The sequence below is a fragment of the Phaeodactylibacter sp. genome, assembly GCF_022763345.1.
GTDB lineage: Bacteria > Bacteroidota > Bacteroidia > Chitinophagales > Saprospiraceae > Phaeodactylibacter.
The window spans coordinates 1-43773 of sequence record NZ_JALEGS010000023.1 but is presented as its reverse complement, the minus strand read 5'-3'; the positions used below and the strand labels follow the sequence as shown (position 1 = coordinate 43773).

The window sequence follows — 43773 nt, the reverse complement described above, 5'->3', positions numbered from 1 at the left end:
GTGGGCTGCTTGGAAATGTCTTCAAGCTTCAGTTTTTGCTTCTTCATGAGGGTTGGATTTTGAAAATTTATAATTGAATCATTGCTTCCTACAGGAATATACGGTACTGAATATCTGAGGAGCCAGCCCCCCTTAAACATTGATATCTGCTTCTAAGAGATAGGCTAAATCAATAGCTCCCCAGATGATTCAAATAAAACATGTTCGGGACTATTCTAAGGTAGATGAACAGATGCTTCCTATCAGGCTGAAGCGACTGCCTTCCTACCCTTTTCTCTAAAAACCATCGATGTAGTCAGGGACAACAAAGGCTTACCATTCAACGCTCGAACCACCTTGGATTTTCTTCGTTTTCGACATTGGCAAGGACTACAGTAGAGGGCTGCCTGAGAAGATCCTCAAGCTTGATTTGTTGCTTTTTCATAATGTTTGGGCCTTTAAAGAGAACTACGCTCCAAAAATAGCGGAATAAGCAACAATGTGCAACTATATATCGGAAATCGTCTAGACTTTAACATATCCATGATAAGGATGATGTTTACAACTGAGGGTTCCGGCTCCGCACCAACGGCAAAGAACAACACCGAAAGGAACCGCCCGTAGCCGGCGCCCCGTCAAAAGGAATGCGGATAACCCGCAAGCCGATGCGCTCCATTTCCTGATTGACCCGCTCGCAGGCCGGGTGGTCACGGCTGATGACCACCTCGGGGCCAATACTGAGGACATTGGTTGCCAGGGCCGCCTGCTCTTCTTTTCGGACCTCAATCCATTGGTAATCTTTTCGTATCACTTCAGGCACTTCGCGGAAACCATCTGGGTAGATCAGACAGTGGTTTGAGCCTACCGGATTGAAGGTGCAATCGAGGTGCAACACGTTTTCGCCTTCAGAAAGAGGCCGGCAGTGTACCGGGACGACTTCAAATTCCTGCCCGAAAGTGGCCTGCAGGAAAGCCAGCCCAGCTTCATTCGTACGTTGGGAAAGCCCCACCAACAAGCGGCCTTTGTCTACCATGAGGTCTCCGCCTTCCATCAGGGCAGCAGGGTCATCGGGAATAATCAGATTGGGCTCCTCCCCTCCCCGACTGAGAATGAAAGGGAATACGCCGGTAATTTCGTACCGCCGGCTGCGGCGCGCCATATTGCACATCAAAAAACGCTGCCCTATGGTCACACCGATATCTCGGGGTGTCAGCTGATCGTACACCATTTTGCCCACGTAGGCCGGTTCGTAAACCGTAACCCCTTCTGCCTCAAGGGCCGAGCGGAAGGCCTGGAATTCAGACTGCAGGGCGGCTTCATTGGGCAGCCCTTTTTTCTGGTCTTCATTCACAATTTCCTCATAGGCTGCATGCGCCCGGTAGCCTTCGTAACGGCCAATAATCACTTCTCTTAATGGTGCGGTCTCTGCGTATTGCTGGAAAGCGTTCTGCATCATGAGGTAAAAAAGCTATTCATTTAATAAGGTGCCAAAGCAGGGGCGGTCTCTGCCAGATCATAGAATGCCTGCTGTACGGCGGATAAATTGGCGGCAACCACACGGCGCTGCCCGGCCCGGGCTTTCCCGCCGAGCACCGGGCTTTCGCGGCGTTTTCGCCCAATGATTTGCTGTGCGGTACGAAGCAGGCCCGGGTACCCTTTGAGCAGTCTTCGGGTAGTGCCCTGCGCCTTAATGCCATGCCCGGTGACAATGGCTACGGCGGATTCCCCGAAGCGCAATTTCCGGCGGCTCCTCAGCTGTTCCACCGCGGCCATGGCGATATAGGAGGCCGGCTCTGGCAATACCCCATGCTTTAGCGCCAATCTGCGCTCCCGGTGCAGGAAGCGGACCATCACCTTGCGGATATTGTGTGTCCCTACTTCCACTGCAGTGCCCCCGGATTCAAGTACTGCTTTAGCCGCTTCCACAGAGTCATACCCTTCCTCGGCCACGATAATACTGCCAATTTTTGCATCCTGTTCCTGCAAACGGGAAAGATCGCACGCAACCGGTACGTCCTGTTCCTGCATCCGGACCGCTTTGCAAATGGGATTGGCATTAGCAATGCCTGCTACCACCATTCGGGGCAGTTTATCCGTTATCCCAAGGTGTTTGAGCTCATTGAAGCCTTCCCATATGCCCGCCAGATTGCTGCCGTTGGCGGAGGGCACAATGACGACATCGGGGATCGGTTCATGCATCTGTGATTCCAGCTGCCGGGCGATTTCCACCGCTGTGGTTTTGTCGCCCTGTACCCGGTAGGGATTGCGGACCGCCCAGTTGTCAAAGCCGGCTTCCTCGAAGACATTGGCTTCGTTCAGGCCTACAAACAGCCGGAAGCCCTCCTCAAAGGACGTGCTTGCTTTGCCCAAAACCACCACGTCTGAGCCGCATTTCTGAATGTAGGTGATCTTTTCTGCGTAGGTGTCCCCCGGCACGAAGGTGATGAGCTGCAACCCTTGCTGCCGGGCAAACAATGCCGCGCTGGCTGCCGCGTTCCCCGAAGAGTAAATTACCGCTTTTCTCCGCTTGCGCCGCCGGGTATTGAGCAGGCAGGACAAGGTCTCCCGGTCCTTAAAGCAGCCACTTGGGTTTTGCCCCTCGTCCTTGATAAACACCTGTACACCAGACTTTTTGCTAAAGGATTTCAGGAGGTGAAGGGGCGTTAGGCCGACTTTCAGGTTGATGCCACCGGCGTATTCCCGGTTGGGCAATAGCGGGTACTGCAACATCCCCCGCTCATCGTCGAAGCAATAATTTTGAAAGGCTGCTTTCACTTCGGCTATTTCCTGCCGGTTGAGCTGGAAGCGAAGCCCAAGGGCGCGGTAGGCATGCGCCGGCTCCTCTGCAATGCAGGAGCAGGTGTAGTTGGCTGTGTTGTTTTCTGCCCCACAGTACAGGCACCGTTTCCACTGGTCCAAAAGGTTGGCTTTGGTTAAGAATCTTTGGTTGCCTTTAATTTAGCAGAAAAATTGGAAAATCCAATTTTGAGGCGGTCAGGGTGTGCATAACACATTGCACTACTTGAATAGCCTGGCAGCATTCATGGATAAGCTGGAGCAGAGCGGGAAGCTCTACCCCAGCAGCTATTGCACTTTGATAGCCGGTGGGCACTTTCTGTTTTGTGCAATTTGTTATACGCCCGTGAGCAGGTATAGCAGGCTTGGAAACCCGTCAGGCAGGTAAGGGGCACAAAAAAAGCGCAACAAGTCAGTACGACTGTTACGCTTTTACTTAGTAGCGGGAGCAGGACTCGAACCTGCGACCTCCGGGTTATGAGCCCGACGAGCTACCTACTGCTCTACCCCGCGATTTTGTTTTTACGCGCCACATCTTTCGTAGCGGACTGCAAATATAAGGGGGATATTTTTTCCATGCAAGCCTGTAGGCAAAAAAATCGTGCGCCTTTTGTTAGATGCCTGATAACCAAGGCAGAGCGCCTGAAAAAAAGACTTTCGCCAGACATACATTTATATATGTGTCCCTAAACCAAGTTGAAACCTTACTTTTGTCAAAACACCCATAAAAATGAAGCGACGAATACTCTACCCCCTGCTACTGCTACTTTTACAAACTGCTGCCTTTGGGCAAGACCCTTGTGCCGACGGGCAAATTTCGGTCACGGTTGAAGTGCAAACCGACAGCTATGGTTACGAAACGGCATGGACGGTATCCGATCAAGCGGGTACCGTGTACGGATCGGCCAGCTTTTTTGATTACGCCAACCACAGTTTTTATCAGTCTACTTTTTGTGTGCCCGACTCCACCTGCCTTCGGTTTCGGATTCAGGACAGCTTCGGGGACGGCATTTTTGCCCCTGGCTTTTACCGCCTGATCGTTGGGCAGGATACCATTGCTGAAGGCGGGCAGAACTTCGCACAGGAAGCGGCCCACAGTTTCAACTGCGCGCCCGGCGAAGAATGTGAATCTGCCGTGCCGGTCTCCGAAGGGTTTTATACCGCTTACTATGACGACAGCTGGTATGCCTTCACCCCGGATTCAGTGGGTACCTACCTCATCTCCACTTGTGGGCTGAATGACTGTGACACCAAGATTTGGATTTATGATGGCTGTACCGGCACGATTGCGGAGGACAACCAAAGCACCATATTTTACAATAACGATGAGGGCGATTGTGCGCCTGCCGCTGTGGTGGAAGCCTTTTTTGACCCGGCATTTACCTATTACATTCGGATCGGGGACCACGAAAATGCCTGTGCAGACAGCATCAACTGGGAATTGACCTACCTTGGCCCGGTGGTAGGCTGTACGGATCCTAACTCCTGCAACTTCAACCCACTGGCTACCATAGACGATGGCTCCTGCCTGCCACAGGGCGATCCCAATTGCCCGGCTGCGCCTGACCTCGTTGTCGATCAGGGCATACTGGCCTCCAGTATTTATCTATCCACCATCAACTCTACCGACCCCTGCCTGATCGAAGAAGGCTGCCTGCATGGCTATGGGCAGCGTGATATTGTCCGCTTTACCACCTGGATCGCCAATGAAGGGGAGCTCGACTACTTCATTGGACAGCCCAGCACCGACAATACGCAATTCACTTACGACAACTGCCACGAACACTTCCACTACGATGGCTATGCCGAGTATGTGCTTTACCAGGAAGATGGTACGGAAATCCCTATTGGCTTCAAAAACGGGTTCTGCGTTATTGACCTCGGCTGTACCACCGGCTCCCCGCAGTATGGCTGCAACAATATGGGCATCACGGCCGGCTGTCATGACATTTACGATGCTGCCCTGGAGTGCCAGTGGATTGATGTGACCGACGTGCCGGACGGGCGCTACACTTTCGTCACCCGGGTAAACTGGGATAATGCCCCCGACAAGCTGGGCCGCATTGAGAAAGATACCCTCAACAACTGGGCACAGGTTTGTATCCTTTTGGACCGCTCTTCCGGCAGCCTGGAAATGAGCCTAGATGAAGAATGCGACCCCTACATCGATTGTGAAGGCAACCCCTACGGCAATGCGGTAATTGACTGTGAAGGCAACTGTGGCGGCACTGCCCTGCGCGGCGACCTCGATCAAAACGGCAATCAGGAAACGGCCGATGCCTACGCCTACGTTGGGCATGCGCTGGATGGTGACCTGACGCCTACGCCCTGCAACGACCTCAACGAGGATGGCCGCATCACCGTTTACGATGCCAGTCTGTTGGCCAATTGCTACAATTACGGTACGCTGCACCCGCATACCGGAGGAGGCGCGCATGACCACTGCAACTTCCCGGCGGGCGTGCTCAACACCACAGACACTACCCTGCTCACCATCCTGGATACCAATTTCGAGGAAGGCTACGTGGATATCGGGCTTTACAATTCCTCTGCCCGGATCAATGCTTACCAATTTACGATGGAGGGCGTGGTCGTGCAGCAAGTGGAAAATCTGGTGGACGATGCCATCTATCCCATTTCACCAAACGGTGCGGGGCAAACCGTCATCGGTATTTCCTACCAGGATTCAACCATTAACAAAAGTAATGCTTTTCAGCCGCTCTGCCGGGTGCATTTCAGTGAAGTCACGGAGGATTTCATTTGCATATCCACTATTGAGGAGATCATCAACCTCGATCAGGAGCAAACCGTCACTTACCTGCTGGACCCTTGCGTGGAATACGAGCCTCCTACCGGCACCCGGGATCTGATTCAACAATTGGATGCGAAGGTCGTTCCCAACCCCACCTCCGGGCCGGCTATGCTTCAGTTTAAGAATCCTGCCGGAGATGTTTACCAACTGGAGGTGCGGAATGCCAACGGGCAGTTGCTCTATGCTCAGTCCATCGCTGGCAACTCCGTTGAATTACCCACTGCACAATGGCCCGCCGGCTTGTACTTTTACCGCCTGAGCAGCCATCAGCGGCAAGGCAGCGGCCGGTTTAGCATTCAGTAAAGCCTGACACAGCTCTATTGGAAAAACGAAACCGCCTGGCGCGCAATGCACCAGGCGGTTTCATTTTTTAATAGTCCACCAGAGTGATCAGAGCTTCACCCACTTTTGGACGATACGATAGCTTTCACCATTCAGCACCACCTGATAAACACCGGCTGGCCAGCTTTCCGTATTCAGGTCCAGTAGTTGTGTGCCAGGGCTTAATGTCAGTTCCTGGCGGAGCACTTCCTGCCCGGTAAGAGCCGTTACGCTAAGGGCTGCCAGCCCGGCCTTCGCTACGGCTACTTCGAGCGTGACCGCCTCGCCTCCGGGGTTCGGAAAAACCTTGAGTTGATTCCCCAGGCTAGCAGGAGCTGATGTATTCACCAGCGCCTCCCCAATTACGATATTGTCCAGATGGATTTTATCGCCCCGGTTAAAAGGGTCGGCTTCCTGGCTTATCCCGGTACGGGTCTCAAAACAAACCTCTACCTGCTGACCAGCGTAGGGCAAGAGGCTTACCTGACGTGTCTCGAAGGGGCCCGGTACTATGGTCTCCGGCTTGAGCGTGAGAGAAGCCGAATCGCCATTTACCAGCACCCGAAGCGCAGAAGCAAAGGGGGTACTCCCCTGCACCCCATTCGCCAAAAACACCGGCGACCAGCTTTGCTGTAAGTCGAATTCCAGCAGCGGGTCCTCCACATTAGTCAGATCCGCACAGAAACAGACCCGTGCCCCATAATCAGGATTCACGTCCCAAACGTTACTGCCTATTGGCAGGGTGTACGCCCCCTGCTGATAGGCTTCAAAACTGTTTGTCCCGGTTATCAGCAGCCCGAACCCACCTGTGAAAGCAGCACTTTCCGAAAAGCGGACCTGAGCCAAAGGGCCCGCATCGACAAAGAAGGAGTCCTGAGAAGCTGCTCCTGCCTCAAAGGTGAGCACACCATAGTCAACCACCGGGACCGGATTGGAGGCCGGCGCTAATGCCAGCGTGTCGTTCTGATTGAGAAAGTCAGAAGGGTAAGCCACCCAGGCATCAATCGTATTAGCATTCTGTATGGGAATATCAACCGGTGTCTGGAAGGTGTAGAAAAAGCTTTCTCCCCGGTAGGTCGTCACCGGCACTGTGCCTTCTTCAGCAACGATGGCCCCATCATTTAGCTGATAATGCAAGGTGATGGGCGTGCCAGCCGCTATAGAATCGCAGCCATTAAACCGCACCGCCACTTCGACAGTCTCTGCCCCCATAAAGCAGGCGGAAACCGGATTACGGACCGATTCCACACTGAGGTCGGCGTTCTGAGCCAGGATATTCTCGATCACAACAGTGAGCGTATCATTCGCGGCAATATTGTCTGGCCCATAGGCGGCCCATACCTTAATTTCATGCGTTGCCGGCTCGGCAAGTGCGGTGGCGGGCACACTGAACGTAAAATTCAGGATGTCCTGATGCACCAAAGCTTCTTCCAGGACCAAAGTGTCTTCCGAAACAGCCCCACCATTGACCTGGAAGGCCAGTGGGATTGCAGTTCCTGCGCCCGCATCCGTAAAACAGCTGGTGTAGGCCAGTTCGACGGTTAAGAAGGTTTCTTCCGGCAAGCCACAGGAAAGGGAGTCCAAATTGGATATGGACAGCGGCTGCAGGTCCGAATCGGCAAAGGGCGTGCCCACTCCTACAGCATGCCAGGCATTGGTGACCTGAACCACGGGGCCTGAGCAAGGCCCAAACAGGTCCTCCGCCGACTGAATGGCCCCAAGACGGGCATCAAAATGATTGGAAGACTCTGTGAGGTAGTACCGGAGGTTGTGGAAAGCAATCAGGGCGGCTGTATCCATGCCCAGGCCAGCCACACTGAAGGTATCTAAACGGTCGTTGACACCGTTGCCGCCCTCAGTCAGGAGGTAAAACCAGTGGTTTTGCACGCCGCTGTTGGTGTGCACTCCGCCATTATCGCCCGAGCTGGTAAACCAGTGTTGTCCGAGGTAGGTATCCGGATGGCCGTCTTCTTTAGTGTCCTGCATATTTCGGAAGCCGTTGCCTTCCTGATCCGCATCCTCCGCAATGGTCCAGTCTGCCAGCTCCGGAGAGGCATAGAATTCGATGACGGTGCCAAAAATATCGCTGTAGGATTCGTTCAGTGCACCGCTTTCGTCCTGGTAAATCAGGTTGGCGTTGCTTTGGGTAATGCCGTGCATGAATTCATGGGCAACCACATCGGTAGTAGCCAGTGAAGTAAAGCTTGTGCCATTGCCATCGCCAAAAAGCGCCCAGTCGCCATTCCAAAAGGCATTGATCACATCCCGGTCGTAGTGCACGTAGCTGATCAGCGCCATGCTATCGCCATCCACCCCAATGTAATCGAAGTGCTCTGCGAAGTAGTCAAAGGTAGCGGCGGCGGCCCAGTGCGCATCAGTTGCTACTTCATCCTGATTGGCGTTAAAATTGTCCCAGAAATTGTCATCGTCCAGAAAATCTTCGGCTTGTTCGGCATCATCTCCGCGCAGCATGTTGTAGGTTTCAATGCCGTGCCCGCGTGTGGTTTCCACCAAACGGAACTGCCCATTGTCCATAGAGTCGGTCATAATGGTGCGCTGCCCGCTGTATTTGGTTTCGGCTGTGCCCGGTGTATTGTGGGTATGCAGCAGATTGATGCCATTGAGCACCGAACCGTCTGTGGCATTGATAAAAACCAGCTCCCGTTGCAGCGGTCGCTGAGCGTTTATGGTCATCCGGTAAGCCAGCGTCAATCCGCTCCGGGCGCTCGCACGTGCGCCTGCCCAGACCAGCTCAGGCTTTGGCAGGTAGGTAGCGTTGGGATCGCGGCGCACCTTTCTCAGCATTCGCTCCAGCCCTTGGTTTTCCCAGGCGTATACTTCAGCCGGGACGACCGACAGCGCCTGATCCAATGCTTCTTCCGGTGACAAAACCGGAACCCCCTGAACGGAAGGCCAATCTGTGGGCCATTGGCCATTGATCAACGTAGCCTGCCCCTGCCTTGTGTGCACGTACAACTGACTGCTCTGAACGGGAAAGCCCTGGTAGAACAACTGGTAAAGATGGTGGCTTCTCTCCCCTTCTTCACGGATTTTCATCTTTTGCCAAACCGCACCCTGTGGCCAGTTTTGCATGTTTTCAAAATGGCGCAGCGCTTCTTCAGCTCCAAGCGCAAAACCAGGCCTGACCCGCAGCCAGTTTTGGTGGCCTTCCACCGGTACAAACGGGTTATCTGCCAGAGCCGGTCCGGAAGGCAGTTGACGGAATCCCAATCCCAGAAACACAGCTGCACTCAACAGGAGGAATAGTTGCTTTTTCATACTATAGTTTACATTCGCGGAAATGATTTAAAAAACAACCTAAAGTTGCAACATTAAACTCTGACTTTTGTCAAATTTCTGGAAAAAACTCAGGGCTTCTTTTTCTACAGGGCTTTACACTTCTGCAAAAAAAGCCTATTTTACAGCGTTAAAGGAGTTCCCCTACTCCCCCAAACGAATATGCACGATGAATTCCAAGAAGTACCGCTTAACCTTCTTTGTCTCTGTCTCCTTTATTGGGGCCATGTTTATTTTCTATTTCCTATCCCTCCAGAATGCCCTCAAACAAAATAAGGACAGTGCCGCTCTTATCAATCTTGCCGGGCGGCAAAGGACGCATTCTCAGAAAATTGCACTTCAATCCCTCCGTTTCTTCTATGAAATCCCACAGGAGGACCAGAAATTAATCCGGCAGGATTTAAAAGAAAGCATTGCCCGCTTTAATGATGCCCATCTTTACCTGTTCGATGGCAGCCCCGGCAACCATTTTCACAATCCGCTGAATGATTCCCTGACCTTTGCCATTAACAATTCCATAGAGGATGCCCGGAAGCGCCTGATCAGCAATGCCTATGCTATCGGTTTTGAGGGAGAAAAGGAGGCCTCGCGATTGAAAATGCTCTTTGAGGACCAACAGACTTTTTTAAGTGGGATGGAGCAAATCGTCAACCGCTACGAATACAACAGCAGTGCTCAGAATGACCGGCTGATTGTGCTCAACCGCACACTGCTGGTTTTGAGCTTGTGCCTGGTGGGGTTTATCGCCTCTTTCATTATGTATCCGCTGTTGGGACAAATCGCTTCTTATACCAAAAAACTGCGCAGCCTGAATGATCATCTCCGGAACAGCAATGAAGACCTTGCTAAAGCACAAAGCGAACTCGTTTTCCAGGTTAATGCCATGGAGTCGATCAATTCTGCCTTGAATATGAATGCGCTCGTATCTGCAACGGACAATAAGGGTACAATAATTGAGGCCAACTCCAAATTCGCAGAGGTATCCGGCTATTCAGAAGCGGAACTACTCGGTAATGACCATCGGATGATCAACTCGGGCTATCACGATAAAGCATTTTGGAAGGATATGTGGGATACTATTTCCCAAGGAAAAATCTGGCGGGGCATAGTTAAGAACAAAGCCAAAAACGGATCATATTACTGGGTAGACTCCACCATCACCCCCATTAAGGGAAAAGATGGACAAATTGAAAAATACCTGTCTATCCGGCAGGATGTTACGCAGCGCATACAGTACGAAGAAGAACTCAAAGCCGCTAAGGAACGGGCCGAGGCGGCCAATATCGCCAAGTCTTCTTTCCTGGCCAACATGAGCCATGAAATCCGGACGCCCCTCAACAGCGTTATCGGCTTTACGGACCTACTGCTGAAGACCAAGCTCAATGACACGCAGCAGCAATACATGAGCCTCATCCATCAGTCTGGCAATATTCTGCTGGACCTGATCAATGACATCCTGGATTTCTCAAAAATCGAAGCAGGCAAACTGGAGCTTTCCTACGAACGAACCGACCTTTGGGAGCTGGTCAGCCAGGTGGGCGACATCGTCAAGTACAAGGTCAACGAGAAGGGCATCGAACTGCTGCTCAACCTCTCTCCCAACCTGCCCCGCTACGCCTGGGTAGACCCGGTACGCATCCGGCAAATCCTCGTCAACCTGGTTGGGAACGCCGTCAAATTCACAGAGGAAGGCGAAATAGAAATCGGCATTTCAGCCCTGCCTGGCAAAGATGAAAATGGCTATCAGGGACTCCGGTTTGTGGTCCGGGACACGGGTATTGGCATAGCCGAAGAAAGAAAAGATAAAATCCTTGAGGCTTTCACACAGGAAGACAACTCCACTACCCGCAAATACGGAGGCACCGGCCTCGGTCTCACCATTTCAAACAAGCTCCTGCACCTGATGGGGTCGCAGCTTGAAATCCAAAGCCGGCTGAACCTGGGGAGCACCTTTTCCTTCGTGGCTTACTTCCAAACGGAAGAAGGAGACCGCAATCAATGGGAAGGGCTTTCGGAGATCGAACACGTCCTTATTGTTGATGACAACCCCAACAATCTACACATTCTCAAGGAAATGCTCCACCTCCAACAAGTCTACACCTCCTCTGCATCGAATGGGATCACTGCGCTCGAAAAGCTGAAGCAGGATAGCAGCATTGACGTCCTAATCACCGATTACCATATGCCTTATATGGATGGCATTGAGGTCGTAAGGAGAATCCGGGAAGAACTGGAGCTTACGGCCGATGACCTTAAAATCATTTTGTTGCATAGCTCGTCAGATGACCGCTTAATCAACAAAGCCTGTAAAAAATACAAGGTATTTCAGCAAATCAATAAGCCGATTACCATCCAACGCCTATTTGATGCCTTGTCGCAAGTCAACCAGCAACAAGAGGACGTGCCAGCAATAGTTGCAAGCGCACCCGCTCCCTACGCTACGGTGGAAAGCCCATCCCTTCGCATCCTGATTGTCGATGATAACTACGTCAACGTTATTCTGGCTCGTGAACTCATTAACAATATCCTTGATCAGGCTGAGATCCATACAGCGGCCAATGGCAAATCTGCGGTTGATAAATTCCAGGAGGTTCAACCTGACCTGGTACTTATGGATGTCCAAATGCCTATACTCAACGGGTATCAGGCAACGCAGGCGATCCGGGAATCTGAGCGCAACGGCCGCACCCCGATTATCGCACTTACCGCCGGCACCATCAAAGGGGAACGGGAACGGTGCCTGCAGGCAGGCATGGACGACTACCTGAGCAAACCAATAACAGCCAGTCAGCTTCAGCAAATGTTAGAAAAGTGGCTCAAGATGCGACAGGGACCGAATCCTGAGGAACCCGGTGAAGCCGCCTCAACCGTAGCACCGAAGGCTTCAATGCCTGTTTTCAACCGAAGCACCCTCCTGGAACGTTTTGGCGGCAACGAAGCGATAGTGCAGGAAGTCATTGAAGAAATATGGAGCGTGGTACGTTCCGGCGAGCTCCGGAAAGATGCGGAAGCGCTTCAGTCCGCCCTTGAGAATGGCGCTCCTGAGCAAGAGATCAAAGCCCACGCACATAAAATTAAGGGCACCGGGCTGACTGCTTCCTTTGACCGGCTGGCAAAATACGCTATCGATCTGGAAAAACTTTCTCCCTACGAAGCCAGAACGGCACAAATACTTTCCGGCCGCATCACAAACGAAGTGGAAGTCCTGGAGGAAATGGCAAGCAAACCTGCTTAAAACCAGGGCATACCGTTGGCGGAAGTCAGCACGAAAGGCTTACCTTTGGTGACGATAAGCGTGTGCTCATGCTGAGCTACAAACCCTTCCCGCTCTGCCTTCATGGTCCATCCGTCCTCCGACTGATAAACGTACTTTCCGGCAGTTGAAAAAGAGAGGCACTACCCGAAGTTATCAGATAGTGCCTGTAGATTTATTTCATTCACCAGGAATGGTATATCAAGGCCAGCATAAAGTACTTTAAACCATACGCTTTAAATACCTCACCTGTTTTAGCCACACTCGGAGTATCCGCAGCTCTTGCAGATGAGGCAGCCTTCCTTGTAGATCAGCCCGTCAGCATCATTACAACTAGGGCAGGCGCTGTCGGCAGCTTTCGTCCCATCGGGTACGAATTGCTTGAGTGCACGCACCACGCCATTTTTCCAGGTATTGATGTAGTCTTCCTCAACATTAAGCCCCTCTACCAAATCCACCACATACGGGATCGGCATCCCATGGCGAAGCACTCCGGAAATCAGCTTGGCATAGTTCCAGTATTCCTTATCGAAGGAGCGGGACAAGCCTTCAATGGTAACCCGATACCCCTGCTTGTCTTCAAACTGCAGGTCATAACGGTTGTGGCCCTCATCATCTGTATTCTTCATCACCCAGCCTTTTGTCACATAGCCTGGAATAATAAAAATATCCTCTGACTTGCCGGTAAAGATCTCGTAAGGGCGGTTGGCATACAAGCCAATTACTGCGATCCAATCCTCCGCGTTATTCTTGAACCGGACCACAGCTGCTTCGAGGACCTCAGGACGCTTAGGCGGCATTGTCTCCTGAAACTCATTGGCAGCACCTGTTTTCTTTTCCTTGTCAGATACCAACACGCCGGAACGGGAACCATCACGGTAGATGGTGCAGCCTTTGCAGCCTTCTTTCCAGGCGGTTTCGTAAATCTTCTGCACCATTTCCACAGAAGTTTCTTCCGGGATATTGACCGTTACGCTAATCGAATGGTCCACCCATTTCTGAATCGCCCCCTGCATTTTCACCTTTTGCACCCAGTCCACATCATTGGCTGTAGCCAAATGGTAAGGCGACTGCTCAATGATCGGGGTCAATTCGTCAGTGGACATCCGGCGGACCTTGTCTACATCGTAGCCATTGGCTTCCAGCCAGACCAGGAACTTATGGTGGAAAACATTGTATTCTTCCCAGTGGTCGCCAACTTCATCGATAAAAGTCACGTTGGCTTCCTTATCATTGGGATTAACCTTGCGGCGGCGCTTGTACGTGATCAGGAAGGCCGGTTCAATGCCGCTGGCTGTTTGCGTCATCAGGCTTGTCGTGCCGGTCGGCGCAATGGTCAGCAACGCAATATTGCGGCGGCCATGCGCCAGCATTTCTTCATACAATGCCGGGTCTGCTTCGCGCAGGCGGTTGATAAAAGGATTCTCTGCTTCCCGTTCCGCATCGAAAATAGGGAATGCGCCCCGCTCTTTTGCCATGATTGCAGAGGAGCGGTATGCGTTGACGGCCAGCGTACGGTGCACATCTACGGAGAAGCTGATCGCTTCATCACTGCCATAGCGCAGTCCCAGCGAAGCCAGCATATCGCCTTCTGCGGTGATGCCTACACCCGTCCGACGGCCCTGTACACAGGTTTTGCGGATCTTTTTCCAGAGCTCGTATTCCGTTGCTTTGATGTCTTCTGCTTCCGGGTCCTTCTCAATTTTCTCCAGAATCCGGTCAATTTTCTCGATTTCCAGGTCAATGATATCATCCATGATTCGCTGAGCCATCTGTACGTGCTGCCCAAATTTTTCAAAGTTGAATTTGGCTTTTGGCGTGAACGGGTTTTCCACGTAACTGTACAGGTTGATGGCCAAAAGGCGGCAGCTATCGTAGGGGCAGAGCGGAATTTCCCCGCATGGGTTTGTTGAAATGGTACGGTAGCCCAAGTCCGCATAGCAGTCCGGCACCGACTCCCGGATGATCGTATCCCAGAACAGCACTCCGGGCTCAGCCGACTTCCAGGCATTCTGAATGATTTTCTTCCAAAGCTTCTGAGCATCAGCGTCTTTCTTGAAAGCCGGGTTTGGCGAATCCACCGGGTACTGCTGCTGATAGGGCTTACCTTCGATCGCCGCTTTCATAAAGTCATCATCAATCCGGACCGAAACATTAGCCCCGGTCACTTTGCCCTGCTCCAGCTTGGCATCAATAAAGCCTTCTGCATCCGGATGACGGCTGGAAACCGTCAACATCAACGCTCCCCTTCGACCGTCCTGCGCCACCTCGCGGGTAGAGTTGGAATAACGCTCCATGAACGGCACAATGCCGGTGGAAGAAAGGGCGCTGTTCATAACCGGTGAGCCTTTGGGGCGTAAGTGAGAAAGGTCCTGCCCTACACCGCCCCGGCGCTTCATCAGCTGAACCTGCTCTTCATCAGCCTTGGCAATGCCGCCGTAGGAGTCTGCACCACTACCAATAACGAAGCAATTGGACAGGGAAGAAATTTGAAAGGGGTTGCCAATGCCAGCCATTGGGCTACCCTGCGGAACGATGTATTTAAAATCTTTTAGTACCGCATACACTTCTTCTTCACTCAGTGGTTCGGGGTAGCGGGCCTCGATACGGGCAATTTCAGCGGCGATCCGGCGGTGCATATCATCCGGTGTGCGCTCGTAAATATTACCGTAAGAGTCCTTAAGGGCGTATTTATTCACCCAGACATTAGCGGCGAGGTCATCGCCATTGAAGTACGCTACCGAAGCCTTCAGGGCCTCTTCAAAGGTGTACTTCTCAGTGTAGGATTTCACTTTTGGGGTTGAAACTGCTGGCGTCTCCATTTTGTAGCTGTTTGGCTGGTTTTGGTAATACTATATCATCAATCCTCAGGCCTGATTCGCCTGGAATTGTATTAGCAATGATTATTTAAATTGGTGACCGTTCTGGCCGTTAAGGGCGGAAGCCCAAACCATATCCGGGAATAGCCCGGCATCAGGCAACTCACAGGACTTAGGTCTTCTCTCGCTTAGGGTGGTTGTTCTTGCTTGAAGTTGGGAAACTCTATATCTACGATAAATGTAAGGGCCTTATTTCAAAAATGCGTGCAAGGAGTGGTAGTAGTTTTCCACAAAATGTTGATAACTCATCACCTACCGCTACAAAATACGCTGTATCAAACGGATGAGCAGAGAAAGGAAGACGCTGATCAGGATCATCGTTGTAATGGGAAAATAGAACCGCCCATTTTCCCCTTCCACCCTGATATCCCCGGGCAAACGGCCTAACCAAGACAGTTTGTCACCAAAGAAGTAAACAATCACGCCTACCAAAACGATAAAAAGACCAAAGTAGATAATTAATTTCCCGGTTGAAGGCATAGGAACGAGTGAACAAGGTCAAATAAACAGGGCCCGGTTTTGCCGGGCCCTGTAGTAGTGGGCATTACTGGATTCGAACCAGTGACCTCTGCCCTGTCAAGGCAGCGCTCTAAACCAACTGAGCTAAATGCCCCCGTTTTGAAGTGGTGGGCAAAGATAAATAACCTCCCCGCTAATTTGCAAGATTTACCCTAAAAATTTACCCATGGGAAAATCGAAAAATCTTGCCTAGTTTAGTGGGCCAAACATCAATGAAAAATAATATGAAGATCAAATTGACCCTTTTTGCCCTTAGCCTTGGCTTTTTTGCTTTCTCCTGCAAGTCATCAGCCGAGCTGGCACAGAAGTACGAAACCGCACAACAGGAACTGGACAACTGCCGCGAAAAAGCAGACCATTATGCTACCAAGGCCGAAGATATGAGCCGGGAAGCCAACAGCTACCAGGAAAAAATGACCGAAATGCAGCGGGAGTACGGAAATATGCGTAACGAACTCGCAGAAGCACAAGACGCTCTCGAATCGGTCACCCGTGAGTTGCAGGCTACTTCAGATGACTACGGCACTTGGTTCCGCGTGCAGATTGGTGCGTACCAGGACCCAAAGATCGACTCTGATTTACAGACCAATGAGGAGGGTTTGGGCGTAAAGACAATGGATGGCCTTCAAAAAATCGTCCTTGGGCGCTTCCGGGATTATCAGAAAGCCAAGCAGCTGCAAACCCAAATCCAAAACCTGGGTATTAAGGATGCCTGGATCGCTTCCTATGAGGATGGTGTACGGGTACCTATCGAGCAGGTTATCGGCAACTAAACTTATTCATAAAATCTCCCGACAGCACAGGCTATCCGGAACGTTCTGGATAGCCTGTTCCTTTACCCGGCTACTCCAACCGGTAGAATCTCCCTGAGCTTAGCCACAACCTGATCCACTTCAGCCTTGGTATTCAGGTGAGAAAAGCTGAAACGCATGGTCTTACGGGGCGAATCTCCATGCAGGGCACTGACTACATGAGAGCCCGCATCGGCTCCTGAGCTGCACGCACTGCCCCCGGAAACGCTAATACCGGCAATATCCAGGTTCAGCAGTAGCAGATCCGCTTTGGGAGAGGGTGGAAAACTGACGCTCAGCAGCTTGTAATGACCATTTTGGGCATCTCCGTTAAACTCCACATCTTCAAAATTAGCTTCCAGCTGCTCGCGCAGGTAATCGCGCAGTTCGGTTATTTTCGCACGGCGCTCCGGCAATTCCGCATAGGCCAGTTCCAGGGCTTTTGCCATACCGAGAATGCCGTAAATGTTTTCGGTACCGCCCCGCATATTGCGTTCCTGTGCCCCCCCGTCAATGAAAGGCTTCACAGCATTATCGCCATTGATGTACACAAAGCCCACCCCTTTCGGCCCATGGAATTTGTGCGCCGCCCCGGTCAAAAAAGCCATTGGGGTCTTAGATACATTAATCGGATAGTAGCCGATCGCCTGTACGGTATCGGAATGAAAGAGGGCCCCATGCTCCTGACATAAGGCAGCTATGGCTTCCAGGTCAATCAGGGTACCGATTTCGTTATTGGCGTACATGAGGGAAACCAGCGTTTTCTGATCACTGCCGGACAGGAGTGCTTCGAGGTGCGTCTTATCTATTCGGCCCGCCTGATCGGTATTTACTTCGACGCGCTCGATGTTATGCTCCCGCTGCAGCGCATCAATGGAATGCAGCACGCAGTGGTGTTCTAATGGGCTGCTGATGATACGGGTGACGCCAAGGTCCCTAACCGCACACTTCAATGCCATATTATTCGACTCCGAGCCGCCGGAGGTGAAGAAGATTTCACCAATCGAAGCTCCCAGCTGCTCTGCGATCGTCCGCCGGGCCTGCTCAATCACCGACCGGGCCGTGCGCCCTTCATTGTGAATGGAGGAAGGGTTGCCGTAGTAGGTGCCCATCGCTTCCGTCATGGCCTGTATGACTTCCGGGAGGAGCGGGGTAGTCGCAGCATTGTCAAAATAAATACGGTCCATGTTATGCCATTTTTGCACTAAACCAGCGAGCGACCCGTTCGGTTTCATCGCCTGCAAAGTCTTTGTGCTGAAATTCGTTTGTCTGAGAATTGTATTCGTATTCCTGCGCCCACTCCTCATGATGATGGTGCACCGCCTCAATGGCATCAAGGATGGCATCCATCTCTGCATTGGTCATGACCGGATGGATAGACATCCGTATCCAACCAGGTTTGTGGGTAAGCACGCCCTGACTGATTTCATCGGTGATAGACTTGGAATACTGCTGATCCACATTGAGCAGGTAGTGCCCGTAGGTGCCGGCACAGGAGCAGCCGCCCCGCGTTTGTACACCAAATTTGTCATTGAGCAGCTTGACGCCCAGGTTATAGTGCAGTCCGTCAATATAAAAGGAGACCACACCAAGGCGGTCGCGCAGGTGAGGCGCGAGGATATGCAGGTTGGGCAGTTGATCCAGGCGTTTCCATACCCGCTCCAGCAGCTCATGCTCCCGGGCAAGGATGTTATCTACACCCATTTCTTCCTTTAGACGGATGCAATAGGCCACTTTAATCGTCTGCAGGAAAGCCGGTGTGCCCCCATCTTCCCGCGCTTCAATTTCGTCAATGTATTTATGGCCGCCCCAGGGGTTGGTCCAGTCTACCGTTCCACCGCCGGGGTTATCGGGCACCCGGTTGGTGTACAGTTTGGGATCGAACACCAAGATGCCCGTTGAGCCAGGCCCGCCCAGGAATTTGTGGGGCGAGAAGTAGATGGCATCGAGGTGCTGCAAGGGCTCCTCCGGCCGCATATTGATCTCGATATAGGGTGCAGAACAGGCAAAATCTACAAAACACAGCCCGCCCTGTTCGTGCATCAGCCCGGCAATCTCGTGGTAAGGCGTCTTCAGCCCGGTCACATTGGAACAGGACGTGATGGCCGCGATCTTCGTCTTCCGGTTTCGGTATTGCTGCAGCAACGTCTTCAGGTGCTCCAGGTCCACCAAACCCTCCGCTGTAGGCCTGATGACCGCCACGTCCGCCAGCGTTTCCAGCCAGGACGTCTGATTGGAATGGTGCTCCATGTGGGTACAAAAGATGATCGCCCGTTCTTCTTCCGGTACCTCTACCCGGTCGCGGAATTTCTCGTGCACCTTGAGCCCGAGGATACGCTGAAACTTATTGACCACTCCGGTCATGCCAGAGTTGGAGGAAATCAGCACATCCTTTGGCCGGGCTCCCACATGCGCCTTGATGATCTCTTTGGCTTTATGGTAAGCCATCGTCATGGAAGTCCCTGTGACGGAGGTTTCGGTATGCGTATTGGCTACGAATGGCCCAATTTCCTGCATCAGCCATTCTTCGATGGGCTTATACAGGCGGCCACTTGCCGTCCAGTCTGCATAGAGGATCCGTTTGGGGCCATCGGGGGTATCGAAGATAAAGTCCTGCCCGATGACATTTTTCCGGTACGGAGCAAAATACGTTTCTAAAGAAGTAGTGGTTAGGGCTTCCATAACTAAAGGTTTTATCCGATCAATTCGAGGGCAGCTGATTTCATGCGGTCCGCAAAAGCCTGTGCAGCTTCGGGGCTTTGCCCTTCGGCATAAACGCGGATGATAGGCTCGGTATTCGACTTGCGCAAGTGTACCCATCCATCTGCAAAATCAATTTTCAGGCCATCGATCGTATTGTAGTCTTCTGACTTAAATTTGTTTTCCAGGTCCTTCAGCAGGCCGTCCACATCAATCTGTGGTGTTAGCTCAATGCGGTCTTTGACCATATGGTATTCCGGGTAGCCAGCCTTGAGGGCACTTACCGTTTGGCCCGACTTTGCCAAAAGAGTCAGGAAGATCGCCACGCCGGCCATAGCATCGCGGCCGTAGTGCAGACCGGGCACGATGACCCCGCCGTTGCCTTCTCCACCGATAACGGCATTGCGGTTTTTCATTTCCGTGACCACATTCACTTCGCCCACTGCACTGGCAAAGTACTGTCCGCCGTGGCGCTCCGTGATGTCGCGCAGGGCCCGGGTGGAAGACAGGTTAGAAACGGTATTGCCCGGTTGCTGCTGCAGGATGTAATCCGCTACAGCTACCAGGGTGTACTCCTCGCCAAACATGCTGCCGTCTTCGCAAACAAAAGCAAGGCGGTCCACATCTGGGTCTACCGCGATTCCCAGATCCGCTTTTAGTTCCACCACCTCCCGGCTCAGGTCCTTGAGGTGCTTGGGCAGGGGCTCCGGGTTGTGCGCAAAACGGCCGTTGGGCTTTTTGTTGAGCAACTCCACTTCGCAGCCCAGGGCTTTGAGCAATGGCGGCATTGCTACCGAGCCGGAACTGTTGATGCAGTCGACCACCACCCGGTACTTTTTGCTTTTGACCAGCGCTGCGTCCACATAAGGCAAATCAAGGATTGCCTCTACGTGCCGCTTGATGTAGCGGTCATCGTGCAGGACTTTCCCAAGCTCTTCAACCCCAGCATATTCTATATCACCACTTTCGATGATTTCCAGCAAGGCTTCCCCATCTGCTTTTGAGATAAATTCGCCTTTGTCGTTGAGGAACTTGAGGGCGTTCCACTCCCGCGGGTTGTGGCTGGCTGTAATGACGATACCAGCGCCGGCTTCTTCCATCGTCACGGCCATTTCTACAGTGGGGGTGGTGGAAAGGCCGAGGTCGACCACATCGATGCCCATAGCGCGCAGGGTGGCGCTGGCCAGTTCGTTAACAATAGAGCCGGAAATTCGGCCATCCCGGCCAATGACCACTTTAGGCTTTGCTCCCTTATTGAGTAGCCAATGCCCGAAGGCGGCTGTGGATTCTACGATGTCCTGAGGGGTCAGGTTGTCGCCAGATTTGCCGCCAATGGTGCCCCGTATGCCTGAGATTGATTTGATAAGTGCCAAGAGATAGGTGTAGTTTGATTTGCGGGTAAAAATAGAAAAATTAGCGTGCAAATCGCAGTGGCCATAGCCAGTCGCTCCTGGTAAAACTTGCGAAGTTTCGGCATAAGCCTTATTTTACCAAACCTAATTCTTTATTCTGCTAACCAAAACCAAGATGCTATGGCACGTTCGAGAAGACAACAAAAGATTGCAGCAAAAGACAAACGCGAAGGAAAGCGCATTCTGAATATTTTCCTGATTTCCACTTTCGTCTTGCTGGCGCTGATGTACATTATTTTCCAGACAGCTTAGGTTTCCCTTCACAGCGGACCCATACTGCAGGTTGCAGGGGCGCATTCCAGCCCTTGTAAACTGTAGTATCGGTCTGCAAGGTATCCAGTTGGGGCGGGAGCCAGCTCTGAGGCGCTAAGATTACAGTACCAGCCTGCTGCGCTCTAACGGCCTGCTGCAGGGAAGCGGCATTGCTCAGGACTGCTGTATTGGAATTGGCAGCATAGGCGTAGGTCGCTACCCCGGGGAAAGCCCCTTCTCCCCTGCCGACAATAAACTGATCTGCAGGCTTAGGAAAAGGCCCTTCCGGCTCTATGATTTCCTGCGCCCAGTTGCGCTGTACTTCCAGCAACGGGCTGAACTGAATCCAAAAGAAAGTCGTCAGTAATATGCCGCTCATAATAGTACCAAGGCGGGCATAAGAAGCACGTGCGCCCACGAACCCCACCACCGCGACAAAACTCCACACCCAATACAGCCCGCCGGTAGCCAGTCCGGCTTGAAAGCCCAGTCCGCGGAACTGTACAAAGCTGCCAATCATGAACAAGATCAGAAAACAAGCCGCAGCGACAAGGTGCAATACTGCACCCGCTTTGACCAGTCCCCGGTGCGGATAACCTTTATGGAAATAGTTGCGCATCTGCCGGGCCGCAACCATCGCCAGCAAAGGCTGCAGCGCCAGGCTGTGCCCGAGCAAGGCGAAAATCAATGCCCCTATGTAAAGCACCGCTTGTTCATCCCGTTTGCCCAATCGTTGGCTATGCTCCACGATGCCGCCCAGCACAAGCCCCAGAAAAGGAAGTATGCCTACGGCATTCACCCAAAGGAATCTTCCTGTACGGAAACCTATATAAAAGGTGTCCCCACCGGTATCCAGCCATTGCAGAGCATAAAGCCCGCCCGCCGTCAGCAGGCCCATTGCCCAGGGATTGAGGCGCAGAAGCCGACGCCCATCTGCGTGCATAAAGTAGAGAAAGGCTGCTGTGCCCAACAGAAAAATCAGCGATTGCAAAGGCTGTACCCATATAGCCAGCGCAGCAAGGGCATAGAAACTCAACTGCCAGCTCAGCTGAGGCTGCTTCAGATAACGGATCATAGCCGCGTACGCCAGCCACTGCAACATCATCGCCCAGATATCACCGGAAGCGACTTTAGCCAGATTTGCCATCAGCAAAGAAGAGGCAGCCAGCGCCAGCGTATTCAGTACAATCTCTGTACCGACCAGGCGGCGGGCAAAGATGTAGTATGCCGTCAGTCCAAGAACTACTGCTATCGCTCCGGAGAACCGCAGGAAGAACGGATCGAGGGTACTGCCCATTAGCAGTTCGGCCAGCTGTTCATGGAAGGTAGGCCCCGCCACATCGTGTTGAATTTGCCAGGCCAGCATGGCTTCCACTCCGTCCCAGATGGTGGTCATCCCATTGCCAACCAGCAGGTTGACGACCAGCAAAAGCAGTGCAATAGCGTACAAATAAGAAGTCTTGGCTGTCATGTGGGTTTGGATTTGACGGTGCAAAGAAAACCATCATTTGCCAAACGCGGGAATGGATAACTGGTTTAAAATTCCCTACTTTGTGGTCGCCAGCCGCAAACAGCGTCTAAACAGCGAACGATGGCCGACTTATCCATACTTATCGAAGCACAATACCTGCCGCCTGTACAATACTTCTCCGTACTGTCACAAGTGAATACGGTTTACCTCGAAGCGCAGGAGCACTACCAGAAGCGTAGCTACCGTAACCGGGCGCATTTGGTCGGCGCTAACGGGCCGATGCTGCTTTCTGTCCCCCTCAAAAAAGGTAAGCACCAGCAGATGCCCATTCATCAGGTGAGGGTGGACTATAAAAAACCCTGGTTTGGCGAACACTGGCACAGTATTAAATCCGCTTATGGGAAATCCCCATTCTTCGAATTCTATGCCGAGCCCATCGAGGACATCCTCCGCAGCAAACCGGATAACCTCTTTGACCTCAACCGGGCTCTGCTTGTGCAGCTGCTCCGGACACTCCAATTGGCAGTGGATATTCGGAAGACGACCGATTACGGAGCTGTTCCGGAAGGCACCCTCGACTTGCGCGAAGCCATTCACCCCAAACACCCAAAGCTGGATTTCGAACCCCTGCCCTACCCCCAGGTGTTTCAGGAACGGCATGGGTTTATCCCGAATTTGAGTATTTTAGACCTGCTTTTCTGTACCGGGCCTCAGGCACCGCTGCTGCTAAAGCAATTTGCTGATCAAAACCCCATCGTGTGACTCCACTGATCAATAAACATTTACAGGCCTACCGGGCACAGGTTGATGAGATCGTCAAAGACCTGCATGAACTGGCCATCCGTATAGACAGCGAGGAGCTGACGCAGACCGTTAGTGATCTCCGAAGCCGCATTCACGAACCGTTCATGTTTGTGATTGTCGGGGAAGTGAAAGCCGGTAAAAGCAGTTTCATTAATGCCCTGCTAGATACCGGCAAGGAGGTAACCAAAGTCGCCCCTCAGCCCATGACCGATACCATTCAGCAGATTCTCTATGGGGAGGAAGCCGAACAGGTGCAGATCAACCCTTACCTAAAGAAAATCCTGTTGCCCGTTGAGATATTAAAGGAAATTGCCATCGTAGACACTCCGGGCACCAACACCATCGTGGAGCACCATCAGGAAATCACCGAGAGCTTTATCCCGGCTTCCGACCTGATCGTCTTTGTATTTGAAGCCAAGAACCCCTACCGGCAGTCCGCCTGGCAGTTTTTTGACTACATCCACAGCGACTGGCGCAAGAAAATCATTTTTGTGCTGCAGCAAAAAGACCTCATGCCTGCAGAAGACCTTGAAGTTAACCGCAACGGGGTCATAGAATATGCAGAAAAGCAGGGTATTAAAGACCCGGTGGTATTCACCGTCTCCGCCAAACAGGAGCAGGAAGGGCAAAAGGAAGAGAGTGGCTTTGCGCCAGTACGTTCCTACATCAATCAGCACATCACCGGAGGCAGAGCGCCCATCCTAAAGCTCAACAACAACATCGATACAGCTGAGAATATCAATGACCGGATTGCGGCAGGGGTTGCTCTTCGTCAGAAACAGTACGAAGCGGACACTGAATTCCGCAGCGACATCCGGGAGACGTTGGTCAAGCAGGAAGCCAAAAGCCTGAAACAGGTAGACGTGCTGGTAGAGAATATGATTGCCGGTTACGAGCGCATCACCCGCAGCAAGAAACAGGAGCTGAGCGACGGGCTTTCGTTCTTCCCCTTACTCCGGCGATCGGTTGTATCCATTTTTAGCAAAAAAGCATCCCTGAAGGAATGGCTGGAAGACCTGGCCCGGGAACTCGAAACCGACCTGAATAAAGAACTCAAGGCCAAGCTCAACGATGGTGTGGCAGACCTGGCCGACAGCATTCAGCAAATGGCCAAGATGATTGACCTGAAGATCAGGAACAGTGAGACCATCCTGCGGGATGACCACGAGCTGTTCAGCGATATTGCCGAGAAGCGCAATAATATACTTCGGGAATTGCAAGAACAGTTTGCCCGCTTTGTGAGCCGCACGGAGAATTTCACCGATGAGAGCCTCTTCCCGGACAAAAGTTCTGTGTCACCAAGCCTGGCGGCAAGCAGTGGCCTGGCGGTGATTGGTATTGTGCTGGCAGCGGTGACGCAAGGGGCTGTTTTTGACATCACCGGGGGCATTCTCACCACAGTAGGCCTGATTTTCGCAGGCTTTACCACCTCCTCCAAACGCAAACAAGTACTGCGCGAATTCAGTAAGGAAATTGACAAGGGCGGCACCCGGCTGCAAGAGGAAGTCAGCACTAACCTCAAGACCTATATCACGAATCTGCGCAGCCGTATTGATGAGAACTTTGTCAAATTCGACCTGCTGCTGGAAAAGGAAGGGGAGCAGATTGAAAAACTCACCGCCCGAAGTACAAATATTACAGGCAGGCTGGAAGCCCTTCAGGCCTCCGTTGCAAGCGATTCAGCACCCCCGCAGATGGAAGAGGAATAAAGCCCTACAGGAAATACTGCAGCTCTTGGTACACCAAGTCTACCGGCAGCCCCATAATATTGGCGTAAGTGCCTTCAATTTTGTTGATCTTGCAAAGCCCGATCCATTCCTGAATGGCGTAAGCTCCTGCCTTATCGTAGGGTTGATACTTGTCGATGTAAAAGTCGATCTCCTCATCCGAAAGCTTATCAAAGTGAACGCGGGAGACGCCGGAGAAGACCCGCTCCTGTTTCGCATTCGCCAGACAAACCCCGGTAATAACGGTATGCTCACGCCCTGACAATTCCCGGAGGATGCGCTGCGCATCAGCCCGGTCTTTGGGCTTTTCGTAAATCACGCCATCGAGAATCACCACGGAATCGGCACCCAACAGCACCCCTTTGCCTTCCAGCGCATGCATGGAGGCCCGGACCTTTTTCTGAGCCAGAAAGGGCGCGACCTCCTCTACGGGCATATCATCCGGATAATCTTCGGGAACATCCTGTGGCTTTATGGTAAATTGAAAGCCCGCCTGCTCCAAAAGTTGGCGGCGGCGGGGAGATTTGGACACCAGAATGATCGGGAGTTCTAATGTTTGCATAGGTCAGTTAAAATTTAAGTTATACGCAATACGAAGTGGTCACCTACTGGCGCTGTCGGCCAGCACGGGGAACGATAAATGTCGGGCTTAAAGTCCAGACATTCATCGTCTGGGCCATTGATCCAGACATTCATCGTCTGGAATCTTGGATTTGCGATATCAGAGCAAGCCACTTCCCAGCGTAAATGCTGACCCTCCTGCCTTTAAGGTTGTCAAAGCCCAAAGGCGACGAGACGCGGGCAAGCATTGAGTAGGTTTGCTGTGGCAAACCACTTAATCGTCAGTATACAGCAAAAAACAGCAGCAAAATCAGCCCGCTGAGCATAATCAGTTTGGCCATCGTGCTCACCCGGTGGTAATCGGCAGGCACCTTTGCCCGGAATAACCAAACCAAACTCAGCCCAAGCGGTGCGATCAACGCTACGGTCACGTATAGATGGCTCAACAGGGAAAAAAGTTCGCGCTGATGCACCACCATCGCCACAATTAATGCCAGCAACCCCACGCCAACAGCAGCAGCCAGCCCTTTTGCCGTGTTCATACCCCAGAGAACCGGTACTGTGCGGCACTGTTCCATCCGGTCTCCTTCCACGTCTTCCATATCCTTGATGAGTTCCCGGTAGAGATTAGATCCAAAAGCAAAAAGCAGATACCAAACCATAATCGTTGCCAAATGAGCGGCACCTACGGGATCAATTTCAGCCAGCATGGCAAACCCTTCGCGCTCCGCGAACCAGACTATACCAGGCACCCCCGCACAAAACAGCGAAACCAGCAGATTGCCCCACAACGGCAGCTTCTTGAGCTGGTAGGAATACCAAAACAACAGCCCCGCCCCTATTGGATAAATGGCAACGAGTGGCATATTCTGCACGCTCAGCGCCAGGTAAAACGCCAGAAAGAAACCTAGCAGAATAATGGAAAAATAGAGCCAATAAGCCGTCTGCTTGCGGATGTAGCGCCCAAGCACTACTTTTTCCGGACGGTTTTGCAGGTCAATGCGGAAATCGATAACATCGTTTATGATGTAGCCCGCTGCGGTAATCATGATCGTGTCGAGCACGAACAACCAGAAGGTTTGAGGCGGCAGTGTTAATCCGATGCCGTACTGCTCAAATGCCGGTTGCAACAGTGCTCCGTAAAACAGATATTGGGTCAACCCCACAATCAGCAGGTTAGGCAGGCGGATCAGGCGCAGGAAGGCATAAAATACATTCATCGGTTACACTTCTGGCCATTCCTGATTGAGGCGGAGGACTTTCTCGATCACATCGCGGGCACAGCCATCCCCTCCTTTCAGTGGGGAAATATAAGTTGCTACTTCGAAAAGCTCCGGCTGAGCATCGGTGGGACAGGTAGGTACCCACACCCGTCGCATTACCGGCAGGTCGGGCAGGTCGTCTCCCATGTACAGGATTTTACGCTCATCCAGCCCGTATTTTTCGATGTAGTCTTCGTATGCCGATAGTTTGTCGCTTATCCCGGTATAAATATCCTTGATCCCCAGTCCTTCCAGCCGCAGCCGGACACCTTCTGACCGCCCTCCGGTAATCACCGCCACATTAAAGCCCTGCCGGACGGCTGTTTTGAGCGCATACCCGTCACGAATGCTCATACTGCGGAGTAGCTGACCTTCCTCTGTGACCAGGACCTGACTGTTGGTTAGCACTCCGTCCACATCAAAAATAAACGTTTCTATTTCCTTGAATTGTTCCAGTTGATTCATTGGTGGCTTTTCGTTTCCCTACAAATGTACAGGAATAGGGCAAGAACTTGGCGAATAAATGGGTAGGATTCAATATATTCCCATCCCTGGAATTAGTCATCATAGCAGGTCTACGGTTGTGGACCGCTTCAAAATACAGTCAACATGTTCAAAGCCAGCATTTATCAGGAACGCCGAAAGCAATTACAAGCCTCCATGCCCGGGGGGCTTATTTTACTCCCCGGCAACAACGAGAGCCCGATGAATTGCGCCGACAACGTCTACCGCTTCCGGCAGGATAGTAGCTTTTTGTACTACTTTGGGGTCAATCAGCCGGGGGTAGCCGGCGTATTGGACGCAGATTCCGGAGAAGCCCTGCTGTTCGCGCCGGAAATGACCGTAGAGCATGTAGTTTGGATGGGCCCACAGCCTGGTCTGAGTGACCTTAAAAACCTGTCGGGCACAGAACAGGCACTGCCCGTTGAGCAATTAGAAGAATTCCTAAAAAAAGCTAAGGCGGACGGGCGGACCATTCACTTCCTTCCTCCCTACAGGGCTGACCGCAGCCTGCAGTTGAGCCGGTGGCTGAGCACGCCCGTTGAGGCATTACGACCCTCTGAAACGCTAATCCAAGCCATTGTTGCCCAGCGGTCTGTCAAGTCGGCAGAAGAAATTGCCGAAATCGAATCCGCCCTGGCGATCACCCGCCAAATGCATGTTCAGGCGACCAAAACCGCCCAACCGGGCATGAAGGAAGCCCAACTGGCGGGCATGGTGGAAGGCATTGCGCTGGCTACCGAAGGCGCCCTTGCCTACCCGGCCATCCTTACCGTTAATGGCCAGACCCTTCACAACCACTACCACGGGGATATTATGAAAGAAGGCGATCTCGTCCTCTGCGACTTTGGAGCGGCGGCTCCCAGAACAGACTATGCCAGTGACATCACCCGGACCTTCCCGGTGAGCCCCAACTTTACAGACCGGCAGAAAGCGATTTACCAGATTGTTCTGGATGCGGAGGAACAAGCCATTCAAGCCATCAAGCCCGGCGTTCCTTACAAAGACATTCATTTGCTGGCGGCGAAGATCATTACGACCGGCCTAACTCAGCTGGGGCTTATGAAAGGCGATGCCGATGCTGCCGTGGAAGCCGGCGCGCACGCTTTATTCTTCCCCCACGGCCTAGGCCACATGATGGGGCTGGATGTGCACGATATGGAGGATTTGGGCGAAGATTACGTAGGCTATTCCGATGAACTTAAGCGCAGTTCACAGTTTGGCTTAAAATCCCTGCGCCTGGCCCGTGCACTACAGCCTGGTTTTGTCCTCACCGTAGAGCCCGGCATTTACTTCATTCCGGAGCTCATCGCCCAGTGGAAAGCAGAGAGCAAACACGCTGAATTTATCGACTATGAAAAGGTAGAAACCTACCTTGGATTTGGCGGCATCCGGATCGAAGACAACGTACTGGTTACCGAAGAGGGCTACCGGGTCCTGGGCCCTGACATCCCGAAGACCATTGAGGAAATTGAGGCGCTGCGCAAGGGTGGTTAATCGTTTTTGAATATCCGCTCAAAGAAGGACTCGTGCTGCCCGGCTGCCTGTTGCTGCGCATTTTCTGCTTTGTTGGTCTTTTTCATGGCCCGTTTTTCGGCACGGGTGGCACGGCGTTCGGCTTTAATGGCTTCCTTGCGCAACCTGGCGGCCCGTTCTCTGGCTTCAGCAGCCTTCCGGTCCTTTCTGGCGGCGCGATGGTCATCCTTGGCCTCCCGGTGATCCGCTTTGAGGTCTTGTTGCCTGGCTTTGTTGCCGAAAAGGCGCTCTTGCAGGCTTGCGGGCTTTGCTTCTGTGGACTGTTCTGTGGTATCCTTTTTCCCCTTAAACAGCTGGGCATGGGCGGCAGGCAGGGATAGCAGAAAAGCGAAACTGGTAAGTAATAGGATGGGATAACGCATGTACTCGTCTTTTTGATTTCCTCCATAACGAGCCTTGAGAGCGGAATCTTATCCTGGATGGGCTGAATTTTTTATGGGTGGGTATTGATCTGGTGGTGATAGATTTTAACGAAATTTATGGATAGGACGATGTCCACGTACGACAATAGGACTGATAACGCTGATCTGACTGATGACACTGATACTGGCAACTGGGCCCACCCCTAAATGCAAAACATACCCTATATTTGCCAACCACAGCAACCACCCCGGCACTGTGATTTTTTAACCGGTAACCACAACTCAAATGGCCAAGCAGCAGCCTCCAAAGGCAACACACCCCGTCCACATTTCAGAAACCACCACCGGAGAGCGATATCCTGATGTTTATGACGTCTTATCACCTGATACTTTCGATCGCGCAACTCAAAACGGCAACCTCCTGCTCGTAACCGCAAAAAACGGCGTGGCCCTTCGCATTGAAGCAGTATCAGATGAAATACTCCGGTTCCGTTATGCGCCGGAGGGACAGTTTGAAGCAGACTTTTCCTACGCCCTTGACCCTAATGCGGCTTACCAATCCCCGGACCTCACCTTTAGTGAAGAAGAGGAGCACCTTACCCTACGTACCAGCCGCCTGATTTGCCAGATCGCTAAGGAAGGGCTTAAGGTAGCGATGTATGATAATCCCGGTAATACCCTGCTCTGCGAAGACGCTGCCCCCTATGCCTGCCGGAAAAGCATCCTTAACGGAATAGAACGGGTGAGCGTCACACAAAAGGCCCCTGCCCGGACCGCCTACTATGGGCTCGGCGACAAGAGTGGCGCCCTTAACCTGCGTGGGCAACGGCTGCAGCACTGGAATACCGACTCCTTTGGTTACGGAAAGGACACCGACCCGCTTTACCGGACCATCCCGTTTTTCTTCGGGCTTCAGGAAGGAAAAGGTTATGGGGTTTTCCTGCATAATTCTTACCGCACGCACTTTGACTTTGCTAAGACCGCCCAAGACCAGGTTACCTTTCAGGCCGATGGCGGGGAGATGGACTACTTTTTCATCGCAGGCCCCGGTCTCACGGAGGTTGCCCAGCGTTATGCCTGGCTGACCGGGCGCCCGGAGATGCCCCCAATGTGGGCACTGGGTTTTCACCAATGCCGCTGGAGCTACTACCCGGAAGAACGGGTCTACGAGCTTGCCAGGGAATTCCGCGACCGGAAAATCCCCTGCGATGCCATCTATCTTGATATCGACTATATGGACGGCTACCGCTGCTTCACCTGGGACGAGGAGCATTTCCCCAAACCGGCAAAAATGATCAAAGACCTGCGCGATCAGGGTTTTCACACCATCGTAATGATAGACCCCGGCATTCGGGTCGATCCAGACTACCATGTGTATCAGGAAGGCATCGAAAAAGACATGTTCTGCTACCGTACCTCTGGTGAAATCATGCGTGGCCCTGTATGGCCGCAGGATTGTGTCTTTCCGGACTTTACCCGGCCGGAAGTGCGCGAATGGTGGGGGCCGCTCTACGAGCAATTGTACAACGAGCAGGGGGTTAGCGGCTTTTGGAATGACATGAACGAACCGGCTGTCTTTAAGGTCAACATCGCCACCTTCCCGGATAATGTGCGCCACGATTACGACGGGCACCCCTGCGACCACCGCAAAGCCCACAATGTGTATGGCCAGCAAATGTCGCGGGCTACTTTTGAAGGGTTGAAAAACCTGCAACCTCAGAAACGCCCCTTCGTACTCACCCGGGCGACCTACAGCGGCGGGCAGCGTTACGCGAGTGTCTGGACGGGCGACAACATCGCCAGTTGGGAACACCTCCGCCTGGCCAATATCCAATGCCAGCGGTTGAGTATATCCGGCTTTTCTTTCGTGGGTACGGATGTAGGTGGCTTCAGCCAGCAACCGGACGGAGAACTATTCGCGCGTTGGATGCAGCTGGCCGCCTTCCACCCCCTGTACCGCGTACACTCCATGGGCAACAACATTGATGGAGCCGCCGAAGCCGATGCCGATGCGATACACGAAGCAGAACGCAACAACCGCATGGACCAGGAGCCCTGGACCTTCGGAGAGCCCTATACAAGCATATCCAAAGCCGCCATTGAGCTTAGGTACCAGCTCCTGCCCTATCTGTACACGGCATTCCGGCAGTACACACAAGATGGCCGCCCGGTGCTGCGCAGCCTGGCCTTTGCCGATCAGGCCAACCCGGAGGTCAAAGACCGGGAGGCAGAGTTCCTGTTTGGAGAACACCTGCTGGTGGTGCCGGTACTGGAAGCAGGCGCCACGCAGGCCGAAGGTTATCTCCCGGCTGGAGAATGGTATGATTACTACAGCGGTGCACGCTATCAGGGACGGCAACTGGTGAAGAATGCCTGCGGGTTGGAACGCATCCCACTTTATGTAAAGGCAGGCGCAGTCATCCCCCACTACCCGGTTCAGCAGTACACGGGAGAAAAAAACTTCGACCAGATCACCCTCAAAGCCTTTGCAGGAAATGGTCAAAGTGAGCTCTACGAAGATGCTGGCGATGGTTATGCCTATCAGGAAGAAGCTTTCCGCCTTAGCAGTTTCAATATGCAACAGGACAAGGGGCAGATTACCCTGCGGCAGGTACAGACAGGGACTTACGAACCCGGCTACCTCACTTACCGGGTGGAACTCTTTGGCCTGACAGGCAAGCCCGCCAAAGCGACCTGTGACGGGGAAGACCTAAAAACAGAAGCGCTGGAGCAGGGTGGATTTGCCTGTACCCTCCCCGCTGGTTTTCATGAACTTGTTGTGCGGTAGGCTGTTGGAGCCAGAAAAAAGATGAGACCGCTTTTTTGGCTTTTTCTAATCACAAATACCATCATGACCGGGCAATCCACTATTGAATCCTTCAATCCCACCCAACTCGACTGGCAAATCGTAAACGATGGGGTAATGGGGGGCATTTCCAAAAGCCGGATGACTGTAAATACTGAGGGTTACGGGCAGTTCTCCGGGACGGTTTCACTGGAAAACAACGGTGGCTTTGCTTCCTGCCGGGCAGCTGTTGAAAAGATTGAGCTGAGTGGGACAAAGGGCGTACGCCTTCGGGTGCGGGGTGACGGACAACGCTATGATTTCAGAGTACGGCTAAGCGGACCTTACAGCAGGGTTTCTTACCGGGCGGGCTTTACGGCAAATGATAGCGGCTGGCATACGGTAGAATTGCTTTGGAGTGGCTTCGAACCCACCTTCAGGGGCCGGACGCTGAATGATGTCCCTCCGATCACGCCCGATGATATCCGGGAAGTGGGCTTCCTGATTGCCGATAAACAAGCCGGGGCATTTCAGTTAGAAATTGACGAAATTTCGGTCTATTCGGATTGAGGCCCCTCAATCTGCTCAGCCACAGCCTGTAGCCCCTCTTTAGAAATCCAACCATGCTCATAGGCATGCCGGGCCACCCTAAGGGTATCGTCTGATAAACAAACCTTGCCTTCCAGATGAGGGTGGTCAGCGTACAGGGCATGTATGGTCTCGCTATTTTTGCGATTTGTCACATCCCGGATATAAACAGCCAGCACCCGGTCGGGGTGAGACTCTGACAACTGAGCATACAGCTGTGCATCGTGCTGCCCGCTATCCCCGATCAGGATAAACTTTAAATCCGGAAAGACTTCCATAAGATGTCGCGCTTTGTCCAATTTATGGGAATGCGTGCCCCCGCCTGTACTAAAAAAGTCTTTTAGCCCCGACTTGAGAGCCTGTAACAGGAAGATGCCTTTGGGGATGTCCCTGGCCTGGCAGAAGTCGACCAGAAAATCATACAAATTCCACTCGCTGCTGCTAATGAAGAAAATGGGGTTGTTGCAGTTTGCTTCCTTACCTGCACATAGCGCCTGGTAAAATGCAGGGACGCCCGGGAAAGGCAAACGGGTAGCCGCATTTTTGGTAAGAATCAGCCTTAATTTCCGGAAAGTCTCCGTAGCGTGGGAAACCAGAATCGTATCGTCCACATCAGAGATCACCCCAAACTCGTGGGTACCATGACTGATGTACACTTCCTCGCGCTGCTCCAGAAACGAAGGCCCTTCGTCGAGTGGGTTGTGAACCCGGAACGCCACCGGGTGCCAGCCTTCCTGAAGCTTGTGCGGCCCCTTTGCCAGCAGCTCGAACTGCCCCCGCTCATCGGTCTTTACGTGATAATTCTGCCCGTTAAACTCAATGTCCACCTGGGTGTCGGGAATGGTGGTACTTAGGTAGCGGCTCAGCATAGCCCGAAGATTGCGCCAAAGGCTGTCGCCGGGCTCCGGCTCATAAAGCAGCCGGTCATCCAGCACATGCCCTCTTACGAATACCCGGTCAGGCGTGCCATACCCCCGGTAAGCCAAGACTACCGGCGGGGTTTCCATACCTAACCATTTCTTTATGTTAAGGCTTATATGTCGGCTCAGTAAACTCATATTAGCAGCCAGCGCACAAGTGCAGGCCATCTTGGTTTTATAATTATGGAGAAAATACTTTTCGTGATCAACCCCATTAGCGGGGGCAATGAAAAAGAGGACTGCAAGACAACCGTAGAAAAGTGGTGGCAACAGCATCAACTCAACGGGTTGTGGATGGAAACCAACGGAGCGGATGACCTGGAGAGGCTCAACACCCTGATCCAACAGGAAAATCCTGAGACAGTGGTCGCCTGTGGAGGTGATGGCACTGTCAATCTCGTTGCCCGTTCCCTGCTCGGGACACCCATAAAGATGGGGATTCTGCCACTAGGCTCTGCCAACGGTTTGGCAACAGAACTCTGTATTCCCGAAAACGTGCCCGAGGCGCTCGATGTTCTACTACAGGACCAGCCTTTACCGCTCGACGGGCTGCTTATCAATAGAAAGCACTATGCGTTCCACCTCGCGGATGTAGGGTATAATGCCCGACTTGTCCAAGAGTTTGAGTCCGGTGATCAGCGTGGGCAATTGGGCTACGCCCGCAGCTTCCTTCGGGTCGCCCGCAACCGCCCTCTGGCAAAATTCAGGATCCGAACCGATCAACAAGCCTTCAGCCGCCGAAGTGTGATGGCCACTTTTGCTAATGCCCGCCGCTACGGCACCGGCGCGATCGTCAACCCGGATGGCCGGACCGATGACGGGCAGTTTGAGCTGTGCCTTTTCCTGCCCTGGCCGCGTTGGTACCTCGTGTGGATGAGCGTCTTGTTTTTTATTGGCCAGATTGATAAATCGCGCTACGTGAAGATTATTCCCTGCCGTAGCCTGCAACTTGAGGCAGACCGCCCCATGCCTTTGCAGGTGGATGGAGAATTGATAGGAGAAGCCCGGTCGATCTCGGTTGAGGTTCTAGAAGAAAAAGTACAGGTGCTTCAACCGGCAGTGAACTGACCTGCAAGTCAGGGTAAACACCTGTATTTGAACCCAGTCCAATCCTCTGTGCTCCTTCAATTTATTAAGACAATCGCCCCTTGAAATCCTCATACCCGAAGCGCTTCACCACTTCCAGCTCGCCATTCTCCCGCCACATACAGATGTCAGGGTGTCTGACACCGTTGAAGGTGGTGGTCTTTACCATGGTGTAGTGGATCATATCCCAAAACACCAGCCGGTCGCCGGGCTCAAGGGGGCGGTCGAAGTGGTAGGACTGCTTGTAATCGCCGGCCAGACAGCTCACCCCACCAATGCGGTAGGTATACTGCCCCTCCCCTTCCGGCTTACTACCGATGATCTTCGGCAGGTAGGGCATCTCCAGCGTATCCGGCATATGCGCGGTGAAGGAAGCGTCAATGATAGCGGTGCGCACGCCCCGGTTTTCCACCACATCCAGCACGGTAGTCACCAGCTCGCCCGTCTCCCAGGCGATGGCGCTGCCCGGCTCCATAATGACTTCCAGCCCGGTACGCTCACGAAATTTTTGCAATAGCTGAACGAGGTGCGGTATATCGTACCCTTGCCGCGTCATTAGGTGGCCGCCACCAAGGTTAACCCATTTGAGCTGGGGGAAGAAGCGCCCAAAATGGTGTTCAAAAGCAGCCAGGACTTTCTCCAAATCAAAGGAGCTCGACTCACAGAGGGTATGAAAGTGCAGCCCCTCCACGCCTTCCGGCAAACGCTCGCCCAGCCCGTCCGGCGCGATGCCTAAGCGGGAGCCGGGTGCTGCCGGATTGTAGAGGTCCGTTTCCACCTCGGAATACTCCGGGTTGACACGCAGGCCGGCGGATACCTTATGACCGGCTTTCGCCAAATGCCCGGCGTGCCGTTCGTATTCGGCTACCGAATTGAAGGTGAGGTGGCTGCTGTACTTCAGGATTTCTTCCAGTTCGCCCGGGATGTAAGCCGGGGAATAAGTATGCGCCCGTACGCCCATCTCTTCGTATATCAGCCGGGCTTCGTGCAGGGAACTGGCTGTGGCGCCTTTCAGGTACTGCTTCACCAGCGGGAAGACCCGCCACATGGAAAACCCTTTGAGGGCCAGTATCACCGACACGCCGGCGCGCTCCTGCACACTGCTAATGAGCTCAAGGTTGCGGCGCAGGCGGCTTTCGTCGAGCAGGAAGGATGGGGAGGAGGCTTGGGTGTAGTTGATCATATTATTTTTTGAAAATTACAGCAGAAGCGTTTATGCTTTACTACCCTACTGCATACTCTGTGAGCGTTCGGCTGTGCGGGGAATGAAATCCAATGACGATATCTGACTTTGGAATACCTTTAGACTCCAGCTCGTCTCCCAGCTTGAGGTCTGTGCCGTTATGTTGTATCCAGACCTTACCATCCGATTTAACATCTATGTGGACGAAACTGCCGTACTCCCAGTGGCCATTTTCCCAGCCCACGGAAAGTAGCAAGAAATGCCCTCGCTCTTCGTCCAGTATGAGTTGAGTTTCAATAGCTTCATCAGAAGGTATCATTGTATAAATGTCTTCCACCAGAGTCTTGATTACTGACTTATATCTTGCTACTTTATCCATTTGTGGATTACTTTAGTCTTCTCATCAAAAATAATCATTTTAAGGCTATAGCGCTCAGCCAGTTTCCTGAAAAACCCATCTTCGAAGAACCGCTCGTAAAAATCACCAGGCATAGCCATGTATAGGTGCCGATCAGGATCCTTTTCTTCAAGGGCATTGAAATAAATAATAAATTGCCCTAAGGCGTCTTCAAATTCATCCAAATCAGAAGCACCGAGAAAGCTTTTAATTTCCACTGCAATCTTCACGCCTTCTTTCTCAGCTCCAATTACTGCTTTCTCGGCGCCCAGATCAATAAAGCTTTTCCTGCGCCCTACCCGAATAAAAAAGGGATCATGGGTAATCTTCCACCCTTCCGCTTCGAGTGCAAACTTGACATGGTCGTGGTAAAAGTCTTTCGCAGGCATTTGAATATCGCTTTACAATTCCAAATCAATCCCAATTTCCTCCTGCCAGGGCAGGCCCATCTCTCCCAGCTTATCCAGGAACGGGTCCGGGTTGAATTCTTCTACGTTGAAAACGCCAGCACCGCCCCATTGTCCGGTCAGCACCATCATAGCGCCGAGTGCAGCAGGCACACCGGTGGTGTAGGAAACGCCCTGCGCGCCTGTTTCGTCAAAGGCGGCCTGATGGCTGCAGTTGTTCCAGATGTAGTAGGCCTTCTCTTTACCGTCCTTGATGCCTTTGATGCGGCAGCCGATTGAGGTCTCACCGGTATAGTTTTCACCCAGCTCGCCCGGGTCAGGCAATACGGCTTTGAGGAATTCGAGCGGGATGACATCCACGCCTTTGTACTTCACAGGCTCAATGCCTGCCATTCCGATATTCTGAATCACGCGCAGGTGAGTCAGGTATTCCTGCCCAAAGGTCATCCAAAAGCGGGCGCGCTTGAGGGTTGGGAAGTTCTTGACCAGCGACTCCAGTTCCTCATGGTAAATAAGGTAGGAATCTTTAGGGCCGATGTTTGGATAGTTGAGCACCTTCATGATTTCATGAGGCTCGGTTTCCACCCACTGTCCATTTTCCCAGTAGCGGCCTTTTTGGGTGACTTCCCGGATGTTGATCTCGGGGTTGAAGTTAGTGGCGAAAGCCTTGCCGTGATCGCCCGCATTGCAGTCCACAATATCGAGGTAGTGCATCTCATCAAAGTGGTGCTTAGCGGCACGGGCGGTGAAGATGCTCGTCACGCCGGGGTCAAAACCACAGCCCAAAACCGCAGTCAGGCCGGCTTCCTTAAACCGGTCCTGATAAGCCCACTGCCAGCTGTATTCAAACTTCGCCTCATCTTTGGGCTCGTAGTTGGCGGTATCGAGGTAGTGAACCCCGGTTTGCAGGCAGGCCTCCATAATGGTCAGGTCCTGATAGGGCAGCGCAACGTGCAGCACCAATGCCGGTTGGAAGGAGTTGATCAGCGCGACCAGTTCCGGTACATTGTCCGCATCCACCTGTGCGGTCTTCATTTTGGTGTGTCCGGTGGCTTTCTGTGCATCCGCTACAATAGCATCGCACTTGGATTTAGTACGGCTGGCGAGCATGATCTCGGAAAACACCTCCGGATGCTGCGCGCATTTGTAAGTAACGACCCGGCCTACTCCGCCGGCCCCGATGATGAGTACTTTTGACATTATCTATTTTTGGTTTTTATCCAATGAATGGATTGCTTCTTAATTTCCCGTTTGCATAAAGCTGGCATGCTTGAATATCTGCCTCTTCTAAATCCGGAAACGCTTCCAGGATATCAGCAATACGATCTCCACCCGCGAGGTATTCCAAAATAGCCCCAACCGGATATCTCAGACTGCGGATACATGGCTTACGATGACAGACCTTAGGATCAATTACAATACGTTCCAGAATAGTCTCTTTTTCCATAATCCGGTATTTTACAGATATTGCACCTTCATTGCTGAAGCAGTCACACTATTAACAAAGATAAATGGGAAATAGCAACTCCAAAGCAGAAAAAATCAAAAACTTCGACCCCAACGGTGTCGGGCTGAAAAACGGCCATTTTATCGGGCTGCCCTTCGAGGAGCAGGACGCGCAGATCGTGCTGCTACCGGTGCCCTGGGATGTGACGGTGTCCTACGGGGCGGGTACGGCTACCGGGCCAGCCAATATCCTCGATGCATCTCCGCAGCTCGATCTGTACGACCCGGATGTACCGGAGGCCTGGAAGATGGGCTTGTTTATGCGGCAGCCCGACAAATCCTGGCTCCATCGTTCTCAGGAACTCCGGCCAGGCGCGGCCCGCTACATTGAGCAGCTGGAAGAAGGGCTGCCCGTAGACGAAGCCACGCTTACGCACATCAACAAAGCCTGCGCCGAGCTCAAAGCCTGGGTAAAAACCGAAACTACTGCCCTGCTCGAACAAGGCAAAGCCGTTGGCATAGTGGGTGGAGAGCATAGCGTACCCCTTGGTTTTCTGGAAGCCCTTTCCGAGCGCCACCCCGGCTTTGGCGTGCTGCAAATTGATGCGCACATGGACCTCAGGGCCGCCTACGAGGGCTTCACCTATTCTCATGCGTCTATTTTCTACAATGCCCTTCAACTGGAAGGCCTGGCACAACTCACACAGGTGGGCATACGCGATTACTGTGAGGCGGAAGCACAACTGACCAGGCAGGACAGCCGCTGCGCAGTCTTTTTCAACCACGATCTCAACAAAAGAGCCTTTGAAGGCGCTACCTGGTCCACCTTGTGCCGGGAAATAGTGGACACCCTGCCTGAAAAAGTGTACATCAGCTTCGATATAGATGGGCTCCTGCCAGAACTCTGCCCAAATACCGGTACTCCGGTACCCGGCGGGCTTACATTTGATCAGGCGATCTATCTGCTGCAGACAGTAGTGGAAACCGGACGCACCATTATCGGCTTTGACCTTTGCGAAACCGCCGGTAACCCTCACGAATGGGACGCCAATGTAGGGGCCCGGGTGCTGTATAAACTCGCTAACCTAATGGGCAAAAGCCAGAGGCTGCAAACCGATTAGGGACCATGGGGAACTTTATACTTTGATTTTCTGTTAGTTATAATGTAAAGGGTCAATGCGCTGTCACTGCAACCTCACAACAAGTATGCTTTTTCTTACAAGAGCCTCGCTCCAAAGGACAGCGTTGCCCATTTTTTAAACAGAAAATCGAATCTATGCTCATTATTGATGTGAAAAGCGGAGAAAATATTGACCGCGCCCTAAAGCGCTACAAGCGGAAGCACCGGAAAGTAGGTGTATTACAGGAAATCAGAAAGCGCAAGCACTTTACAAAGCCCTCTGTTGAGCGGCGGAAAGAAGTGCTCAAAGCAGCTTACATTTTAAAGAAACAGGATGATGAAAATTAATTCATCCGTAAAGGCCGCCTGCTGAGGCGGTTTTTTTATGCCCCACGGTTAGCCAGCCCCCACTTTAGAATTTCTTCTAAAACTGGTTCCAAAGACTGCCCTTTCTCCGTAAGCCGGTATTCTACCCGGGGCGGCACTTCCGAGTAGGCTTCTCTGGCCACCAGACCGTCCTCTTGCAATTCCCCAAGCTGCTTCGACAGCATCCGGTCCGAAACTTTGCCCACCCGGTCGCGCAGGGTGCCAAACCTTACCGGCCCTTGGGTTAGCTGCCATATAATCGCGGCTTTCCACCGCCCCCCTATCATAGATAAGGTATAGGTAACCGGGCACTGCAACAGCTCCTGCTCATTTTCATAATTCGTAGAGGTCACTTTTCTTTCTTCCATCACTTACAAATTTGTTAGCGCACCAAAACTTACAAAAGGTAAGTAAGGTTATTATTTTTGTAGCGAACAACAAAAAGGAACTATGAAAATTGCATTATTTGGAGGGACCGGAGGCACGGGAAAGGAATTTCTGAAAAAGGCACTACAGGAAGGCTACCAGGTTAAAATGCTGGCCCGCACTCCATCAAAAGTGAGTACCACATCGCCAAAGCTGGAAATCGTAAAGGGTGATGTGCTCAACGCAGGAGACGTACAACGGACTGTTGAAGGCACGGATATCGTGGTTAGCCTTTTTGGCCATGTGAAAGGTTCCCCGAAATGGTTGCAGAGCGACGGCACATTCAATATCATCAGTGCCATGAAAGACCAGGATATCAACAAAATCATAAGTTTATCAGGGGGTGGACTGCCTTTTGAGCAAGATCAGCCCAAGTTTGCGGACAAGCTCATCCGTTTTATCATGAAAGTCGCTGTACCTAAGGTATTGAATGACGCCGTGCGCCATGCCGAAGTTTTGAAGGAAAGTGACCGGAAGTGGGTGATTGTCCGCGGTCCGCGCCTGACAAACGAGCCCGAGAAGGGAGCATACCGTGTAGGTTGGGTGGGCGTGAATGCAAGTACCAGTATTGGGCGGGCTGATTTAGCAGACTTTATACTTAAGCAAGTGGAAAGTGACGAGTACATTAGGCAGATGCCTTTTGTAAGCTACTAGAAAATGGTATATTAAGATACCGAAAAGCTAAAACATGAATATCCTCGTAACCGGCGCTACGGGAACCGTAGGAAAGCCAATTGTCCAATATCTGCAGCAAGCATCATCAGAGCATCGCCTGTTCTTTGCCGTGAGGCGCCCGGCGGTTGCACGCCACGAAATTGCTGCCAAGACCTGGCAACTCCGGCAGTTCGATTTTGAGGATATTTACAGTTACCAACCCGCGCTAAAGGACATCGACCGGCTTTTTTTGCTCCGCCCGCCCAATCTGACGGACATCAAGGGCTACATTTTGCCCTTACTGAAAGCTGCACGTAAAGCGGAGGTTAAGCTGATCGTTTTTCTATCCATTCAGAGTGCGGATAAAAACAGGTGGACGCCTCACTATAAAATTGAACAGGCGATTGAGCAGAGCGGGCTGAATTACATCTTTCTGCGCCCTGGTTTTTTTATGCAAAATTTCCTTCAGGAAATAAAGGAAGACATCGTGGAGCGCGATGAGATTTTCGTACCGGCGGGGAGCAACCGCTTTTCTTTTATTGACACGGAGGAACTGGCCGAGGTCGCTGCTAAACTTTTGCTCGAAGGGTCTGACGAGCCTCAGAAGTTTACCCTTACAGGCACGTCACCTATGGATTATTACCGGGTAGCGACCGTAGCTTCAGAGTCACTGGGGCGCCCCATACGCTACAGCAATCCCAATCCGCTGTGGTTCATTATCCGGAAGTTGATGCGGGGGCGAAAGTTCATGTTTGCCTTCATCCAGGTGGTGCTTTACCGGTTCAACCGGGTCCCTGCCTCCGATCAATACCGGCATACCCTGCAGCGCCTGCTCTATCGCCCCCCTAAAACGCTCCATGCTTTTTTCCTGGAGCATAGAGATGAACTGACGCCTTAACCCTTTATTGTTCCAGCAGCAAGTATGACCAGGGATTGAGGTTCATGCTCATCTCAGGGGTAAGCTTAACCGTACTGTTTGCAAAGACGTTGGTGTACTCTCCAGCCAGGTCTTCCTGACTCAAAGTGAAGGATTGGGGCTCTCCACTAAGATTAAGCAGTACCACTACCTGATTCGCACCTTTTTTACGCCGGTAGGCATAGATCTCCTCCGTTGCATTTTCAACGGTAATACGCTCCAGGACACCACCGGCAAGCCCATTGCCCAATGCCGGGTTGTTATGCTTCAGGTCGAGGAGGGTCTTATAAAATCTAGTCTTTTTAAACCCATTCCAGGGAATGGTATCTTTTTCAAAAAACTTCAGTCGGTGGTTGAGCCCGGCTTCCTGACCACTGTACATCAAGGGCATGCCATCAATCGTGAAAGCCAGGACAGCCATGGCGTCTGCTGCGGGGCCCATGCGCTCTTCTATGGTGCCCTGCCAGGAGTTCTCATCATGGTTCGTCAGAAAGTTCATGAAGTAACCCCGATTGTATACTGCAGCTTTTTTAGCCAGGACGGTATCAATAGCCAATGGAGACTGCTCTCCCTTCGCAATGGCATTCATCAGATGGTGGAACTCCCAACCATAATTCATAGCGAACCATTCCTCGTTCCGGTGCGGCGGATGGTCAGATTCTGCCAGCATAAATAGCTCAGGGTTTGCCGCTCTCAACCGTGGGACCGCCTGTGCCCAAAAATCATCGGGCACTTCTCCCGCCACATCACAACGATACCCGTCTATACCTACCTCCTCCAGCCAGAATAACATCTCACCGATCATAGCCTCGCGGAGCGCCGCATTATCATAATTCAAATCGGCTACATCCGTCCAGCCCCAGGATTCTCCGGTTTTCGGATCAATAGGGTCAATCACATTGCCCAGGCTGTCTTGCGTGTAGTACTCCGGGTGCTCGGTAATCCAGGGGTGGTCCCAGCCGGTATGATTCGGCACCCAATCCAGAATCACCCGCATGTCCATGTCGTGAATTTGATTGACAAGTGCCTTAAATTCCTCCATTGTGCCGAAGGCCGGGTTCACTGCCGTATAATCCGCTACAGCGTAATAGCTACCCAGGCTGCCCTTGCGCCTAGCTTCAGATATGGGATAAACGGGCATAAACCAGAGGATATCCACCCCCATTTCCTTAAGGCGGGGCAAGTGTTTGGCGAAAGCCTCCAGGGTACCCGAAGGCGTGTACTGCCGCACATTGACTTCGTAGATATTTGCCTGTGCTGCCCACTCAGGCGTGGCAGCAGAAGGCAGCAGGTCCGGCTGCTCCATAGGCTCAGATGGATTTTCAGCTTCAGTCCCTTCCCCGCCACCACAGGCAGACAAGGAAAGCACAGTCAGAAGAAAGAACAGGCTTCTCATAGCAATAGAATTTAAGACCAGTTATTCAGCAACACCAAACTGCTGACGGGTGGGGCGGGTCAGCAGGGAAATCGCTTTCAGGATCGCACCTTCGGACTTCGTATCTTTCACACCAGCCCAGGTCATCGTATCGTTTTCCTGATTGATACCCTGAATCTCCCACTGCTCGTCCTGACGGTCATCAATATTGTCAAACTGCAATATCTGCTTACCATCCTGATTCAGCAGGCGCCAGGAGCCATACCCTGTTTTGTCCTGCCAGCGGCCGTTTTCATACGTACCATCAGCAGATAGCTTAAACCATCGCCCTTTATTGGCCAGGCGGGTGGCTTTATCATCTACCACATAGTATTCCCAGACCCAGAAATCAGTAGTCAAAGTGTTGACCAATGCGGAGGGCTCCGCTGCTACCGGCGGCTGGAAAGAACCGTTCATAGCTATGCCTTCGCCGGAGGTATTCGTTTCAGCCGTTGTTGGCGCGGTGGTATTTTCTGTACCGGATTCACCTGCGGGCTTATCATCCGTGCAGGAGGCCAGTAACCCAAAAATCAAAAACAAGGACCAGCTTAATCGTCTCATATTGCGAAGATGGTTTAAATTTTGGTCGGGAAGATAAAATGAAGCCCCCACTTTACAAAGCAGAGGCTTCAGGTTTGTTTTACAAGAATAGGTGAATTATACGCAATACGAAGTGGTCACCGACGATAAATGTCGGGCTTAAAGTCCAGACATTCATCGTCTGGGCCACTGATCCAGACATTCATCGTCTGGGATCTTGGATTTGCGACATCGGCCACTGACGAAGCATAGCTTGTCAGGGCAGGCGCAAGCCACTTCCCAGCGTAAAT

The 43773-nt window shown here is 52.3% G+C and carries 36 protein-coding genes and 2 tRNA genes; 14 read left to right on the top strand and 24 right to left on the bottom strand.

Annotation, left to right across the window (positions count from 1 at the left end; all coding sequences use genetic code 11):
- Positions 1–538: 538 nt before the first annotated feature.
- From MRY86_RS06660 to MRY86_RS06650, 3 genes are all read right to left on the bottom strand, one after another.
- Positions 539–1435 (bottom strand): arginine deiminase family protein, encoded by an 897-nt coding sequence (locus MRY86_RS06660; protein ID WP_293563282.1) that lies wholly within the window; start codon positions 1433–1435, stop codon positions 539–541.
- A 20-nt stretch (positions 1436–1455) separates the two neighbouring features.
- Positions 1456–2898 (bottom strand): pyridoxal-phosphate dependent enzyme, encoded by a 1443-nt coding sequence (locus MRY86_RS06655; protein WP_293571115.1) that lies wholly within the window; start codon positions 2896–2898, stop codon positions 1456–1458.
- A gap of 317 nt (positions 2899–3215) precedes the next feature.
- Positions 3216–3288: transfer RNA gene (locus MRY86_RS06650), tRNA-Met, on the bottom strand.
- A gap of 217 nt (positions 3289–3505) precedes the next feature.
- On the opposite strand from MRY86_RS06650, the gene MRY86_RS06645 reads away from it, so the two are divergent.
- Complete coding sequence (locus MRY86_RS06645; RefSeq protein WP_293567383.1) at positions 3506–5890, top strand: lysyl oxidase family protein; 2385 nt, start codon at positions 3506–3508, stop codon at positions 5888–5890.
- Positions 5891–5977: 87 nt separating this feature from the next.
- Here MRY86_RS06645 and MRY86_RS06640 read toward each other — a convergent pair whose 3' ends face one another.
- Positions 5978–9187, bottom strand: a complete 3210-nt coding sequence (locus MRY86_RS06640; protein ID WP_293571113.1) for a M4 family metallopeptidase — start codon at positions 9185–9187, stop codon at positions 5978–5980.
- A 187-nt stretch (positions 9188–9374) separates the two neighbouring features.
- Between MRY86_RS06640 and MRY86_RS06635 the strand changes: the two genes are divergently transcribed.
- Complete coding sequence (locus MRY86_RS06635) at positions 9375–12440, top strand: response regulator (RefSeq protein ID WP_293571111.1); 3066 nt, start codon at positions 9375–9377, stop codon at positions 12438–12440.
- A 272-nt stretch (positions 12441–12712) separates the two neighbouring features.
- Here MRY86_RS06635 and MRY86_RS06630 read toward each other — a convergent pair whose 3' ends face one another.
- The 3 genes from MRY86_RS06630 to MRY86_RS06620 all read right to left on the bottom strand — a co-directional run bounded on the left by MRY86_RS06630 (position 12713) and on the right by MRY86_RS06620 (position 15950).
- Positions 12713–15280, bottom strand: coding sequence for an adenosylcobalamin-dependent ribonucleoside-diphosphate reductase (locus MRY86_RS06630; protein ID WP_293571109.1), 2568 nt, complete (start codon positions 15278–15280; stop codon positions 12713–12715).
- A 315-nt stretch (positions 15281–15595) separates the two neighbouring features.
- Positions 15596–15817, bottom strand: coding sequence for a DUF2905 domain-containing protein (locus MRY86_RS06625; RefSeq protein WP_293568547.1), 222 nt, complete (start codon positions 15815–15817; stop codon positions 15596–15598).
- Positions 15818–15875: 58 nt separating this feature from the next.
- Positions 15876–15950: transfer RNA gene (locus tag MRY86_RS06620), tRNA-Val, on the bottom strand.
- A gap of 130 nt (positions 15951–16080) precedes the next feature.
- Between MRY86_RS06620 and MRY86_RS06615 the strand changes: the two genes are divergently transcribed.
- Entirely contained in the window at positions 16081–16629 is a 549-nt protein-coding gene (locus MRY86_RS06615) for a hypothetical protein (RefSeq protein WP_293568549.1), read from the top strand.
- Between the two features lie 62 nt (positions 16630–16691).
- Here the strand turns inward: MRY86_RS06615 and MRY86_RS06610 are convergent, their stop codons facing one another.
- From MRY86_RS06610 to glmM, 3 genes are read right to left on the bottom strand one after another with little or no spacing between them, the layout of a single operon-like run.
- Positions 16692–17834, bottom strand: a complete 1143-nt coding sequence (locus MRY86_RS06610; protein ID WP_293568551.1) for a cysteine desulfurase family protein — start codon at positions 17832–17834, stop codon at positions 16692–16694.
- 1 nt (position 17835) lies between these two features.
- Complete coding sequence (locus tag MRY86_RS06605) at positions 17836–19329, bottom strand: aminotransferase class V-fold PLP-dependent enzyme (protein ID WP_293568553.1); 1494 nt, start codon at positions 19327–19329, stop codon at positions 17836–17838.
- A gap of 11 nt (positions 19330–19340) precedes the next feature.
- Entirely contained in the window at positions 19341–20720 is a 1380-nt protein-coding gene (gene glmM / locus MRY86_RS06600) for a phosphoglucosamine mutase (RefSeq protein WP_293568555.1), read from the bottom strand.
- A gap of 159 nt (positions 20721–20879) precedes the next feature.
- Here glmM and MRY86_RS06595 point away from each other — a divergent pair, with 159 nt between their 5' ends.
- Positions 20880–21011, top strand: coding sequence for a hypothetical protein (locus MRY86_RS06595; RefSeq protein ID WP_293568557.1), 132 nt, complete (start codon positions 20880–20882; stop codon positions 21009–21011).
- Here the strand turns inward: MRY86_RS06595 and MRY86_RS06590 are convergent.
- A complete protein-coding gene (locus MRY86_RS06590; RefSeq protein WP_293568559.1) occupies positions 20992–22482 on the bottom strand; it encodes a glycosyltransferase family 39 protein in 1491 nt (496 codons plus the stop codon). The two genes, MRY86_RS06595 and MRY86_RS06590, sit on opposite strands and share 20 nt — an antisense overlap.
- A 120-nt stretch (positions 22483–22602) precedes the next feature.
- Between MRY86_RS06590 and MRY86_RS06585 the strand changes: the two genes are divergently transcribed.
- Positions 22603–23244, top strand: a complete 642-nt coding sequence (locus MRY86_RS06585; RefSeq protein ID WP_293568561.1) for a WbqC family protein — start codon at positions 22603–22605, stop codon at positions 23242–23244.
- Positions 23241–24995, top strand: coding sequence for a dynamin family protein (locus MRY86_RS06580; RefSeq protein ID WP_293568563.1), 1755 nt, complete (start codon positions 23241–23243; stop codon positions 24993–24995). The genes MRY86_RS06585 and MRY86_RS06580 overlap by 4 nt, the downstream gene beginning before the upstream one ends.
- A gap of 4 nt (positions 24996–24999) precedes the next feature.
- On the opposite strand, the gene MRY86_RS06575 is transcribed toward MRY86_RS06580, so the two are convergent.
- The 3 genes from MRY86_RS06575 to MRY86_RS06565 form a co-directional block, all read right to left on the bottom strand.
- Entirely contained in the window at positions 25000–25575 is a 576-nt protein-coding gene (locus MRY86_RS06575) for a Maf family protein (protein WP_293568565.1), read from the bottom strand.
- 280 nt (positions 25576–25855) lie between these two features.
- Complete coding sequence (locus tag MRY86_RS06570; protein ID WP_293568567.1) at positions 25856–26794, bottom strand: geranylgeranylglycerol-phosphate geranylgeranyltransferase; 939 nt, start codon at positions 26792–26794, stop codon at positions 25856–25858.
- Positions 26795–26797: 3 nt separating this feature from the next.
- Positions 26798–27301, bottom strand: a complete 504-nt coding sequence (locus MRY86_RS06565; RefSeq protein WP_293568568.1) for an HAD-IIIA family hydrolase — start codon at positions 27299–27301, stop codon at positions 26798–26800.
- Between the two features lie 144 nt (positions 27302–27445).
- On the opposite strand from MRY86_RS06565, the gene MRY86_RS06560 reads away from it, so the two are divergent.
- Positions 27446–28834: an aminopeptidase P family protein gene (locus MRY86_RS06560; RefSeq protein ID WP_293568570.1), complete on the top strand. Its 1389-nt coding sequence runs from the start codon at positions 27446–27448 to the stop codon at positions 28832–28834.
- On the opposite strand, the gene MRY86_RS06555 is transcribed toward MRY86_RS06560, so the two are convergent.
- Positions 28831–29235 carry a hypothetical protein gene (locus MRY86_RS06555; protein ID WP_293568571.1) on the bottom strand — a complete coding sequence of 135 codons (405 nt, stop codon included), beginning with the start codon at positions 29233–29235 and terminating at the stop codon, positions 28831–28833. The two genes, MRY86_RS06560 and MRY86_RS06555, sit on opposite strands and share 4 nt — an antisense overlap.
- Positions 29236–29521: 286 nt before the next feature.
- On the opposite strand from MRY86_RS06555, the gene MRY86_RS06550 reads away from it, so the two are divergent.
- Both MRY86_RS06550 and MRY86_RS06545 read left to right on the top strand, forming a co-directional pair.
- Positions 29522–32023 (top strand): glycoside hydrolase family 31 protein, encoded by a 2502-nt coding sequence (locus MRY86_RS06550; RefSeq protein WP_293571107.1) that lies wholly within the window; start codon positions 29522–29524, stop codon positions 32021–32023.
- Positions 32024–32044: 21 nt separating this feature from the next.
- Positions 32045–32590 carry a CIA30 family protein gene (locus MRY86_RS06545; RefSeq protein ID WP_293564837.1) on the top strand — a complete coding sequence of 182 codons (546 nt, stop codon included), beginning with the start codon at positions 32045–32047 and terminating at the stop codon, positions 32588–32590.
- On the opposite strand, the gene MRY86_RS06540 is transcribed toward MRY86_RS06545, so the two are convergent.
- Positions 32578–33615: a phosphatase domain-containing protein gene (locus MRY86_RS06540; protein WP_293564836.1), complete on the bottom strand. Its 1038-nt coding sequence runs from the start codon at positions 33613–33615 to the stop codon at positions 32578–32580. The genes MRY86_RS06545 and MRY86_RS06540 overlap by 13 nt on opposite strands.
- Before the next feature lie 96 nt (positions 33616–33711).
- Between MRY86_RS06540 and MRY86_RS06535 the strand changes: the two genes are divergently transcribed.
- Entirely contained in the window at positions 33712–34596 is an 885-nt protein-coding gene (locus tag MRY86_RS06535; RefSeq protein WP_293564835.1) for a diacylglycerol kinase family protein, read from the top strand.
- Positions 34597–34660: 64 nt separating this feature from the next.
- Here the strand turns inward: MRY86_RS06535 and nspC are convergent, their stop codons facing one another.
- Genes nspC through MRY86_RS06510 form a run of 5 tightly spaced genes read right to left on the bottom strand, consistent with a single transcriptional unit; the run spans position 34661 to position 38048 of the window.
- Positions 34661–35797: a carboxynorspermidine decarboxylase gene (gene nspC / locus MRY86_RS06530; protein WP_293564833.1), complete on the bottom strand. Its 1137-nt coding sequence runs from the start codon at positions 35795–35797 to the stop codon at positions 34661–34663.
- 40 nt (positions 35798–35837) lie between these two features.
- On the bottom strand, positions 35838–36116 hold the full coding sequence (locus MRY86_RS06525) for a XisI protein (protein WP_293564831.1): 279 nt from the start codon (positions 36114–36116) through the stop codon (positions 35838–35840).
- A gap of 47 nt (positions 36117–36163) precedes the next feature.
- Entirely contained in the window at positions 36164–36583 is a 420-nt protein-coding gene (locus MRY86_RS06520; RefSeq protein ID WP_293564830.1) for a XisH family protein, read from the bottom strand.
- A 12-nt stretch (positions 36584–36595) separates the two neighbouring features.
- Positions 36596–37801, bottom strand: coding sequence for a saccharopine dehydrogenase family protein (locus MRY86_RS06515; RefSeq protein ID WP_293564828.1), 1206 nt, complete (start codon positions 37799–37801; stop codon positions 36596–36598).
- Positions 37802–37817: 16 nt separating this feature from the next.
- Positions 37818–38048 (bottom strand): DUF433 domain-containing protein, encoded by a 231-nt coding sequence (locus MRY86_RS06510; protein ID WP_293564826.1) that lies wholly within the window; start codon positions 38046–38048, stop codon positions 37818–37820.
- A 64-nt stretch (positions 38049–38112) separates the two neighbouring features.
- Here MRY86_RS06510 and MRY86_RS06505 point away from each other — a divergent pair, with 64 nt between their 5' ends.
- Positions 38113–39168: an agmatinase family protein gene (locus tag MRY86_RS06505; protein ID WP_293564824.1), complete on the top strand. Its 1056-nt coding sequence runs from the start codon at positions 38113–38115 to the stop codon at positions 39166–39168.
- A 155-nt stretch (positions 39169–39323) separates the two neighbouring features.
- Positions 39324–39515, top strand: coding sequence for a 30S ribosomal protein S21 (gene rpsU, locus MRY86_RS06500; RefSeq protein ID WP_293564822.1), 192 nt, complete (start codon positions 39324–39326; stop codon positions 39513–39515).
- A gap of 35 nt (positions 39516–39550) precedes the next feature.
- Here the strand turns inward: rpsU and MRY86_RS06495 are convergent, their stop codons facing one another.
- The gene (locus tag MRY86_RS06495; protein ID WP_293564820.1) at positions 39551–39901 is read right to left on the bottom strand and encodes a helix-turn-helix domain-containing protein; all 351 of its coding nucleotides are present in this window, start codon (positions 39899–39901) and stop codon (positions 39551–39553) included.
- Between the two features lie 82 nt (positions 39902–39983).
- On the opposite strand from MRY86_RS06495, the gene MRY86_RS06490 reads away from it, so the two are divergent.
- Together MRY86_RS06490 and MRY86_RS06485 are read left to right on the top strand one after the other, a co-directional pair.
- Positions 39984–40613: an NAD(P)-dependent oxidoreductase gene (locus MRY86_RS06490; RefSeq protein ID WP_293564818.1), complete on the top strand. Its 630-nt coding sequence runs from the start codon at positions 39984–39986 to the stop codon at positions 40611–40613.
- Positions 40614–40647: 34 nt separating this feature from the next.
- Complete coding sequence (locus MRY86_RS06485; RefSeq protein ID WP_293564816.1) at positions 40648–41511, top strand: NmrA family NAD(P)-binding protein; 864 nt, start codon at positions 40648–40650, stop codon at positions 41509–41511.
- Positions 41512–41515: 4 nt separating this feature from the next.
- Here MRY86_RS06485 and MRY86_RS06480 read toward each other — a convergent pair whose 3' ends face one another.
- Both MRY86_RS06480 and MRY86_RS06475 read right to left on the bottom strand, forming a co-directional pair.
- Positions 41516–42925 carry an alpha-amylase family glycosyl hydrolase gene (locus MRY86_RS06480; protein WP_293564814.1) on the bottom strand — a complete coding sequence of 470 codons (1410 nt, stop codon included), beginning with the start codon at positions 42923–42925 and terminating at the stop codon, positions 41516–41518.
- A gap of 21 nt (positions 42926–42946) precedes the next feature.
- Positions 42947–43504, bottom strand: coding sequence for a hypothetical protein (locus MRY86_RS06475; RefSeq protein ID WP_293564812.1), 558 nt, complete (start codon positions 43502–43504; stop codon positions 42947–42949).
- Positions 43505–43773 lie beyond the last annotated feature (269 nt).

Bases quoted from the DNA above. Each gene is read 5' to 3' on its own strand.
- MRY86_RS06535 (WP_293564835.1), top strand. From the start codon at position 33,712: ATGGAGAAAATACTTTTCGTGATCAACCCCATTAGCGGGGGCAATGAA.
- MRY86_RS06475 (WP_293564812.1), bottom strand. From the start codon at position 43,504: ATGAGACGATTAAGCTGGTCCTTGTTTTTGATTTTTGGGTTACTGGCC.
- MRY86_RS06615 (WP_293568549.1), top strand. From the start codon at position 16,081: ATGAAGATCAAATTGACCCTTTTTGCCCTTAGCCTTGGCTTTTTTGCT.
- MRY86_RS06480 (WP_293564814.1), bottom strand. From the start codon at position 42,925: ATGAGAAGCCTGTTCTTTCTTCTGACTGTGCTTTCCTTGTCTGCCTGT.
- MRY86_RS06585 (WP_293568561.1), top strand. From the start codon at position 22,603: ATGGCCGACTTATCCATACTTATCGAAGCACAATACCTGCCGCCTGTA.
- MRY86_RS06490 (WP_293564818.1), top strand. From the start codon at position 39,984: ATGAAAATTGCATTATTTGGAGGGACCGGAGGCACGGGAAAGGAATTT.
- MRY86_RS06645 (WP_293567383.1), top strand. From the start codon at position 3,506: ATGAAGCGACGAATACTCTACCCCCTGCTACTGCTACTTTTACAAACT.
- MRY86_RS06565 (WP_293568568.1), bottom strand. From the start codon at position 27,301: ATGAATCAACTGGAACAATTCAAGGAAATAGAAACGTTTATTTTTGAT.
- MRY86_RS06560 (WP_293568570.1), top strand. From the start codon at position 27,446: ATGTTCAAAGCCAGCATTTATCAGGAACGCCGAAAGCAATTACAAGCC.
- MRY86_RS06550 (WP_293571107.1), top strand. From the start codon at position 29,522: ATGGCCAAGCAGCAGCCTCCAAAGGCAACACACCCCGTCCACATTTCA.
- MRY86_RS06495 (WP_293564820.1), bottom strand. From the start codon at position 39,901: ATGGAAGAAAGAAAAGTGACCTCTACGAATTATGAAAATGAGCAGGAG.
- MRY86_RS06525 (WP_293564831.1), bottom strand. From the start codon at position 36,116: ATGATACCTTCTGATGAAGCTATTGAAACTCAACTCATACTGGACGAA.
- MRY86_RS06595 (WP_293568557.1), top strand. From the start codon at position 20,880: ATGGCACGTTCGAGAAGACAACAAAAGATTGCAGCAAAAGACAAACGC.
- rpsU (WP_293564822.1), top strand. From the start codon at position 39,324: ATGCTCATTATTGATGTGAAAAGCGGAGAAAATATTGACCGCGCCCTA.
- MRY86_RS06515 (WP_293564828.1), bottom strand. From the start codon at position 37,801: ATGTCAAAAGTACTCATCATCGGGGCCGGCGGAGTAGGCCGGGTCGTT.
- MRY86_RS06540 (WP_293564836.1), bottom strand. From the start codon at position 33,615: ATGGAAACCCCGCCGGTAGTCTTGGCTTACCGGGGGTATGGCACGCCT.
- MRY86_RS06510 (WP_293564826.1), bottom strand. From the start codon at position 38,048: ATGGAAAAAGAGACTATTCTGGAACGTATTGTAATTGATCCTAAGGTC.
- MRY86_RS06605 (WP_293568553.1), bottom strand. From the start codon at position 19,329: ATGGAAGCCCTAACCACTACTTCTTTAGAAACGTATTTTGCTCCGTAC.
- MRY86_RS06590 (WP_293568559.1), bottom strand. From the start codon at position 22,482: ATGACAGCCAAGACTTCTTATTTGTACGCTATTGCACTGCTTTTGCTG.
- nspC (WP_293564833.1), bottom strand. From the start codon at position 35,797: ATGATCAACTACACCCAAGCCTCCTCCCCATCCTTCCTGCTCGACGAA.
- MRY86_RS06505 (WP_293564824.1), top strand. From the start codon at position 38,113: ATGGGAAATAGCAACTCCAAAGCAGAAAAAATCAAAAACTTCGACCCC.
- MRY86_RS06555 (WP_293568571.1), bottom strand. From the start codon at position 29,235: ATGCGTTATCCCATCCTATTACTTACCAGTTTCGCTTTTCTGCTATCC.
- MRY86_RS06575 (WP_293568565.1), bottom strand. From the start codon at position 25,575: ATGCAAACATTAGAACTCCCGATCATTCTGGTGTCCAAATCTCCCCGC.
- MRY86_RS06545 (WP_293564837.1), top strand. From the start codon at position 32,045: ATGAGACCGCTTTTTTGGCTTTTTCTAATCACAAATACCATCATGACC.
- MRY86_RS06485 (WP_293564816.1), top strand. From the start codon at position 40,648: ATGAATATCCTCGTAACCGGCGCTACGGGAACCGTAGGAAAGCCAATT.
- MRY86_RS06570 (WP_293568567.1), bottom strand. From the start codon at position 26,794: ATGAATGTATTTTATGCCTTCCTGCGCCTGATCCGCCTGCCTAACCTG.
- MRY86_RS06625 (WP_293568547.1), bottom strand. From the start codon at position 15,817: ATGCCTTCAACCGGGAAATTAATTATCTACTTTGGTCTTTTTATCGTT.
- MRY86_RS06610 (WP_293568551.1), bottom strand. From the start codon at position 17,834: ATGGACCGTATTTATTTTGACAATGCTGCGACTACCCCGCTCCTCCCG.
- MRY86_RS06520 (WP_293564830.1), bottom strand. From the start codon at position 36,583: ATGCCTGCGAAAGACTTTTACCACGACCATGTCAAGTTTGCACTCGAA.
- MRY86_RS06660 (WP_293563282.1), bottom strand. From the start codon at position 1,435: ATGATGCAGAACGCTTTCCAGCAATACGCAGAGACCGCACCATTAAGA.
- MRY86_RS06630 (WP_293571109.1), bottom strand. From the start codon at position 15,280: ATGGAGACGCCAGCAGTTTCAACCCCAAAAGTGAAATCCTACACTGAG.
- MRY86_RS06635 (WP_293571111.1), top strand. From the start codon at position 9,375: ATGAATTCCAAGAAGTACCGCTTAACCTTCTTTGTCTCTGTCTCCTTT.
- MRY86_RS06640 (WP_293571113.1), bottom strand. From the start codon at position 9,187: ATGAAAAAGCAACTATTCCTCCTGTTGAGTGCAGCTGTGTTTCTGGGA.